A 48,038-nucleotide genomic window follows, 5' to 3' on the forward strand; every position below is an offset into this window, starting at 1 on the left:
GACTGCGCCGGAAGTGGGGCGAATTATAGACAGATAAAATTCGACGTCAACACCTTTCTTCACATTTCTGTCATATCGGTCAAAAACACGCCAGAAACGCAAAGGCCGACCCCAAGGGCCGGCCTTTTCTCATCCCACCTTAAAGGCTAGGAAACGCAAACTGCGACGCCTCATGACTCGCTCGCTGCGGCCAGCGCTGAGTAATAGCCTTGCGACGGGTATAGAAACGCACCCCATCCGGCCCATAAGCATGCAGATCACCAAACAGCGAACGCTTCCAACCACCAAAGCTGTGATAGGCCACAGGCACTGGCAGCGGCACGTTCACCCCAACCATGCCCACTTCGATCTCATCACAGAACAGCCGCGCCGCTTCACCGTCACGGGTGAAGATACACGTACCGTTCCCGTACTCATGATCGTTGATCAGTTGCATCGCCGCTTCCAGGCTATTCACCCGGACCACGCACAATACCGGCCCGAAGATTTCTTCTTTATAGATGCGCATCTCAGGCGTCACGCGATCAAACAAGCTGCCGCCCAGGAAGAAGCCGTCTTCATTCCCAGCGATGCTCAAGCCACGGCCATCAACCACCAACTGCGCACCGGATGCCACACCGTCTTCGATATAGCCACTGACCTTGTCACGCGCCTGCCCCGTAACCAACGGCCCCATGTCCAGCCCGCAGGAAGTACCCGCGCCAATCTTCAGCGCCTTGATCTGGGGCACCAGCTTGGCGATCAGTGCATCCGCCACCTGATCTCCCACGCACACGGCCACCGAAATCGCCATGCAGCGCTCGCCACAGGAGCCGTACGCCGCGCCCATCAGCGCGCTCACCGCGTTATCCAGGTCCGCATCCGGCATCAGCACCGCGTGGTTCTTCGCCCCGCCCAACGCCTGCACACGTTTGCCACGCTTGGTCGCTTCCGCATAAATGTACTCGGCAATCGGCGTCGACCCCACGAAACTCAACGCCTTTACTTCCGGCGCCTCGATCAGTGCATCCACCGCGCCTTTGTCGCCGTGGACCACGCTCAACACGCCTTTAGGCAAACCGGCTTCCTGCAACAATTGCGCAATCAGCAGCGTCGAACTTGGGTCACGCTCCGACGGTTTCAGGATGAAACAGTTACCGCAGACGATCGCCAGCGGGTACATCCACAACGGCACCATCGCCGGGAAGTTGAACGGGGTAATGCCGGCCACCACGCCCAGCGGCTGGAAGTCCGACCAGGCATCGATGTTCGGTCCTACGTTACGGCTGTACTCGCCCTTCAGAATCTCCGGCGCCGAGCACGCGTACTCCACGTTCTCGATCCCACGCTTCAGTTCACCAGCCGCGTCCTCAAGGGTCTTGCCGTGCTCCTCGCTGATCAGTTGCGAGATGCGCGCCTCATTCTGCTCCAGCAATTGCTTGAAACGAAACATCACTTGGGCACGCTTCGCCGCCGGGGTGTTGCGCCATGCCGGGAAGGCCGCCTTGGCGGCGTCGATCGCGCCTTGAATGGTTTCACGGCTGGCCAAAGGCACCTGGTGAATCACCTGACCGGTCGACGGGTTGTACACGTCGGCAGTCCGACCGGAATCACTGACCAACTCACCATTGATCAAATGCTGGATAAGGCTCATGCAGGGCTCCTGAAAAGTTGTTCTATATAGAAGGAGAAATCAGTCGATCTTGTTCAGTACTTCGCCGACCGCATCGAACAAGCGATCCAGGTCCTGCGCCTTACTGTTGAAGGTTGGTCCGAACTGCAGGGTGTCGCCACCAAAACGCACATAGAAACCGGCTTTCCACAACGCCATGCCGGCCTCGAACGGGCGCACGATGGCATCACCGTCACGCGGGGCAATCTGGATCGCACCAGCCAGGCCATAGTTGCGAATGTCGATCACATTCTTGCTGCCCTTCAACCCATGCAGCGCATTCTCGAAATGCGGTGCGATTTCGGCCACGCTCTGCACCAGGTTTTCCTTCTGCAACAGATCCAGCGCCGCCAGGCCAGCTGCGCACGCAACCGGGTGCGCCGAGTAGGTGTAGCCGTGGGGGAACTCCACCGCGTACTCCGGCGTCGCCTGATTCATGAAGGTCTGATAGATCTCGCTGCTCGCAATCACCGCGCCCATCGGGATCGCACCGTTGGTGACTTGCTTGGCGATGCACATCAAGTCCGGGGTCACACCGAAGCTGTCGGCACCGAACATCGAACCGGTGCGACCGAAACCGGTGATCACTTCGTCGAACACCAGCAGGATGTTGTGCTGGTCACAGATCTCGCGCAGGCGCTTGAGGTAGCCCTGAGGCGGCACCAGTACTCCCGCGGAGCCCGCCATCGGCTCGACAAAGACAGCGGCGATGTTCGACGCATCATGCAGCTCGATCAGCTTGAGCAGCTCATCGGCCAGCGCGATACCGCCCTGCTCCGGCATGCCTCGGGAAAACGCATTGCTCGCGAGCAAGGTGTGGGGCAGATGGTCCACATCCATCAGCGCCTGACCAAAAATCTTGCGGTTGCCATTGACGCCGCCCAGGCTGGTACCCGCGATGTTCACACCGTGATAACCACGGGCACGGCCAATCATCTTGGTCTTGGTGGCCTGGCCTTTCAGGCGCCAGTAGGCACGCACCATCTTCACCGCGGTATCGGCACATTCGGAGCCGGAATCGGTGAAGAACACGTGGTTCAAATTGCCCGGGGTCAGATCAGTGATCTTTTCCGCCAGTTGGAAGGACAATGGATGGCCATATTGGAAGCCTGGCGAGTAATCCAGAGTGCCCAATTGCTTGGCGACCGCTTCCTGGATCTCCTTGCGCGTATGCCCGGCGCCGCACGTCCACAAGCCCGACAACGAGTCGTACACCTTGCGCCCCTTGTCGTCCGTCAGCCAGCTGCCTTCGGCGGCCACGATCAAACGCGGGTCACGCTGGAAGTTGCGGTTGGCGGTGTAGGGCATCCAGTGCGCGTCCAGCTTCAGTTGGCTGGCCAGGGACGATGGGGCGTTTTCGGGCATGTTCATCAGCAAAACCTCGCAGGGCAAAAGGCAGCGTCGGGATTGAAAAGCGTTGTTGCAGCTAAGTTGCCACGACGATAAAGTCGGTGAAATTCAACTCTTCTAACCTTCAGTCAGACCGCCACTAAACTATGAGCAGCCGTCGACACGATCCCCTCGCCCAAGTCAGCGACTTCGATATCCGCCTGCTGCGCATCTTTCGCAGCGTGGTGGAGTGCGGCGGCTTTTCAGCCGCCGAAACCGTGCTCGGCATTGGCCGCTCCGCCATCAGCCAGCAGATGAGCGATCTCGAACAGCGCCTCGGGCTCAGGCTTTGCCAACGCGGGCGCGCCGGTTTCTCCCTCACTGAGGAAGGTCGCGAGGTCTACCAGTCAGCCCTGCAACTGCTCAGCGCGCTGGAAAGTTTTCGCACCGAGGTCAACGGCCTCCATCAACACTTGCGCGGTGAACTGATCATTGGCCTCACCGACAACCTCGTCACCTTGCCCCACATGCGCATCACCCATGCCCTGGCGCAACTCAAGGAACGTGGCCCGGACGTGCGGATACAGATCCGCATGATCTCGCCCAACGAGGTGGAGCAAGGCGTACTCGATGGTCGCCTGCATGTCGGCGTCGTGCCCCAGGCCAGTGCCCTCTCCGGCCTTGAGTACCAACCGCTGTACAGCGAACGCTCGCTGCTCTACTGCGCAGTCGGCCACCCGCTGTTCTACGCCGACGACAAGCAATTGGATGACGCCCGCATCGACCGTCAGGATGCCATTGCTCCCACATTCCGCCTGCCCGCCGAGATCCAGGCGCATTATCAGCCACTCAACTGCACCGCCAGCGCCTCGGACCGCGAAGGCATGGCCTTCCTGATCCTCACCGGTCGCTACATTGGCTACCTTCCCGACCACTACGCCAGCCTTTGGGTACAACAAGGACGACTGCGCGCGCTGAAACCGACTACACGCTTTTACGATTTGAGCCTCGCATCGGTCACGCGCAAGGGCCGTCGCCCCCATTTGGTGCTGGAAAGCTTTCTGGACAGCCTGGCGGCGACGCGCTAATTCGGGCCTCATACAAAAAGCTGAGCACCTGGACAGCTTTTTGCAGAAACACAAGGACACAGACCTTGAGCTAACCCACCATGCCTCCAGAATCCTCCAGCCCCAACGACCTCATCTACGGCCTCAACGACCGCCCGAAGCCCACCGCCGCCATCCTTGCAGCACTGCAACATGTGCTGGCCGCCTTCGTCGGCATTATCACGCCACCCCTGATCATCGGCTCGACCCTGGGCCTCACCGCACACTTGCCCTACTTGATCAGCATGGCGCTGATGGTCTCCGGCGTCGGCACCTTCATCCAGGCACGCAGGCCATTCGGTATCGGTGCCGGAATGATCTGCCTGCAAGGCACCAGCTTTGCGTTCCTGGGCGCCGTATTATCGGCAGGCTTTTTGGTGAAACAACGGGGCGGCAGCCCGGAGGACATCATGGCGATGATCTTCGGTGTGTGCTTTTTCGGCGCCGTCGTACAAATAGTCTTGAGTCGTTTCATCGGGCAACTGCGCCGGGTTATCACGCCGCTGGTCACCGGAATTGTGATCACCCTGATCGGTATCAGTTTGATCAAGGTCGGCATTACCGACCTGGGCGGCGGTTTCAACGCGCCGGACTTCGGAGCCCCCGCCAACCTGGCGCTGGGCCTGTTTGTGGTGTTGACGATCATCCTGCTCAACCGTTCGAACACACCGTGGGTGCGTCTCTCGGCCATCATCATTGGCCTCGCATTCGGCAGCCTGGCCGCCTGGTTCAGCGGCAAACTCGTCCCCCAGGCGTTGCCCGGATTGCCTCTGGTCAGCCTGCCGATCCCGTTTCGCTTTGGCTTCAATTTCGACTGGAGTGCTTTCCTGCCGATCGCGCTGATTTATCTGATCAGCAGCATCGAAACCGTCGGCGACCTCACCGCCAATTGCATGATCGCCCGGCAGCCCATCAGCGGCCCCGCTTATATAGGCAGGCTCAAAGGCGGCGTATTGGGTGACGGTGTCAGTTGCATGATCGCCGCCACCTTCAGCGCCTTCCCCAATACCACCTTTGCTCAGAACAACGGCGTCATCCAACTGACCGGCGTGGCCAGCCGATACGTCGGCTTATATATCGGCTTACTGCTGTTTTTCCTCGGCCTGTTTCCGTTGATTGGCGCCGTGCTGCAGCAAATCCCCAAACCGGTATTGGGCGGCGCCACCCTGGTGATGTTCGGCAGCGTCGCCGCCGCGGGTGTGCGCATCCTCGCCCAGGCGCCGCTGGACCGGCGCAGCATGCTGATCATCGCCACCTCATTGGGCGTCGGCCTGGGGATTGCCGCCCAACCGAACCTGCTGCACCTGATGCCGACGCTGGTGCAGAACCTGTTTGACTCGGCCATCACCAGCGGAGGGCTGACGGCCATCGTGTTGTGCCTGTTGCTGCCGGAGAGCAAGGCTCCTTCAGAGGCCGCAAAGCACGCGCCGGAAAGCGACACCCTGGAACCGCTTTGACGGTTTTATTGCATCAGGACTTGTCTGAGGCTTGAGGGTGGGTTATCAGTGCACACGTCGTCTCCATCGATCAGCACGGAAACCTCCATGAGCCTCGAAGTTCCTGCCCACAGCAACCACGCCGGTAAGCCCGCCAGCCGCATTCGGCAAAAGAACGAACAAGCGATTCTCCAGGCGGCCGAAGACGAGTTCGCACGCCATGGCTACAAAGGCACGAGCATGAACACCATCGCGGCCAGTGCCGGGCTGCCCAAAGCCAACCTGCACTACTACTTCACCAACAAGCTGGGCCTGTATATCGCGGTGCTCAGCAATATCCTCGAACTGTGGGACAGCACCTTCAACGCACTGACCGCCGAGGATGACCCCGCCACCGCCCTCACCCGCTACATCCGCACCAAGATGGAATTCTCGCGACGCCAACCGCAAGCCTCGCGGATCTTCGCCATGGAGATCATCAGCGGCGGCGAGTGCCTCACCGAATATTTCAGCCAAGACTACCGCGCCTGGTTCAGCGGCCGGGCCGCGGTGTTCCAGGCCTGGATCAACGCGGGCAAGATGGACCCCGTCGACCCCGTGCACCTGATCTTCCTGCTGTGGGGCAGCACCCAACACTACGCCGACTTCGCCACCCAAATCTGTCGCGTCACCGGGCGCACCAAGTTGACCAAGCAAGATATGGAAGACGCCGGCACCAACCTGATCCACATCATTCTCAAGGGCTGCGGCATCAAGCCAGCCCTGTAAACGAAGCGACTTATGCCTTTCACACTGACCGGCCTTTGCGAGTTTCGCGAAGAAATACGCAAAAGCCGCTTCATCACCTTCGCCGCGCCGATCAGCAGCCCGCAGGACGCACAAGCGTTCATCGAGCAACACAGCGACCTGAACGCCACCCATAACTGCTGGGCCTGGAAGCTCGCGGATCAATACCGCAGCAACGACGACGGCGAACCCGGCGGTACCGCTGGCCGGCCAATCCTGGCAGCCATCGAAGCGCAGGGGTTCGATCAGGTCGCGGTGCTGGTGATCCGCTGGTACGGCGGCATCCAGTTGGGCACCGGCGGCCTGGCCCGTGCGTACGGCGGCGGCGCCAATAAATGCCTGCAAGCGGCCGAGCGCATCGAATTGATCAGCCGTGTCCCCCTGAGTTGCGCCTGCGGTTTTGCCGAACTGAACCTGGTGAAACTGCGTGTTGCCGAATTGGGCGGGCTGGTGGTCGAAGAAACCTTTACCGCCAACGGTGTCGAATTGCAGCTCGCGGTGGGCGAAGCGCAGATCGACACCCTGCAACTTCAACTCGCCGACCTCAGCCGTGGGCGTATCCTGCTACAACGCTGAACTCCCTGAACCGTGATGCTTAAAGGAAGCCTTTCATGCCTACGCCAAAAACTGCATTGATCATCGGCGCCTCTCGTGGGCTGGGCCTTGGCCTGGTCAAGCAACTGCTCCAGGACGGCTGGAACGTGACCGCGACCGTGCGCGACCCGAACAACGCCGATGCCCTCAAAGCCCTCGGCCCGGTACAGATCGAGAAACTCGACATGGACGATCAGCAAGCCGTGATCGCCCTGAACCAGCGCCTCAAGGACCGCACCTTTGACCTGCTGTTCGTCAACGCCGGCGTCAAGGGCCCGGCCAATCAGGAGCCGGGCCACGCCACCCTGGCGGAAGTCGGCCAATTGTTCTTCACCAACGCTGTGGCGCCGATCAACCTGGCCCAGCGCTTTGTCGGGCAGATCCGCAAAGACAGCGGCGTGCTCGCCTTCATGAGCTCGGTGCTGGGCAGCGTGGCACTTCCCGACGGCTCGGAGTTGGCGCTTTACAAGGCCAGCAAGGCCGCGCTCAACTCCATGACCAACAGCTTCATCACCCAACTGGGCGACCACAAACTCACCGTACTGTCGATGCACCCGGGCTGGGTCAAGACCGACATGGGCGGTGAAAACGCACAGATCGATGTCGACACCAGCGTGCGCGGCCTGGTGGACCAGGTAAATGCCTACACCGGCAAAGGCGGCCATCACTTTATCGACTACAAGGGCGACACCATCGCCTGGTAAGCCGTCGGGGACCGTTATCGAGCGATTGCCGGCGATAACGGTCCACGCGTAGACTGCCCCCTCGCCCTCCCCGGCGACCCTGGATCAGCAGACAGGGCAACACTGAGCTGGCAAACCTGAACCCATCATTCAGAGGAGCCGGCCCATGCCTGCGACCCGTATCTGGTTAAAAAACCCCCTCGCGATTTTCACTGCCAATGGCCTCGATGCCCGGGGCGGCCTGGTGCTGCAAGACGGTGTGATCAGCGAAGTGCTGGCCCAAGGCCAAGCACCTGCGCAGCCTTGCAGCCAAGTGTTCGACGCGCGCGAGCATGTCGTCCTGCCCGGGCTGATCAACACCCACCACCACTTCTATCAAACCCTGACCCGCGCCTGGGCGCCGGTGGTCAATCAGCCGCTGTTCCCGTGGCTGAAAACCCTGTATCCGGTGTGGGCTCGCCTGACCCCGGAAAAACTCGCGCTGGCCTCCAAAGTCGCCCTGGCCGAACTGCTGCTCTCGGGCTGCACCACGGCAGCCGATCACCACTACCTGTTCCCCGACGGGCTGGAAAACGCCATCGACGTACAAGTGCAAAGCGTGCGTGAACTGGGCATGCGCGCCATGCTCACCCGGGGTTCCATGAGCCTGGGCGAAGCCGATGGCGGGCTACCACCGCAGCAAACCGTGCAGGAGGGACAGGTGATCCTGGAAGACAGCCAACGCCTGATCCGCGAATACCACCAGCGTGGTGACGGTGCACAAGTCCAGATTGCCCTGGCGCCCTGCTCACCGTTTTCCGTCACCCCGGAAATCATGGAAGCCAGCGCCGAGCTGGCCAACAGCCTCGACGTGCGCCTGCACACCCACCTGGCGGAAACCCTCGACGAAGAAGACTTCTGCCTGCAACGCTTCGGCCTGCGCACCGTGGATTACCTCGACAGCGTCGGCTGGCTCGGCCCACGCACCTGGCTGGCCCACGGCATTCACTTCAACCCCGATGAAATTGCACGCCTCGGCGCGGCCGGCACGGGTATTTGCCATTGCCCAAGCTCGAACATGCGCCTGGCCTCCGGCATCTGCCCGACCCTGGACCTGCTCGCCGCCGGCGCGCCCATCGGCCTGGGCGTGGATGGCTCGGCATCCAACGACGCGTCGAACATGATCCTCGAAGCTCGCCAAGCGCTGTATATCCAACGCTTGCGCTACGGCGCCGAAAAAATCACCCCCGAAGGCGTGCTCGGTTGGGCAACCAAAGGTTCGGCGCAATTGTTGGGCCGTACGGACATCGGTGAGCTGGCCGTTGGCAAGCAGGCTGATCTGGCGCTGTTCAAACTGGATGAGCTGCGTTTCTCCGGCAGCCACGACCCGATCTCGGCACTGCTGCTCTGCGGCGCCGACCGTGCGGACCGGGTGATGGTGGCCGGTAAATGGCGCGTGATCGACGGCCAGGTCGAAGGCCTGGACCTCAAAGGCTTGATCGCCGATCACAGCCAGGCCGCCCGCCAACTGATCGCCGGAACCTAAGCCCTACACACATCCAAATGTGGGAGCTGGCTTGCCTGCGATGCAGGCACCTCGGTCCACCAGCCAAACCGCAATGATGCTATCGCAGGCAAGCCAGCTCCCACACAAACCCGATCTCCATACCAGGGTCTGCGGTGCTCACAACCCCAACAGCGACAGCATGATAAAGGTCGCAAACAACACAAAATGGGTCATCCCTTCGATGGCGTTGGTTTCGCCATCGTTGAGGTTGATCGCGCTGACGATCAGCGTGATAAACACCATCACGGTTTGCACCGGCGTCATCGCCATCTGAAACGGCTGGCCAGTGTAGAGCGCCATGGCCTCCATCACCGGCACGGTCAGGATCACCGTCGACAGCGAAGCCCCCAGCGCAATGTTCACCACCGACTGCATGCGGTTGGCCAATGCAGCGCGCAGCGCCGTCAGAATCTCCGGCGCCGCCGAAATTGCCGCGACCACAATCGCCGTGATCACCGGCGGAGCGCCTGTACCTTCCAGGCCCAGGTCCAACGTCTTGGACATCACCTCGGCCAGCGCGCCGATCACAATCACGCCAAACACCAGTGTGCCGATGGAAAACGCCAGGTTGATCGGCGGTGCCTCTGCTTCCGGTTGTTGCTTGCGACGCTTTTCCGGGTAGCTGTAGCTGAAGAAATAACTGTGCGGGCCCACCTGCATGCGCAGGAACAGGGTGTACAACACCACCATCGCGCCAATGGTGAAGGCCGAGTAAATTTTCCAGTCGGCCTCGGGGATAAATTCCGGCACCACCATCGACACGCCCATGGCCGTGAGAATCATCACGCTGTAGCTGCGTGCCGAGTCATCGTTGTAGGACTGTTCGCCATGCTTGATACCACCCATCAGGGCGGCAAGACCGAGGATGCCGTTGATATCGAGCATCACCGCCGAATAGATGGTGTCGCGCACCAGGGTCGGCGAGGGTTCGTTGCTCATCATGATCGCCAGGATCACCACTTCCACCAGCACGGCGGCCAGGGTCAGAATCATCGTGCCGTACGGGTCGCCGACCTTTTCCGCCAGTTGCTCGGCGTGGTGCGCAACCCGCATCGAGGCCACGACGATGAAACCGATCAGCACCATGCCCGCGAGCAAGGCGATCATCTGCCCGCTGTGCAACATCCAGTGCTCCAGCGGGTACGCCGCGACGGCGGCGAGCAGCGCCAGCAGCAGGTATTTTTCTTGCTTGAGGGATGTGAGCATTCCGGGTCTTCCCAAACGGCAGATCAGTCATTGATGGGGTACAGACTGCGTCACGCCGCTAACGTTTCGTTACACCTTAGTTCACGCCGCCCTTGCGCGAATGCAACGAAAACAATCCTGCTGGTCAGGTTTTGCCGAATATTTCAGCCATGGCCTGTAGAATGCCGCCATTGCACCTGATGAGAATTTAGAAAATGTACGATTGGCTCAACGCCCTGCCCAAGGCAGAACTGCACCTGCACCTGGAAGGCTCGCTGGAGCCGGAGTTGCTGTTCGCCCTGGCCGAGCGCAACAAAATTGCGCTGCCTTGGAATGACGTCGAAACCCTGCGCAAGGCCTACGCCTTCAATAACCTGCAAGAGTTCCTCGACCTGTACTACCAGGGCGCCGATGTGTTGCGTACCTCCCAGGATTTCTACGACCTGACCTGGGCCTACCTGCTGCGCTGCAAGGCGCAGAACGTGATCCACACCGAACCCTTCTTCGACCCACAGACCCACACCGACCGGGGCATCCCTTTCGAAGTGGTGCTCAACGGCATCGCGGCAGCCCTCAAAGATGGCGAGCAGCAACTGGGCATCACCAGCGGCCTGATCCTCAGCTTCCTGCGCCACCTGAGCGAAGCCGAAGCCGAAAAAACCCTGGACCAGGCGCTGCCGTTCCGCGATGCCTTCGTGGCCGTGGGCCTGGACAGTTCGGAGATGGGTCACCCGCCGAGCAAGTTCCAGCGCGTGTTCGACCGTGCACGCCACGAAGGCTTCCTCACCGTGGCCCATGCCGGTGAAGAAGGCCCGCCCGAGTACATCTGGGAAGCCATCGACCTGCTGAAGATCCAGCGTATCGACCACGGCGTGCGCGCCATCGAGGACGAGCGCTTGATGCAACGCATCATCGACGAGCAGATCCCGCTGACCGTATGCCCACTGTCCAACACCAAACTTTGCGTATTCGACGACATGGCTCAGCACAACATCCTCGACATGCTCGAACGGGGTGTGAAAGTCACGGTGAACTCGGATGACCCGGCGTACTTCGGCGGTTACGTCACCGAGAACTTCCACGCGCTGCACACCGCCCTGGGCATGACCCAGGACCAGGCCAGACGCCTGGCGCAAAACAGCCTGGATGCGCGCCTCGTGAAGCCATAACGGGAAAAACACGAGCAAAAAATGTGGGAGCTGGCTTGCCTGGGATAACGGAGTGTCAGCCAAAGATATTTCGACTGACTCACCGCTTTCGCGAGCAAGCCCGCTCCCACACTGATGCCATTGCCTTCAAGCCTGGGTCAATTCTTCCAGGGTCTTGCCCTTCGTCTCCATCCCGAACACCCACACCACCAGCGCCGCTACTGCGAAACACAGCGCGCCCAGCGCAAACACGCCGCCCTGCCCGGTCACCGGAAACACCAACCCGGTCACCAGCGGACCCAGCAACGAACCGACCCGGCCAATTGCCGAGGCAAATCCGGAGCCCGTGGCCCGGGCCGAGGTGGGGTACAACTCCGGCGTATAGGTGTAAAGCACCGCCCACATGCCAAACAGAAAAAACTGCATCAACAGGCCCGAGGTGATCAGCAGGCCCACGTTGCCGCCAAACACCGCGCTCTGCCCGTAAAGAAACGCCATCACCCCGCCGCCGAGCAATGTCACCACGCACACCGGCTTGCGCCCCCAGCGCTCAACCAACCAGGCCGCCATCAGAAAACCGGGAATGCCGCCCAGGGAAATGATCACCGTGTAATACACCGACTGGGTCACGGCAAACCCCGATTGCTGCAACAGTGCGCTCAACCAGGACGTCAGCCCGTAGAAACCCAGCAGGGCGAAGAACCACACACTCCAGATCATCAACGTGCGCTGGCGGTACTGCGCCGACCACAACTGCTGGAATGCCGAGAAAAACGTGCCCGGAACACTGTCGATTCGTGGCAGGCGAATCGGCGTCGGCAAGTCGGTCTGCCCTAGCGAGTCGCGCACTTTCTGTTCGATGCCGCGCAACACCTTGTCCGCCGCGTCATGCCGCCCGGCCTGTTCGAGCCAGCGCGGCGACTCCGGAATGAAAAAGCGGATCGCCAACACAAACACTGCCGGTATCGCCAGCACCAGGAAGATGTCCCGCCAACCAATCACCGGCAGCAGGAAATACGACAACACGCCCGCCGCTACAAACCCCAGCGGCCAGAAGCCATCCATCAATGCGATATAGCGCCCGCGCCGTTGTGCGGGAATCAGCTCCGACAACATCGACTGCGCGATGGGAAACTCCATGCCCATGCCGATGCCCAGCAAAATGCGGAACAGCGTCAGCGTCTCCACCGTCTGCGCCGTGGAGCACAGGTAACTGGCGAGCCCCCACAGCACAATGCTCCACTGGAACACCGGCTTGCGGCCAAAGCGGTCGGCCAGCATCCCGGACAGCGACGCCCCGACCACCATGCCGAAAAAGCTCGAACTGGCCAGTAACCCGGCCTGGGCCGTGCTCAGGCCGAATTCGGTTTTGATCGAGCCCAGCAGGAACGTCATCATCGCCAGGTCCATGGAGTCGAAGAAAAACGCCAGGGCAATGATGATGAAAATGACGCGGTGATAACCGCTGATGGGCAACCGTTCCAATCGTTCCGCTGCACTATAGCTATGACTACCCATGCCGCACCCCCTGTGTGGAAATCCCCTCGGCGAGTGTGCGGCATCATTGGGCCGAGCTATTGCTGGATGCGACCTGACTGCAACTCTGAACGACGCCCCGGGAGACTGGGCGGCTCAGGCGCCGCCAGACGGGCAATTTCCGCCAGCCCGGTGTCATTGACCCGCAATGCCCGGGAATCGTTGACCCCGCTGATCCAGTTCGACTGCATGAACAATTGCAGCAAGCCGGCGCCCAGTGCACCGCCCAGATGCGGTTGCTGCTGGCTCCAGTCGAAACACTCACACACCTGCGGCGAAGCCAGCGCGTGGATAAACAGGCCAAGCTCCGCCAGGGAGTGCGCCCCCTTGGCGGTGATACCGAGGCGCTGCTCGGAGCGCTCGATCCAGCCCGCTGCCATCATGCGTTGATACAGGCCGGCCGCCAGTTCGCCCCCCAGGTGCCCGTTGCACAACCGCGCCTGTCGCAACGACAGGGGGGCGACCAACGCCTGCGGAGCAGCATGGGGTGAACATCGCCGAGCACTGGCCATGGTGGTACAGGCCAAGGCATCGACGGCGGCACTGACATCCTCCGCTGCCACCCGGAACAAACGCTGGCCCCGCCGGGCTTCGACCTTCAGCAGGCCGCTGCCGGTCAGGCGCGCCAGGTGGGCATTGGCGCTCGTCGGTGACAACCCGGCGAGCTTCGCCAGCTCGTGTGAGGATTTGATCGAGCCGTCCATCAAGGCCCAGAGCATGGCGGTGCGCTTGGGTTCGGCGAGCAAGCTGGCGATCTGGCTGATGCAAGGTGCTTCTTCCATGTATTCACTCCCTGTTGAATCGTTTGTCTGCTGCGGTTGGCGCCAAAGTATAGGGGCGCACGCCGCCAGTTCCGCGGCGTCTGACAGCGTAAACAGGGACGGGATCTGAGTGAAATTTCTGGATGTAGCGGAGGTTATTGCGCAGTACTCAATCGTTCCGGCCACTGCGCCGTTAATGTCGCACAACGGGACACGAGCATTTCCCGCAGCAGGTTGATCGGTTTACTCAACTGCGCACGGTGGGCACACAGCAGGTTCAGCGGCGTTCGCTCGCCGCGTAGCTCCGGCAGGATCAAGCGCAAGCGCCCGGCCAGCACGTCGGTACTTACATCCAGCCAGGACTTGTAGGCAATGCCCACACCCGCTACCGCCCAGCGACGCACCACATCGGCATCGTCGCTGAAACGATCGCCGGAGACGGTCAGGCTCACTTCGCGCTTGCCATCGTGAAAGGTCCAATGGTCGTGCACTCGACTGCCGAGCATATAAAGCAGGCAATTGTGCTGGGCCAGTTGCTCCAGGTGCCGGGGTTCGCCATGCCGCGCGAGATAGCTGGGCGCCGCGCACAACACACGCACATTGTCCGGGGCGATGGGCAGTGCGATCAGGCTGGAGTCCTCGGGCTCGCCGTAACGCAGCGCAATGTCCACCGGCTGACGAAACAGATCGGCAATGCGGTCGCCCAGCAACAGGCGCACAGTGAGTTGCGGGTATTCCTGCTGAAACTCGTCCAGCCACGGCAATAATTGATTGCGGCCGAAATCCGACGGCGCCGACAGTTGCAACACGCCGCTGACATGGTCCTGCCCACTAGCCAGCAACCGCCGTCCCTCTTCCAGCGAACCCAGCGCGGCACGGGCATATTCCAGGAAGCCCTCGCCTTCGGCGGTCAGGCGCAGGCTGCGGGTGGAGCGCGCCAGCAAACGCGTACCCAGCTGTTGCTCGATGCGCTTGAGGGCTGCGCTGGCCACCGCCGGCGACAGGTCCATCACCCGCGCCGCTGCCGAAAGACTGCCCAGGTCGGCTGCGCGCACAAACAACTGCAAATCATCAAAACGCAGCATGCATACCGTCCAATTATCAAAATTTTATTGAAACAGACTGCTGTTTTAGCCGCTTTTATCTTCACGGGAAATAGCCAATCATCTGTCCATCCCGTTCATCACGTGTCTGGAGTTGAATATGTCCACTGCCTTTAACGTCATCGCCACGCTGATCGCCAAACCTGGCCAACAGGCCACCCTGGAAACCTTGCTGCGCGGCCTGCTGGAACCCACCCGCCTGGAAGCCGGTTGCGAGCAATACGACCTGCACCAGGACCTGCAACACCCCGAGACCTTCTACATGCTCGAACGCTGGAGCGATGACGCAGCGCTGGCCGACCACGACCAGAGCGCCCACATCCAGAGCTTCCGCGCCAAGGCCGCCGACGTGATCGAACACTTCGACCTCAAGCGCCTGAAATTTCTTGCCTGATCATCCCCCCTTTTCCGGAGCCATCATGAAAGCCATTGCCTACTACGCATCCTTGCCGATCAACGATCCAAAGGCCCTGCAAGACATCGAATTGCCTGAACCCGTCGCCGGTCCGCGCGACCTGCTGGTGGAAGTCAAAGCCATCTCGGTCAACCCGGTCGACACCAAAGTCCGCCAGAACGTCGCCCCGGAAAACGGCGCCGCCAAGGTGCTGGGCTGGGACGTGGCGGGAGTGGTCAAGGCGGTCGGCAGCGAAGTGACGCTGTTCAAGGCCGGCGACAAGGTGTTCTACGCCGGTTCCCTGGTCCGCCCGGGCGGCAACAGCGAACTGCACACCGTGGACGAACGCATCGTCGGCCATATGCCCAAGAGCCTGGGCTTTGCCGAAGCCGCCGCGCTGCCGTTGACCGCCATCACCGCCTGGGAGCTGCTGTTCGAGCGCCTGCAAGTGCGTGAGGGCAAAAAGGATGAAGGCCAGAGCCTGCTGATCGTCGGTGCCGCCGGTGGCGTGGGTTCGATCCTGACCCAACTGGCGCGCCAACTCACTGCCTTGAAAGTCATCGGCACCGCCTCGCGCCCTGAAACACAGGAGTGGGCGAAAGCACTGGGCGCCGACCTGGTGATCGATCACAGCCAACCGTTGAGCGAGGCCCTGAAAGCTGCGGGCCAGGCCCAAGTGACCCACGTCGCCAGCCTGACCCAGACCGATCATCACCTGGACCAGTTGGTCGAGGCCCTGCAACCACAGGGCAAGCTGGCGCTGATCGATGACCCCAAGGCATTGGACGTCGGCAAGCTCAAGCGCAAGAGCCTGTCGCTGCACTGGGAGTTCATGTACACCCGTTCGATGTTCGAAACCCCGGACATGATCGAGCAGCACAACCTGCTCAACCGCGTGGCGCAACTGATCGACGCCGGCACCCTGAAAACCACGGTGGGCGAGCACTTCGGCGTGATCAACGCGGCCAACCTGCGCCGAGCCCACGCGCTGCTGGAAAGCGGCAAGGCCAAGGGCAAGATCGTGCTCGAAGGATTCTGAAAACCTGGTCTGGGTGTCGTCCGTTATTCATCGCAGTGATGGACGGCACCGCTAGTCCGAGAGTTGATCTTTGTCATATTTGTGAGCGTATTCGGGTTTATATTGGCGGCCTTTGCCACGATTCTTTTACGTGAGGAAGTCAGCAATGAAAATCCTGATAAAAGCGTTAGCAAAAACCCCCGGCAACAAATGGCAGGTCCGTCTCGACCAGAATGCCTTCACCTTCCGCAGTGAGGCCGAGGCCCGCGCCTTCGCCGACACCCTGCAAGCCCGCATCCAGGCCCCCCACCACTTTCCCCTTGGCCAGCAGCGCGCCGCCGCTGGCTGATACGCTTCAGACCTGCGCCTGCGCGGCCCTCGCCCGTTGCAGGCGCTGGGTCGACACCGCAATCGTCACCGCCAACACCCCGCACAAACTGATGACCATGGCCATCGGCATCGCGGTGCCATCGTGCAGCACCCCGACCAATGACGCAGCCCCCGCCGCCACGCCGAACTGAATACAGCCCAGCAGCGCCGAGGCACTGCCGGCCCGCGCGCCCTGCCCGCTCATGGCGCAGGCCGAGGTATTGGGCAGGATGCACCCCAGGCTGGCGATGCAGATAAACAGCGGCACCAGCAACGGCCACAACGCAGCGGGACGCAACGCCGTGATCCCCAGCAACGTCAGCGCCGCCAGCACATAGACCCACACCGTGCGCGACAACAGAAACGCCGGGCCACGCCTGGACAACAACCGCGCATTGAGCTGGGCCACCAGAATGAAGCCGGCGGCATTCGAGCCGAACAGCCAGCCGTAGTGCTCGGGGGCTACTCCGTACAGCTTGATGAAGACGAACGGCGAACCGGCGATGTAGGCGAACATCCCGGCAATCGAAATGCCACCGGTGAGGGCATAGCCGAGGTAGACCCGGTCCGACAGCAGCCCGATGTAGCGGCGCAACGACCCGGACAACGGCTGACGTGGCTGGTTGGCCGGCAAGGTTTCCGGCAACCCCAGTGCCACGGCAATGGCCGCCATGACGCTGAACACCGACAACGCCAGGAAAATCGACTGCCAGCCCCACACCCCGACCATCACGCCACCCGCCAGGGGGGCGAGGATCGGCGCCAGGCCCGTCACCAGCATCAGTTGCGAGTACACCTTGGCGGAACCCACGGCATCGCATTTGTCACTGACCACCGCGCGGGAAATCACCATGCCCGCGCAACCGCCCAGGGCCTGCACGAAACGTGCGCCCACCAACCATTCCAATGACGGAGCGTAAGCGCAGGCAAACGATGCCAGGGTAAACAGCGTGACACCGCTGAGCAGGGGCACGCGGCGACCGAAGCGGTCGGCCAGCGGACCATAGACCAGTTGGCCGATGGCCAGCCCGGCGAAATACACCGCCAGGGTCAGTTGGATATGTTTTTCGTCAGTGGCGAACGCCGTGGCCATCGCCGGAAAGCCCGGCAGGTAAAAGTCGATCGCCAGCGGCGCGAAGGCGCTCAAGGCGCCCAGGATCAGGATTATGCGCAGGTTCATCAGGCACCCAAGAAAGTCGGCAGCCCGACAGTCTAGCCGGGCTTGGGTGCCTTGAACATTAAGATAGCTGGCTAACTATCAAAAATCAGACGACCTCGTAGCCTTCTTCACGGATCAAACCGGCAATCACCTCCCGGCTCAGCTGGCTTTGCACACTGACCTGTTTCGCGGCGAGGTCCACTTTCACCTCCGCTGCCTGGTCCGCGCCCTGTACCGCCTGGGTCACCGCCCGAACACAATGGCCGCAGGTCATTCCTTCCACGTTGAACACTTGCATGACATGACTCCTTTGATGAAGGTTGAGCGCAGTGTCGACCTTGTCACCATGGCAAGGTCAAGTTCTGAAAACATCTGCCGGGCTGGTATTCGGGCGCGACGTCGGCCAAGCTTCAATCCTCTTAGCTATCCACCACGGAGCGTTCGCCATGCGCGGGTCGTTTTTTACCCTTGTCGGCCTGATGGGCTTGTTTGCCGCCGTGCCACCGGCCAGCGCGGCCGAAGACTATGCGGTGCTGATCATTTCCCGGGAACGTCTGGAGGTGCCGACCAATTGCGAGATCGGCCTGTACCTCAATGATCAACTGGCGGGCCGTCTGTTCCAGGAACAGGCCACCTCGTTCAACCTGCCGGCGGGCAACCTGTCCCTGCGCCTGAAGCTGCTGCCGGGCCAGACCCCGGGCTGCCAGCCGGGCATGCTCGCGCCACCGGCGCAGACCATCACCCTCAAGGCCGGTGACGTGCGCAAGCTGCGCATCGCCCAGGGGCCGGATGGCATGTACCTGAAAGCTGCCGCCCTCGAATACTGATCCCCTCTGAAGATGAAGATCGTTCCCACGCCCTGCGTGGGAATGCCGCGTGGAAGACTGAGGGCTTGACCTTCCCCACAGGTCAAGGTTGATCCTAGGCGCAACTTCTCCTGGAGGACTGCCCCAATGAACGGATCCACCACCTTTGACCTGCCCATCAGCGGCATGACCTGCGCCAGCTGTGCCGGCCGCGTCGAGCGCGCGCTGGGCAAGGTGCCGGGGGTACAGAGCGTCAGCGTCAACCTGGCCAACGAACGTGCCCACGTCGAAGTGCAGGGCCCGATGGACCCCGGCATCCTGATCGCCGCCGTGGACAAGGCCGGCTACACCGCCACCCTGCCCCAGCCCGAAACCACGACCCTGGCCGATCAGGCGCAACGCCTTCACCGTGAACGTTGGGCACTGCTGCTGGCTATCCTGCTGGCCCTGCCGCTGGTGCTGCCGATGCTGGTGGAACCCTTCGGCCTGCACTGGATGTTGCCCGCGTGGCTGCAATTCGCCTTGGCCACCCCCGTGCAATTCATCCTTGGCGCGCGTTTCTATATCGCCGCGTGGAAAGCCGTGCGGGCCGGTGCCGGCAATATGGACCTGCTGGTAGCCATCGGCACCAGTGCCGGCTATGGCCTGAGCCTGTACGAATGGCTCACAGCCTCCGCCGGCAGCATGCCGCACCTGTATTTCGAAGCCTCGGCGGTGGTGATCACCCTGGTCATGCTCGGCAAGTACCTCGAAAGCCGAGCCAAACGCCAGACCGCCAGCGCCATCCGGGCCCTCGAAGCCCTGCGTCCGGAGCGCGCGATACGCGTGGTGGAAGGGCGCGAGGAAGACGTCGCCATCAACGCATTGCGGCTGGGTGATCAGGTGCTGGTCAAACCCGGTGAACGCTTCCCAGTGGACGGTGAAGTGATCGACGGCCAGAGCCACGCCGACGAAGCCTTGATCAGCGGCGAAAGCCTGCCGGTACCCAAGCAACCCGGCGACACCGTGACCGGCGGCGCCATCAACGGTGAGGGCCGTTTGCTGGTGCGCACCCAGGCGCTCGGCGCCGAAAGCGTACTGGCGCGCATCATTCGCCTGGTGGAAGACGCCCAGGCGGCCAAGGCCCCCATCCAGAAACTGGTGGACCAAGTCAGCCAGGTCTTCGTGCCGGCCGTGCTGGTGCTGGCCTTGATGACGCTGGTGGGCTGGTGGCTGTACGGCGCACCGCTCGAGACGGCGATCATCAATGCGGTCGCGGTGCTGGTGATCGCCTGTCCCTGCGCCCTGGGCCTGGCCACGCCGACCGCGATCATGGCTGGCACAGGCGTTGCCGCGCGCTATGGCATTTTGATTAAAGACGCCGAAGCCCTGGAACGAGCCCATGCCGTGAGCACCGTGGTGTTCGACAAGACCGGCACCCTCACCTCCGGCGCGCCAAAGATCGCACATCTCGCTGCTGTGGACGGCAACAAGGCGCTGCTGCTGCAACAGGCCGGCGCCCTGCAACGCGGCAGCGAACACCCGCTGGCCAAGGCGGTGCTGGAGGCCTGCCAAGAGCGAGGGCTGAACGTGGGTGATGTCAGCGCCAGCCAGTCCCTGACCGGGCGCGGCATCGCCGGCACCCTCGAGGGCCGCGCACTGGCCCTGGGCAACCGTCGTCTGCTGGAGGAAAGCGGCTTGAACGCGGGCGAGCTGGCCGCTGACGCCCACGCCTGGGAGGCCGAAGGCCGCACCTTGTCCTGGCTGATCGAACAAGGCGCCCAACCGCGTGTGCTGGGGTTGTTCGCCTTTGGCGACACCCTCAAGCCCGGCGCCTTGCAGGCGGTGCAGCAACTCAAGGCCCGGCACATCGACAGTCACCTGCTGACCGGTGACAACCGCGGCAGCGCCCGCGTGGTGGCGCACGCCCTGGGCATCGACAGTGTGCACGCCGAAGTGCTGCCTGCCGACAAGGCCGCCACGGTTGCCGAGCTGAAAAAGACCGGCGTGGTGGCCATGGTCGGCGATGGCATCAACGACGCCCCGGCACTCGCCGCCGCCGATATCGGCATCGCCATGGGCGGTGGCACCGACGTGGCCATGCACGCGGCGGGCATTACCTTGATGCGCGGCGATCCGCGCCTGGTACCCGCCGCCCTGGAGATCAGCCGCAAGACCTACGCAAAAATTCGCCAGAACCTGTTCTGGGCCTTTGTGTATAACCTGATCGGTATTCCCCTGGCCGCGTTCGGCCTGCTCAACCCTGTACTGGCGGGCGCGGCCATGGCCTTGTCCAGCGTCAGCGTGGTGAGCAATGCGTTACTGCTCAAAACCTGGAAACCCGAGAACCCGGAGGATCAACGCCCATGAACATCGGCCAAGCCGCCCGCCAGAGTGGGCTGAGCGCAAAGATGATCCGTTACTACGAGTCCATCGGCCTGCTCAAGGCCGCCCACCGTACCGACAGCGGCTACCGCGTGTACGGCAGTGACGACCTGCACACCCTGGCGTTCATCAAACGCTCGCGGGACCTGGGGTTTTCATTGGAGGAAGTCGGCAAACTGCTGACCCTGTGGCAAGACCGCCAGCGTGCCAGCGCCGATGTGAAAGCCCTGGCACGCCAGCACATCGAAGCACTGAACCAGAAGATCCTGGAGCTTGGGCAACTGCGCGATACGTTGCAGGACCTGGCAGAGCATTGCCACGGCGATCATCGACCGGATTGCCCGATTCTCAAGGAGTTGGCTTCAGGTAACTGTTGCGCCTGAAGATACCTTGATCGTTCCCACGCTCGCGTGGGAACGCCTCTTGTGACGCTCCGCGTCACGCTTGGAGCGCGGAGCGCCCTTGACTGCATTCCCACGCGGAGCGTGGGAACGATCACCATGAGATCACTGCATCCACGGCGGTGGCGGTGGCTCGTCGGAGCCTTTGCCCGGAGGCGCCTCGTCAGCAGCCCGAATCGCCTGGCGGCGGGCTTCATCCAGCCGTGCCGCTTCGATCTCACGCATCACGCCGTGAACATCCGCCAGTTCTTCAGGCTCGTCGAACTCGCCGGTCAACACGCTGCCCGGGTGCAAGGTGCCAGCTTCGTACAGGGCCCACATTTCCTTGGCGTAGCGGGTCCTCTTCAATTCCGGGGCAAAGCGCCCGAAATAGGCCGCCATGTTGCCCACGTCCCGCTCCAGCATGGTGAACGCATGGTTGTTACCCGCCGCGTCCACGGCCTGGGGCAGGTCGATGATCACCGGGCCCGTCGGTGCGAGCAGCACGTTGAACTCCGACAGGTCACCATGCACCAGGCCGGTACACAGCATCAGCACGATCTGGGAAATCAGAAAGGCGTGGTACTCACGCGCCTGCTCCGGCTCCAGCACCACGTCATTCAGGCGTGGCGCGGCGTCGCCGTACTCATCGGCCACCAGTTCCATCAACAGCACGCCTTCGAGGAAGTCGAACGGCTGAGGCACGCGAACGCCTGCACCGGCCAGACGGAACAACGCCGCCACTTCGGCGTTCTGCCAGGCATCTTCGGCTTCTTTCTTGCCGTACTTGGAGCCCTTGGCCATGGCCCGGGCCTGACGACTGTTGCGGACCTTGCGGCCCTCCTGGTATTCGGACGCCTGACGAAAACTTCGTTTGTTCGCCTCCTTGTAAACCTTGGCGCAACGTAATTCGTTGCCGCAGCGCACCACATAAACAGCTGCTTCTTTACCACTCATGAGTGGGCGCAGCACTTCGTCGACCAGACCGTCCTCGATCAGGGGTTCAATGCGTTTAGGAGTCTTCATCAGCTTTTATTGTGGGTCCTTTATTACCAAATACGCGTCTGGCATTCCTTATACGGCAATCCACTCGCCGGTGGGAGAGGCTACCGACCTTTGACGTCTCAAGAATGCATCCACTGTGCCAGTTTGCGCGGCAATCAGCGCTCGATGATGGCGGTGACACCCTGCCCGCCCGCCGCACAGATGGAAATCAGCCCACGGCCCTTGCCGGCCGCATCCAGCAACTTCGCCAGGTTGGCGACGATACGCCCACCGGTGGCCGCAAAAGGATGCCCGGCCGCCAGGGAGCTGCCTTTGACGTTCAGCCGGCTGCGGTCGATGGCGCCCAACGGTGCGTCAAGCCCCAGGCGCGTCTTGCAGTAATCCGCATCCTCCCAGGCCTTGAGTGTGCACAACACTTGGGCAGCGAACGCTTCGTGGATTTCGTAGTAATCGAAATCCTGCAGCGTCAGGCCATTGCGCGCCAGCAAGCGCGGCACCGCATACACCGGCGCCATCAGCAGGCCTTCGGCGCCGTTGACGAAATCCACCGCCGCCGCCTCGCCGTCACGCAGGTAGGCCAGGATCGGCAAGCCGCGCTCTTTTGCCCATGCTTCACTGCCCAGCAACACCAGGGAGGCGCCATCGGTGAGCGGCGTCGAGTTGCCGGCGGTGAGCGTGCCCTTTTCGCTGCGCTCGAACACCGGCTTGAGGCTCGCGAGTTTTTCCAGGGTCAGGTCGGCGCGCAGGTTGTTGTCGCGGGTCAGGCCCAGGAACGGCGTGAGCAAATCGTTGTGCCAGCCCTCCGCGTAGGCAGCGGCCAGGTTCCGATGACTCTCCAGGGCCAACTGGTCCTGCTCCGCGCGGGGAATCTGCCAGGTCTGCGCCATCAACTCGCAATGCTCGCCCATGGACAATCCGGTACGCGGCTCACCGTTGCGCGGCAGTTCGGGTTTGAGATGACGGGGGCGAAGTTGTAACAAGACTTTTAGTTTATCCGCCATGGACTTGCTGCGATTGGCCTGCAACAGCAGCTTGCGCAACCCCTCATTGACGCCGATGGGCGCGTCGGACGTCGTGTCCACCCCGCCGGCAATCCCGCATTCGATCTGGCCCAGCGCGATCTTGTTGGCCACCAGCAACGCAGCCTCAAGGCCCGTGCCGCAGGCTTGTTGAATATCGTACGCCGGGGTTTGCGGCGACAGACGCGAGCCCAGCACGCATTCACGGGTGAGGTTGAAGTCGCGCGAATGCTTGAGCACCGCGCCGGCGGCCACCTCGCCCAGGCGCAGGCCATGCAGGTCATAGCGCTCGATCAGGCCCTCCAGCGCCGCGGTGAGCATCGCCTGGTTACTCGCCGTGGCATACGGGCCATTGGAGCGCGCGAAGGGGATGCGATTGCCGCCAATGATCGCGACACGGCGTAATTGAGTCATGGAAAGCTCCCTGATGGTTGTGGGTGGAATCATCCAGCCTAGACTGATCGAACGACTGCCGCCCCGGGGTGGTCAACCCTTTTGAACCCCAGCTTTCGGAGAGCGTTCCATGTCTGACCGTTATATCGACTTCGCCAACTCAAGCCTCGGCCATCGCCTGGTCGCCGCCCTTGGCCTGCCGTCGCCGGTACGCCTGGAACGCTGGCAAGCCGGTCGCCTGCGCCCGGTGGAAGGCGCGCTGCTGCTCGGCGGCGGCGGGCTGATATCCCACGTGCAGGCATTTGCCCACAAACTCACCGATGCCACCTACACCTACGGCACCGAGACCTCGACCTGGATCCCCGGCCACGGCCCCAAACTCAAGGCGGTGGTGTTCGACGCCAGCGGGTTGCAGCACACCGATCAGCTCAAGCAACTGCGCGAGTTCTTCCAGCCCCTGCTGAAAAACCTCGCCAACAGCGCGCACCTGGTGATCCTTGGCCGCGCGCCGGAAAGCCTCGACGATCCCTTCGCCGCCAGCGCCCAGCGAGCCCTGGAAGGCTTCAGCCGCTCGCTGGCCAAAGAACTGCGCAACGGCGGCGTGCTGCAACTGCTGTATGTCGGCGAAGGCGCCGAAGACCAGTTGGAAGGGGCGCTGCGGTTTTTCCTGTCGCCCAAAAGCGCCTATATCTCTGGCCAAGTGCTTCGCCTCGAAGCCTGCGCCACACCCGTCGAGGATTGGACCCGCCCGCTGGCCGGGCGCAAGGCGCTGGTCACCGGCGCCGCCCGAGGCATTGGTGCCGCCATCGCCGAAACCCTGGCCCGTGACGGCGCCGAGGTAATTTTGCTCGACGTGCCCCAGGCCAAGACTGACCTCGACGCCCTCGCCGCGCGCCTGGGCGCCCGCACCATCGCCCTGGATATCTGTGCTGAAGACGCCGCCGGCCAGTTGATCGAACACCTGCCCGACGGGCTCGACATGCTGGTGCACAACGCCGGGATTACCCGCGACAAGACCCTGGCCAACATGACCCCCGAATACTGGGACGCCGTGCTGGCGGTCAACCTCAACGCCCCTCAGGTGCTGACCCGGGCGCTGCTCGACAGCGGAACCCTGCACGACCACGCGCGCGTGGTGCTGCTGGCCTCAATCAGCGGCATCGCTGGCAATCGCGGGCAGACCAACTACGCCGCGAGCAAGGCCGGGTTGATCGGCCTCGCCCAGGCCTGGGCGCCGCAGTTGAAAGAACGCGGTATCAGCATCAACGCGGTGGCGCCCGGTTTTATCGAAACCCAGATGACCGCGCACATTCCGTTCGCCTTGCGTGAAGCCGGGCGACGCATGAGTTCGCTGGGCCAGGGCGGCGTACCGCAAGATGTGGCCGAGGCGGTGGCCTGGCTCGGCCAGCCGGGCAGTGGCGCGGTCAGCGGCCAGGCGCTGCGCGTGTGCGGCCAAAGTCTGTTGGGGGCCTGACGATGCAATGGCAAACATTGGATACGACGCCATCGCTGCTGCCGCTGTACATGCGCGCGGCGCTCAAGCGCAAGATCACCGGCGACACCCTGCCTGACCTGGGCTTGCGTTGCCGGGCAAACATCGACCCCAAGGCCGTGGCGGCCTATCGCAAGGTGTGCGGTTTTGCCGACAGCCCGATCCTGCCGGCGACTTATCCCCATATCCTCGCGTTCGGCCTGCAACTGCGGTTGCTCACCGACAAACGTTTTCCCTTCCCATTGCTGGGGTTGGTGCACCTGAGCAATCGCATCCGCATTCATCGCCCGCTGGGCGGTGTCAGCGAGCTGTCCCTCAGCGTGCATACGCAGCACCTCAAACCACATCCCAAGGGCGCCACCTTCGAGTTGGTGACCACGGCGCAGGATGCACTCGGTGTTTTATGGGAAGCCGAAAGCCGCATGCTGTGCCGGGGCGTGAAACTGCCCGGCGAAGCCGCCGACGATGCGCAGCCGGCCCCCGCCCCGCTCGGCGAACTGGCGCGCTGGAAAGCCCCTGCCGATATCGGCCGGCGTTATGCCCGGGTCTCCGGCGACTACAACCCGATCCACCTGAGCGCCCTCACCGCCAGGCTGTTCGGTTTCCCCCAAGCCATCGCCCATGGCCTGTGGAACAAGGCACACACCCTCGCCGCCCTGGGCGAACACCTGCCCGCCGCCAATATTGAAATAACGGTCGAGTTCAAGAAGCCCGTGCGCCTGCCGGGTGAAGTTGTGTTATTCACCAGTGCCGCCGGTTCCAGCGGCGAATTACGCTTGAGCGGCACCGGCGACATTGACCATATGCTAGGCAAGTGGCAGCCAATCGCCTGAAAAACCAAGATTAATTGTATATATACACCCTAAGTTATAGCGGACTTCCAGAAGTCCGCTTTTTATTCAAGCTACTGATTTTCATAAACTATATATCTTGATACATCCTCTCCTTATATCTTTGGCATTAGCCACTAAGTCCATGTCGGGCGTCCGTATATAAATCGTTAATACCAAGTTGAGCATTGTGAGAACGCGCACCCGGGTCTGTGATGAATACACGGACAAACGTATCGCTATCCAAGAAATAACGAACGTTTGAAAACAACCCAAGGTTGTACAGGTGCAAGGAACTCAATCATGAAAACTCAAGTCGTGTTTTGGAAAGCAAGTACCGCGCTGGCCCTGGCAATAGCAATGACGCTGGGCGGTTGCAGCAGCGGTGGTGGCGGGCATCACAGCGGTGGTTCGGCTTCTTCTTCGGGCACAGGCGGTGGCGGCACTGATCCAGGCACCGACCCCGGCGGCAGTACTACGCCTCTGGTGACCGCACAAGTGGTCGACACTGCAGGCGGCATCGTCAGCAATCTCGGCGGCACAGTGAAAAGCCTGGGCACCACCCTCGGCAGCCTGCCGATTGCCGGCCCCACTGTGGGCGGCCTAGTGGACGCGGCCGGCAACGCAGTCGGCAGCATCGGCAATGGCCTGTCGGACGGCCTGGGCTCCCTGGGCACCGACAGCAATGCCTTGGGCAAAACCGTGGCGGGCGTAGGCAACGGCGTCGCGGACCTGGGCGATGGCGTCAGCGTCACAGGCGGCAATGTGGCGACGCTGCTGGGCAAAGTCCCTGTAGTCGCCGGCACTGCACCGGTGGTGGGCGGAGTGGTCGACAAAGTCGGCAACGCCGTGACCATGCTCGGAGATACCTTGAGCACCGCCAGCACCACCGGCCCGCTGGGTTCGGTAACCAACACCGTCGGTTCCAAAGTCCTGGTGCCTGTGGTGTCGCTGGTGGAAAACACCACCGGTAAAGTCGGCACCGCCACCGGCCTCGATACACCTGTGGGCGGCCTGCTGAAAAAAGTCGGTGATACCGTCGACGGCTTGGGCGACAAAGTCGCGGATGCGGGCGGCAACGGCAACCCGGTGACCGGTGCCGTGGGTGACGTGCTCAATGGCGTGGGCACTGCAGTCGGCAAAGCCAGCGGTTATGTCGACCCGAACGCAGACAACAACGGCGGCAATGGCAACGGCAACGGCAACGGCAATGGCAATGGTGGTAACGGCGGCAACGGCGGCACCCCTAACCTGGGCCTGCCGGAGCTTATCGGAGGCGTGATTGCCGGGGCCAGCAACGGCCTGGATGCCGGCAGCACCAACGGCGTCGTCAGCGCCACTGGCGTCGCCGGTGGCAAGGTCGGCGGCACCGTGGCGTCGCTGGGCACCCTGCTCGGCGGCAGCGGCACCCCGAACACCGCCGCCGGCGCACCGGTGGGCGCAATCACCAGCACCCTGGGCAACGCGCTGAATCCTGTGACCAGCGGCGTCACCAGCCTGACCCAAAACGTCGGCAACGCCACAGGCCTCGGCGCACCGGTCAATGGCCTGGTGACTAACGTAGGCGGCGCCGTGAGCAACCTGGGTGGCGCCATCAGCGGTGCCAACGCCAACCCGGTCACCAATGCCCTGGGCGGCACCGTCAGCGCAGTCGGTGGCACCGTGGCGTCCATCGGCGGGCTGGTCACCGGCGGTACCGGCAGCACTGGCGGCCTGCTCGGTGGCGGTTTGAGCCTGGGCGCCAATGGTTCGGCCGGTGCCGGAGCGGGCGCCAATGCAAGTGGTGGACTGGGCGGGCTGCTCAACGGCCTGACCGGCAAAAAATAGAATTGCACCTGGCCGATTAGACGGCCTCACCTACAGCGCCTACGCTTGGTTGAGACGAGAGACCCCAATAAGTCTCTCGTCTTTTTTATGGGCCACCGAGTGCCCCAGCGAGTCTCCGAACCGCGCCGCGAGAGCCGGGCGGAATCTGCAAAATGCTGCTGCGAATTTGACCATGGAGTGTCCTATGCGCGCTTTGACGCCGTTGTTGTTGCTTACCCTCAGTACTTACGCCCACGCCGATACCCTGCCCAGCTTTCTCAACAGCAACGACACCATCCGCAACCTGCCCGTGCCCAACTTGCCCGCCGACGCCTACCGTCCCGTCACCCCGCAAACCCAGGTACCCACACCCGCGCCTACCGCCGGGGAGCCCTTGCTGATGGACACCAAGGTGACCATCCGCAAGCTGCAGATCGATGGCGGCACGGTCTACCCGCTTGAGGACGTGGCCCAGGTGTTCGAACCACTGATTGGCCATGAGACCAACCTGGCGCAGTTGATCGAAGCCACGCGCAGCATCACCCGCCGCTATCAGCAAGACGGTTATCTGCTGTCCTACGCCTTTCTGCCGCAACAGAGTTTTGAAAACGGGCTGGTGCAGGTGGTGCTGGTGGAGGGCTATATCCGCGACTACCAATTGCAGGGCGATATCGGCCCGGTCTCGGCCTACGTCGACAAGCTCGCCGAAAAGCTCAAGGCCGAACGCCCGCTCACGCGCAAGACTTTCGAACGCTACACCACCCTGATGGGTGGGATTCCTGGCGTAACCCTGCAGGCTCAGGTGCCTCCGCCGAGCACCACCGACGGCGGCACTCGCATGCAGATCACCGCCAGCCGCAAGCCCTTCACCACCAGCATGAGCCTGAACCAGGCCAGTCGTAACGGGCTGCAAGCCCTGCTCACCGGCACCAGCAACTCACAGACCGCCATGGGGGAATTGCTGAGTTTCACCGGGCTGGTTCCACCGGGCCACGACAAGGAACACTACTACCGCGCGGCCTACAGCCAGTTCGTCAATGCCGAAGGCACCCAGTTGGTGCTGTCAGGCGAACGCTACCGCGCCGACCCGCGTACCAACGTGCAACTGGGCAGCGGCTTCGAACTCAAGCCACACCAGAAAATCGACCGCTACTCGATTGGCGTGAGCCATCCGGTGATCGCCTCGCCCACCGAGTCCCTGACCCTGGGCACCCGCTTCTATGCGGTCGACCAGACCACAGCCTATAAACTGGTGGGTTTCCCCCAGCGCCTGGAACTGGAAACCAACCTGCGTGCCCTGGCCTTCGAGGCTGACTGGCGCAAGGCCGACACCGACCAGCTGCGCATCCTCAGCGCCGGGCTGTACCAAGGCATCAACGGCCTGGGCGCCAAGGCGCGCACTGACTTCGAAGGGCTCAAGCCCGACCTCGACTTCTTCCGCCTGCGCCTGTCCGGCGTGCAGAGCAACAAACTTTTCGGTAATTTCCAGGGCGTGCTGTCCGGCGCGTTCTACTGGAGCGACGCGACCCTGCCCGACAGCGAGCGCGCCACCTTCGGCGGGCAGAATTTCGGGCGCGGCTACCCCGACGATCAGGGTTCCGGCGACAAGGGCTGGGGCGCGGCCTACGAGATCAACTACAGCTACAACCGTGACGGCGAATGGGTGCGCATCCTGCAACCCTACATCGTGTTCGACCGCTCCAGGACTTGGTTCAACGACTTGCCGATCAAGAGCAGTGACCTGTCCTCGGCGGCGGTGGGCCTGCGGTTTGGCGACGCCAAGTACTACAACATCGCGCTGGAAGCGGCCAAACCGATGTCGGACGTCGCCCTCGACAGCTACGATCGGCGGCCTCGGTATACGTTGAGCTTCAGTTACCAGCTGTGATTGTGCCGGGCACTTTCTTGCCAACCAAAGAGATCCCCTGCGAAGACGGCGGCACAGCCAACAGAGAGGCCGCCTGACCGACCGCCTTCGTAGCCTCGCCGGGGCTCGACAACTCCCACAGGGGATTGTCGGTGGCTAGGAAATCCTCTGTCAGCAGGGTCATCGCGCCGGGCACTTTCTCCTCAGCAACAGAGATACCCTGTGGGAGCTGGCTTGTCGGGTCGCCGCATCGCTGCGAAAACTGCGGTACTGCCTACACAGATGCCACCTGCCCCACCGCTTTCGCAGCCCCGCCAACCCTCGGCAGTCAAGAACGGGATTTGGGGAGAGGAAACAGGTTGTTCAACGTGTCGATCAATCGCGCCAGGTAGATGGGTTTGCGAAACAGGTCGAGCACCTGCAAGCGCAGCATGTCGCTCACGTCGTCCATCTCGGCATGGCCCGACATGACGATCACCGGCAGGTGATGGCGCGAAGTGTGTTCGCGCAGGCGCTTGATCAGGGAGATGCCACTTTCCTCGGGCATGCGCAGGTCGGTGATGACCAGGGCAATGTCCGGGTGCAGGGTCAGCTCCTGCAGGGCGAAGGTGACGGAGGTAGCGGTAAAGCACACGAACCCCTCGTTTTCGAGGGATTCGGCGAGCTCGATCAGCGCGTCCTCTTCATCATCCACTAACAGGATTTGTTGCCGAGTGGACAAAGAGGCGCTCATGGAAAAGATCCCGACACTAAGAATGTATTCAGGTTAGTCGTGTCGCGGCATTGATCAAGTGGAGCTGATGCTCGCCTGGATCACGTCGAACAGTGCCTTGACGCGCTGGCTGATCGGCGACATGAAGATCCCGATCACCGCCGCACACATCGCCGCCACGATGGCGTACTCGATCCCTGAAGCGCCTTCCCTGGCGCTGATTGCAATCTGCACTTTTACCCACACTTTGCGAATGCGTTCTGTGGCGAACATAGCGGGCTCCAATAAAGTTAGAAAGCGCCTTGCAACTTCCTTACGTACCGATGCCCGTTTGAATGGATTGGAAGATCGCTTTTACCTTGGTACTGATCGGTGTCATGAACAACCCGATAACCGCCGCGCACATTGCCGCGACAATTGCATATTCGATACCGGACGCGCCCTCTCTTCCGTAAGACAGAATCTGGATTTTGATAAATACCCTGCGAATGGCATCAAGGAACATTTGACTTCTCCTTTGCGCTGAGAGCGCCGATGTAGCGGTGTTGCAGCATGATTTCGCTTTGCCATTAGAGCATTGTCGGCAAATGCACTCCCAACAACTGTAATAAGCGACTAATCACAAAGTAGTAGCCAAATTCATGGCGTCAAAAGACCTGTGTTTTAAACTCGATACAGAATTTTTCTCCGCAGTAATGGCATTTTGTCCTAGCTGAACTACCTTCAAATAGCGAAATAGTTAGATCTTTAGCATGAACGGTTTGCGAAGTGACTGGATGGACCAGCCGGCAGGTTCAGCGGTAGGAAAGGGAGAGCCTTTATGAGCAGTCGCATCAGCATGATTCTCGCCGGGTTGCTATTGGTGGGTGCGTTGATTGCCGGGTATTGGGGCATTGTATTGAGCCGTCCGGAACCGGTCGCTCCCACCGTCGCCGCACCTGTGGTCACGGCCCCCGTGGCTCCCGCTGAAGACCCAACCCGCAAATCCGTGGTGGTACTGGCCCACGACGTGCCGCCCTTCGTTGCGCTTACCGCCGCCGACCTGACCCTGGAAAAGCTGCGCACCGCTCCCGCCGGCAGCCTCACCACTCTGGAGCAAGCGATTGGCCGCACGCCTTGGCGTGCCCTTGAAGCGGGCACCTGGCTGACCGAAGAAAGCTTCTCGGCCGGCGGCAATGTCTCCCGGATGATCCGCCCCGACGAGCGCGCGCTGGCCGTCGCCGTCGATGAAGTCACCGGCGCCGGCGGGCAGTTGAACCCGGGCGACTATGTGGATGTGCTGCTTTACCTGCGCCAGGAAAACGGCAACCCGCAGCCCTCGGCGCAAACCGTGATCCCTGCGCTGCGCCTGCTCGGTGTCGGCGACCAGTTGGGGCTGACCAACGACGGCAAGCCCGGCTCCCCGGTCGCGACCACCCCGGAAGAAAAGGCCCGGCAACAACAGAGCCGCGCCAGTGCGCGCACCGTGTTGCTCGCGGTTCCCGAACAATTGATGAGCCGGCTGATGCTCGCTGCTCAATCCGGCGCGTTGCGCCTGGCCGTGCGCAGTGCCGACGAACAACGGCTGAGCCAGTACTGGGCGGGCGGCAGCGACGCACCGGCCAATCTGGAGACCGCCAAGCGCGACCTCTACCAGTTCAACCAGCTGGCCCTCACGGCCCCTCCCATCAGCAATTTCAGCCCGGCAGCCCACGGCGGCGGTGCGCCTCGTCGTTCGGGTGTCGAGGTGATACGCGGCAACCAGGTTACTCAACAAACGCCCTGATAGCGCTAAGGATGCCTTGAATGAGCAGTCGTTCCACGCGGTTTTCTTCACGAGTGTTCTGGGCCCTCGTTACCCTGACCCTGCCCGCCGGCGTCGTGCACGCCGCGTCCGGCAACTGTGCCAGCCTGGGTCAATTGCCCGCCGCGCTCGAAGTGGGCGAAGGGCTGCAACACGCCATGCAATCGCCGGTGGCCATTACCCGGCTGGCGGTGGGCGACCCGAAAATCGCCGACGTCCAGGTCAACAGCAACCAGTCCTTCCTGCTGACCGGTATTGCGCCCGGCGCCACCAGCCTGATGATCTGGACCGCCTGCTCCAGCACACCGCGCCAGAGCATGGTGTTCGTCAAGGGCAAGGCCACGTCGGCGTTGACCAACCTGTCACAGCCCCCATCGGACGACCCGTTGCTGCCCAGCCAGGTGCAGACGGATATCCGCTTTGTGGAAGTCAGCCGCACCAAACTCAAGGAGGCGAGCACGTCGATTCTGGGGATCGGCAAGAATTTCCTGATCGGCAGCCCCAATCTTTCGGTGCCCAGCCCCAATACCCTGGCACTGCCGGTCAGCCAGTCCAATTTCAATATCGGCTTTGGCGGTGGTCGGGTATCGGCCATGATCAACGCCCTGGAAAGCAGCGGCTTCGCCTACACCCTCGCACGCCCCAGCCTGGTGGCACTTAGCGGCCAGAGCGCGACCTTCCTGGCCGGCGGCGAAGTGCCGATCCCCGTGCCCAGCGCCGGCAGCGACACCATCTCCATCGAATACAAGGAGTTCGGCATTCGCCTGACCCTGACCCCGACCGTGGTCGATCGCAACCGCATCACCCTCAAGGTCGCACCGGAAGTCAGCGAGCTGGATTACAGCAACGGTGTGCAGATCCAGGGCATCCAGGTGCCGGCCCTCACCGTGCGCCGCACCGACACCAGCGTGTCCCTGGCCGATGGCGAAAGCTTCGTGGTCAGCGGCCTGATCAGCAGCAACAACCGCTCCACCATCAACAAGTTTCCCGGCCTGGGTGACATTCCGGTGCTGGGCGCGTTTTTCCGGGACTCCAATATCAGCCGCGAGGAAAAAGAGCTGCTGATGATCGTCACCCCGCACCTGGTCCAGCCGCTGGCTGCCGATGCGCAGTTGCCGTCCTTGCCCGGCGAAAAACTGCGCAGCTACGACCCGAACTGGTACCGCCTGTTCTTCCTGGAGAACGGCAATTTCGACCGCCGCACGGGGTTGTCCCAATGAGCGAGAGCCTGAGCCAGACCTTCCTGGCAATTACCCGCAACAGCACGGACCTGGAATGGCTCCAGGGTGCCCTGGCGCCCCTGGGCCAGGTGGTCAGCGCCGGCGGTGGCAGCCTTGACGAGCTGCTGGCGCTGGTCGATGTGACCTTCGCCAACCTGGTGTTCATCGGCCTGGACCGTGAAAACGTCACCAACCAGTGCGCCTTGATCGAAGGCGCCCTGGAAGCCAAACCCATGCTCGCCATCGTTGCCCTGGGCGATGGCATGGACAACCAACTGGTACTCAACGCCATGCGCGCCGGAGCCAGGGATTTCGTCGCCTACGGCTCGCGCTCCAGCGAAGTGGCCGGCCTGGTGCGCCGCCTGAGCAAGCGCCTGCCGGCGATGCCCCATCAGACGACGCACCTGGGCGGCCTCACCGTGTTGTACGGCACCCAGTGCGGCACCGACGGCGCCCTGCTGGCCAGCCATATGGCCCATGTGGTGCAGAAGAGCGGGCAACAGACCCTGGTACTCGACCTGGGCCTGCCCCGGGGTGACAGCCTGGCGCTGCTGGGCCTGGAAAGCTCGTTTCACTTCGGTGACGCCTTGCGTCATTTGCGCCGCCTCGACGCCACGCTGATCAACAGCGCATTCACTTCGGCCGAAGACGGCCTGCGCATCCTCGCCTACACCGACAGCGACGAGCCCCTGGAACAGACCAGCGCCGCCGAGCTGTACATGCTCCTCAGTGCGCTGCGCCAACACTTCCAGCACATCGTCGTCAACCTCACCGGCCAACCGGACAGTGAAGCGCTGCGCACCTTCGTCAGCCATTGCGACAAGCTGTTGTGGTGCACCGACCAAAGCGTGCTGGACTGCCGACGCAACCTCGCGGTGCTCAACCGCTGGCGCGAAAAAGGCATGAAACTGGAGCACGGGCGGCTGCTGGTCGACCGCTACATCAAAGGTGCCGCACCCGAGGCCGAGGCCCTGGGCAGAACCTTTGGCCTGGAAGTGATTGCGGTGCTGCCCCTGAGCGCGGAGATCCGCCTGAACGCCAAGAACCAGGGCCAGTCCCTGTTCACCCTGGCACCCCGCGAGCCACTGACTCAAGGTTTGCGCACCCTCGGCGAGCGCCTGGCAAAACGCTCCGAAGGCCTTGAAGCGCCGCCGGCCAACTGGCTCACCCGCCTCTGGGGCACCAAATGAGCACCGAAAAACTCTTCGGCGTGCCCAGTCGCGGCGCGGCTGGCAATACCGACCATGACGGCCTGAAACTGGTGCTGCACCGCTACATCATCGACGCCATCGAAGAGTCCGGGAAAAACCTGCTGGAGGGCACGCGCCAATCCCTCGCGCAATTTGTGATCGATAAGGTCGCCGAATACATCACGCGCATGCACCTGGCGATCTCCCGCTACGAGATGGAGCGCCTGGCCGAAGAGATCGTCGACGAACTGACCGGTTTCGGCCCGCTCGAAGTCCTGCTGCGTGATACCTCGGTCACCGAGATCCTGGTCAACGGCCCGCACCGGGTGTTCATCGAGCGCGACGGCTTGCTGCACCAGAGCGACCTGCGGTTCATCGACGATCACCATGTGGAGCGCGTGATGCAACGCATCCTCGCGCCCCTGGGGCGGCGCCTCGACGAATCGTCACCGATGGTCGATGCGCGCTTGCCCGACGGCAGCCGGGTCAACGCAATCATCCCGCCGATTGCCCTGGATGGTCCGTGCCTGTCGATTCGGAAGTTTCGCAAGGACATGCTCAAAAGCAGCGACCTGGTGGCCATGCAGACCATCGACCAGGCGATTTTCGAGTTCTTCCAGGAGGCCGTCGGCAAGCGCTGCAACGTGCTGATCAGCGGCGGTACCGGCACCGGTAAAACCACGCTGCTGAACATTCTCAGCCAGTTGATCAACCCCCATGAGCGGTTGGTGACCATCGAGGACGTGGCCGAACTGCAACTCGGCCACCCGCACGTGGTACGCCTGGAAACCCGTCCGCCCAATGCCGAAGGCCATGGCGAGGTCAAGGCCAGCGACCTGATCCGCAACGCCCTGCGGATGCGCCCGGACCGCATCATCCTCGGCGAGATCCGTGGCGTGGAAGTGCTGGATGTGCTCACCGCCATGAACACCGGTCACGACGGTTCAATGAGTACCGTGCACGCCAACAACGCCCAGGACGCGTTGTTGCGCCTGGAGACACTGGTGGGGCTGACTGGCCGCGTGGTCGCGGAAAAAACCCTGCGCCAGATGATCTGCGCGGCGCTGGACGTGGTGATTCAACTCACGCGCCTGCCCGATGGTCGTCGCTGTGTGAGTGAAGTGGTGGAGGTGGTGGGCGTGCGCGATGACGTGTATGTCACCAACACCCTGTTCCGCCACGACAAGCGCACCGGTTTCGGTTTCCTGCGCGAAGCCATCAACCCCGCCGGCGAAAAACTGCGCCGCGAAAGCCACCTGCCGCTGTAGGAGGTCGTGATGATCGCTCCGATCCTGCTCGCGCTGATCGCCTTGATCCTGCTGGTACTGGCCGTGCGCCTGATGCGCAACGGCTTGCGCCAGGTGCAGACCGACCGTGTGATGGAGCGTCTGGGCCAGGGTCAACCCCAGGCCATGAACGACAAGGCCGTGGTGAGCAAGCTCGAGCGCATGTTTATCCGTGCCGGCCTGGGCCGGCCCACGGAGCGCCTGGGGCTGTGGCTGGCGTTCTGGAGCCTGGGCGCGCTGCTGGGCTTTCTGGCGGGCGACTGGCTGGGCCTGCTGGTGATGGTCGTGACCCCGCCGCTGGTGCTGCGCGGCTACATCGCCTGGCGCTACCAACGCCGCCTGCACCGCATGATCGAACAACTGCCGCAGTTGCTCGACCACGCGGTACGCAGCCTGAAGTCCGGGCGCACGCTGGCCGATGCAGTCCTCGGCGGCATCGAGGCCAGCGACGATCCGCTGAAAAAATCCATGGGGCGTATCAAGCGCAATGTGTTGCTGGGGGTCAGCCTGCCGGAAGCCGCCCATGACTACGCCGAGTTTTATGAGCAGGATGAGCTGCGCCTGTTTGCCCTGGGACTGAAGGTCAACCACCGCTACGGCGGCAATGCCAGCGAACTGCTGGAGAACCTGATCAAAATGATCCGCGAGCGTGACCAGGGCGCGCGCCAATTACGCGCCATGACCGGCGAGACCCGGGTGACGGCGGTGGTCCTGGCGCTGTTGCCGGTCAGTGTGGCCGGCTATTTTCTACTGACCAACCCCACTTACCTGGTGGGCATGTGGGCCGACAGCGGCGGCCAATTGATGTTGATCGGCGCGTTCGCCATGCAGGTCTTCGGCTGCCTGGCGCTGTGGCGCATGCTGAGGAGCGTCTGACATGGCCTTGCTGATCAGCGCCGTGCTGTTCCTCGCCGCCTTGGCGCTGCTGTTGAGCAACGTTCTGGCCCAGCGGCGCCAGCAGCGCCTGGTCACTTCGCGGCTCCAGGGCGAAACTTCGCGTGAAGACAGGATCGGCCATTGGCTGCGCCAGCTGGGCAATACCCGGATCAGCCAACGCACCATCAGCCTCGACAACGAAACCCAAACCCTACTCAACCGCATCGGCTGGAGAAAAGCCAGCCAGCGCTCGCTGTTCGCGGCTTGCCAGGTCGGTGCGCCGCTGCTGTCGCTGGCCCTGACGCTGCTGGCACAAAGCATGTTTTTCGCCGGAACCGACTCGGCCTGGTTCGCGCCTCTCCTCGGCCTGGCCGTCGGCTACCTGTTGCCCAAGCGGGTGCTGGCGTCCCTCGCCAAGCGGCGCCAGGAACAGATCGCCGTGGAGGTCTCGACCTTCATTCCGCTGCTGCGCATCCTCTTCGAGTCGGGCATGGCCGTTGAACAGACCCTGCGGGTCATGGCTCAGGAAGCGCAGAAACTGCTGCCGGTGCTGACCTCGGAGCTGCAGATCGTGCTCGCACGTGTCGACTCCGGCCTGGAGCTGGGAGAGGAACTGAGCAAGGCCAGCCAGATGCTCAGTGTCGACGAGTTCAGCGACACCTGTTCGATCCTGCAACAACTGCTGCATCAGGGCGGCGGCGCGATGAAGTCATTGCAGGCGCTCAAGCAACTGCTGGACGATCGGCGCCTGACCCGCATGCAGGAATACATTTCCAAGATGTCGGCCAAAATGTCCGTGGTGATGATGGTTTTTCTGTTCCCGGCATTACTGATCGTATTGGCCGGCCCTGGCTTTATCGCCATCTCGAAGGCCATGGGGCCTTGAAAGGAGCAACGATGAAAGGACTGATCGCCGCCTGCGGCCTGTTGCTACTCAGTGGCTGCACAAACATGGGCCAGACGCCCTGGGCCGGGCTCACCGCCCCCGGCAGTTGCTCCAAGCCCGCGTCCGACCAGGAACTGTCGCTGAACCTGGCGGACGACATGGCCAATGACGGCAAGCTGCACGCCAGCCTGGCCAACCTGCAGAGCCTGTCGGACAACCTGCCCCAGGTACGTCTGCGCAAGGCCAAGGTCTACCGCCTGCTCGGGCGCAGTGAGGCCGAGCCGTTGTATCGCTCGTTGCTGGGAACCTGCCTGTCGGCGGAAGGCGAACATGGCCTGGGGCAACTGGCCGTCGCCAAGGGCAACAACAGCCAGGCCGTGGAGCACTTGCAGCGGGCAGCCAGGCTGGCACCCACCGACGAAAAAATCCGCAACGACCTGGGCGTGGTCTACCTCAATCAATTGCGTCTCGAAGAGGCACGTTTCGAGTTCCTCACCGCCATGGAGCTCAATCAGAGCAACACGCTGGCGGCGCTCAACCTGGTGACCCTGCTGATCTATCAGGGCAACTGGGGGCAGGCCGCGCAGGTGGTCAGTACCGTGGGCTTGAAACCAGAGCAGGTCACCCAGGCCCAGGCCCGGGCGCAGCAACTCAAGACCACCACTCCCGCGAAACGCCAGGTGGCCGCCGTGGGCGAGACCGTTCAGGCGCCCGTTCAGTAAGTCTTTAGAGAGCATTCAGATGAAACTCAAACCGCTCGTTCATCTGCTGTTGGCAACGCTGCCACTGACCGCCACGGCCATCGAACCGGGGCCCTCTTCACCGCAACAAAAACACACCGAGGACTGGTTGCAACTACAGGTCAGCGGGCAAATGGCGTCCTCCAAACCGCAAAAGGCCACCCCCGCTGAACGCGAGGGGGCCCTGCAACGCTTGATCGAGAGCTACAAATACCCGATCCCTGAATACTACGATCAGAAACAGGGCGGCAATTCGACAGGCGGCGGCAGCAATTAGTCAGTGGGCCGTCACCCGCTGGCGTATCGCGGCATTGCTCGGCGACAGCGCCAGCGCCAACTGTGTGCGGTTGTGCATATGGGTCAGGCGCAGCACCTGGGACACGTACAGCTTCACGGTGTTTTCGGTGATGCCCAGTTCGCAGGCAATCTGATAGTTGGTCTGGCCCTTGCCCACCAGCCTGGCCACGTCCAATTGGCGCGGTGACAGCTGCTTGAAGATCACCGGCATCTCGATGTCGGCAGCGTCGCCCTCCGCATCGCCGGACGCTTCAGGCGCTTGAGGGCTGCTGCGTACTTTGTCGAGGTCGTGGTAAAGATCGTCAATCGACGCCGAGAGATATTGCAGCTTCTGGTTCAGGTGCCCCAGTTCAAGGTCTTTGCGGCGCTCGCGCAATGCCGCTTCCTGGCGCTTCAGGCCTTCGAGCAGTTCATCGAGATTGATCGGTTTCTGGTAGTAGTCCGCGATACCCGCGCGCAGCGCCTTGATCACGTCCTGCTTGTCCGCGCGGCCCGTCAGCATGATCGCCTCGAACGCGCGTTGCTTGCCGGCCAGGCGCTGGAGTGTCTGGACCAGTTCGATGCCGTCCATTTCCGGCATGTGTAGATCGCACAGCACCAGGCCAATATCGGCGTCTTCGCGAAAACGCTCGACCGCCTTCACGCTGGAGTGGCAAGGGATGCAGCGATACCCGCTGCTTTCGAGAAATTCACACAGCTCTTCGACGATCAGGGGCTGATCGTCGACGACGAGCACTTTCACTTCAGAGGTAAGCTTGTTCACGCGCGACTCCATGCCTGGGCAAGCCAAAGACCGACCGATCCATTCCAACCGCTCATTTTCCCTACAACCGCTCTATAAACGTAGACGCACTTTCCTACTATGTACATAGCATTAGGCTAGCTGATGACAAATGGGATCCAACACCAGGACAGGCCGAAACCGACCAGCAGGAAGGGGGCAAAAGGCTGCTTCTTTGACGCTACGGGCTCGAAATGCTGCAACACCTCTTTAACCCCTTGATTCATCAGGGGCCACACCCTGGGAGCCAGCAACAGCCAGCCCACACTGGCCAGCCCTGCCCCGACAAAGGTGCCCAATAAATAATGGCTGTCGGTGGCCAGCGCCAGCGCCGCCAACAATTTCACATCCCCCGCTCCCAAACGGCCCAGGGCATAACCGGGCAAGGTGAACAGCAGCGACAGCACAAACGCCCATCCGCCCTCGGCGGCTGTCGCCCCCAGCCAGGTGGTACCGCTCCAGCACAGGTAAACCAAGGCCAGCAGCAAACCACCCAGGGTCAAACGGTTGGCGATCTGGCGCTGGCGCACATCCTGTACGGCGCACAGCGCCAACCACACAAACAGCACAAGGCTATGAATCACGTAAAAAACATCCCTTTTCGCCGAATGATTCTATGCTGATATCAAGTAGTGGTTGTCAGGGTAGACGCAGTCATGAAAAAGGGCCTCCCCGGAAAGCAGAAAGGTGCCGCCGCGCTGGAATTCGCGATGGTCTTCATGATCTTTTTTGCGGTTTTTTATGGGTTGGTCAGCTACAGCCTGCCGTTGCTGCTGTTGCAATCGTTCAACCAGGCCACCGCCGAAGGCGTCAGGCGCGGTGTGGCGCTGGACCCTGCGACACCCGGCTACGCCGACGCCCTCAAGGCTCGCGCCGTTGCGGCAGCCCAGGCCCAGTTGCAGTGGCTGCCGCCCGGGTTCAAATTCGTGCCCGCCTATGTCACCGCGACCTACTCCGGCACCGGCATGCTGACCGTGCAAATCAACTATCCCTCCGACAACCTCAAGAACGTGCTGCCGTTTCTCGTCCTGCCCGGCTTCGGCACCGTGCCCAACCTGCCCACCACACTCACCGCCCAAGCGAGCCTGCAATTTTGACTTCGGGGGAAAAATTCTTCGACCGCCTGCTCGGCCGACCGGCTGGCCCCCATGCATCCACGCTTATGCCCATGCATCCAGGTCTATGCGTCGAACTGGATAACCTCGGCCGGGTGCTGCAAATCCACGGAGCGCTGCGTCATCGCCTGGCAAAGACCCAGCCCTCGCAGCAGCCGGTGCCGCTGCTCGAGTACGTGTGCGCCCACAGTGCCGTCGTGATCGAAGGCACACCCAGCGACTGGCAGGGCCAAATCCTGGACCTGGACTTCACCGGGTTTGCCGGGCGCCTCCTGCAAACCCGCGGCTGGGTCCAGCCCCAGGGCGATGGCTGGTTGCTGCAACTGCTGGATATCGGCGACCTGGTCGCCCACCGACAACACGCCGAGAGCCGTGAACACAACCAACTGCTCAGCGCCCGCATCAGCGAACACCTGAGGGTGTGCAGCCTGGCGCGCCTGCCCGAGGTCTTGCACGACAACCTGCACAGCATCGCGCAGCGCTGGCGGATACCCTGCGTCGCCATCGCCGTACTCGACGATCAGGACCAGGGCTGGGTGATCCAGGGCCAGTACCGCGCCCACGATGCGCCCCGGTTATGGCATGACGGGCAATCCCTGGGCACCGCACTGGACAGCCTGGGCGGCACGACGGTGCTGAAACTGACGCAAGGCCAAGGCCACAGCGAGCATCCACGCCTGCTGGGCATTTTCGGCAATGCCGAAGGTTTGCTCGTGCCCTACCGCGACGGTCATGGCGTCGCCGCCTGGCTGCTGTGCGGTTTCTATCGTGATGACGAGCCGTCCAGCGAACGGGACTGGCTGCACCTGGCCGCCGCCCTCGCCGCGCCGCTGCTCAGCCGCCTGCGCGAACAACGCCATCAACAACAGCTCGATCGCCTCGAAGCGCTGCAAGAGCTGCTGGGCACCGGTTGGTGGGAATTGCCTGTCAACAGCGAAGACATCCAATTGGCCCCGCAGTTGCTGCATCACCTGACGCCCGAGGACAGCACCCCGCGCATGCCCCTCACGGAGTGGCTGACACTATTCCATCCGGCCGATCGCGAGGAGCTCGCCAGCCGCCTGCAAGACTTGCAGACCTTGAGCAAACCCCTGTCGACCAGCGTGCGCCTGCACCGCATGGACGCGGCGCAGAACCCGATCTGGTACCGCATTCAAGGCCAGGCGCTGGGCGCTGGGAGCAGTCGACGCCTGATCGGCTTCATGCTCGACATCAGTGACATCAAGAACCAGCAGCAACAGGCCGCCGCTGCCCATGCCCGGCTGGACAACCTGATCGCCAGCTCGCCGGCGATTATCTATGTGCAACGCTATGTGGAAGGCACGCTGCAACCGCTGTTTTTCAGCGACAGCCTCACGCCGTTGCTGGGTCGTACGCTGGCCGAATGCACCCCGGCCTCGCTCATCGACTGGATCCACCCCGACGACCGCGACCTCTACTTCGAGCGCACCCGCCAATTGCTGCGCGAAGGCAGCGTGCGCAGCCGCTACCGCGTGCGCGACAAACAGGGCCGCGACCACTGGCTGCTCGACGAAGCCAAGCTACTGCGCGACGACCTCGGCCTGCCGGTGGAGGCGGTCGGTCTGTGGCTGGATGTCACCGAAGCGACCCTGGCCGCCGAGCAGATCAAGCGCAGCGAAGAACGCTACCGCATCCTGGTGGAAGATTCGCCGGCCATGATCTGCCGTTATCGCCCCGACCTCACACTGACATTCGGCAACACGCCGCTGGCCAATTACCTGGAGTGCTCGCCCGAACAACTGCCGGGTCTGAATTTGGCGGAGTGGCTGTCGACCGAACAGCACCAGGCGTTCGTGCAGCGTATCCACCAGCTGACTCCGGAATTCCCGGTCAGCACCGCCGAAATCAGCCTGCAACTGCCCGGTCGCGAGCACGCCTGGTGGGTGTGGTCGGACCGTGGCGTATTCGACGAACACGGCACCCTGCTGGAAGTGCAAGCGGTGGGGCGTGATAACACCGAAGTGCGCCGTTCCCAGCAGCAACTGACCCAGAGCGCCAAGATGGCCACCCTCGGCGAAATGGCCACGGGCCTGGCCCATGAGATCAACCAGCCGCTGAACGTGATGCGCATGGCCATCGTCAATGTGCTCAAGCGCCTGAGCAACGGCGATGCGCAGGTCGACTACCTCACCGAAAAACTCCAGCGCATTGACGCCCAGGTGCAACGCGCGGCGAAAGTGATCGACCACATGCGCGTGTTTGGCCGCCGCTCGGAGATCGAACAACAACCCTTCGATCCGGCCCAGGCCGTAGAGGGCACCCTGTCGTTGCTCAGTGAAGGTCTGCGCGGCAAGGGCGTGGAGGTGCGTCTCACGCCGGCGGACTTTTCGGTGCAGGTCAAAGGCTATGTCGACCAGCTCGAACAAGTGCTGATCAACCTGATGGTCAATGCCCGCGATGCGTTGCTGAGCAAACGTGAAAAGGAACCCGGGTTCCGCCCGTGGATCGCGGTGTCCACCGAGCATGACAGCCGATACGTACGCATCTGGGTCGAAGACAACGGCGGCGGCATCGATCCGCGTCTGCTGGAGCGGATCTTCGAGCCGTTCTTCACCACCAAGCCCATCGGCGTGGGCACCGGCCTGGGCTTGTCGGTGAGCTACGGAATCGTGGAAAACATGGGCGGACGCCTGAGCGTGGCCAACAGCGAACAAGGGGCAAAATTCTGCGTGGAATTGCCGGTGGTGGACGCTTAAAGCGCCAACGCCGCCTGCCCGTGGGGCCTGCAACTGAGGTTGGCGCCGACCTCGAACTGATTCAGGTTGATGCCCAGGGTCGACAGCAATCCGTTCACCAGGGGATCGACCACAGGGCTCAATACATCGCCGATGATTTTGCCCAGCGAGGCATTCAGGTCGTTCAACAGCGTACCGCTGGTTTGCAGCAACGCGCCCAGCAAATTGAAACCTGTGGGCTTGTAGACCTGGAACTGAATCCCCTGCAACGTCGACTTCAGCGAGCCCACCAGGTTGGTGGTGGACGCCGAATAGTAAAGCGGCGGCTCTTTGATTTCCGGCGGCTGATTGTAGGTATGCGCGCCCAGGGCCGTGGTGGTCGAACCCACACTGCTCTTGACGCTCAGGCCGATGCCGCCGCCGTAGAATGGCTTGCGGGTACTGGGGTCGCAGGTGGTCGGGCCCAGGCCCAGCAATGGCCGGAAGCAGGTGATGGCGCCAATGTCGACCACCGGCAGCGGCGGGATCGGATCCAGCGGTGGGCTGGACGCCAATGAGTCGATCAGGGTGGGGCTCTGGCCAATCTTGATAGTCACCACCGAGGCGTTGGATTGGGTGGTGAGGGTTTTGGTCGCATCGCTGGCGCAGGTGAAACCGGTCACATAGCTCTCGGCGGTGCCCAGCTCCACGATCAGGTCCAGGCGGGCTGCGGGCGGGTTGGACGTCGAGGACAGAAGCCGCAGGTCCGTGCGCTCGCAATAGCCGCCCAGCACACACAACAACGAGGTGATCGTGCCACCCAGGTTCAGACTCAGCAGGTTATTCAGCACGTCTGAAAGCGGGCCGAGCAAACCATTCAGCGCCACGTCCACCAGCGGCGAATCCAGGATCGGCAGCCCCACCGTCAAACCCAGCCGCACTTGCGCGGTGCGCACGTAAATGCGCGTGGCCGGATCGGTTTTGTTCTTGGCGTAGGTCGGGTCGCCGATGGCCGACAACTGCGGCGGCTCGATCACCTTGAGCTTGAGGCTCGCGTTGATCAAACCCGGGATATTCACCGGCACTTCAGCGACCACACCGTTCTGCTTGTTGGCCAATTGCACAAAAGCTTCGGCCAGCTGGAACACATTCAACGTGGTGTTGAGCCCGGCGGACACCGCCCCGGTCTGCAATTGCAGCAGGCTGCCCAGGGTCACATCGAGGTTATTCACCAACACTTTAATGTCTGCCAGCCCCGACGCGGCCACGGTAGCGGTTCCCGAGCCACGTTGCAGCACTGTGATCGCGGCATCGAGCAGTTGGCCCAACTTGAGGTTCTTGGCCAGCAACTCGTTGTAGTTACCGGCCTGCACGCCCACGTTCAGCGCCAGTTGATTCAGGTAACTCAACAGGTTGATATTGGTGTCGACCAGGCCTTGCCAGCCAGCCACGTCGAGGGTCAGCTTACCGCCCAACAGCTTGCCGAACAGCAGATTCAACGCGTCCGACTTGCTCGAATCGACCACCAACACCGTGGACTTGATCGTCAATTGCGCCTGGGGCGGCAGGATCTTCGGCGCGGCCACGGCCTTGGCGGTCAACAGCGTGGTCAGGCTGAACCCACCGCCACTGATCAGCGACCACACGCCGCCGGCGGCGCTGGTCAACACCGGGCGCGAGGCGATCACCTGAATGGCGTCGGTCTTGGTGGAGTCGGCAGAAAACACCCGCAGATTGGAAGCGGCGGTGGTCAGCACGCCGCAACGCACATCCAGCGCATTGCCCGGAGGGATGGTGAAACCGTTGCGCAGCGCGCTGGCCCCGGCATAGGCCGTCGCCGTGTTGTTGTTCGCCGCCAGGCAGTCACCATTGCGCTGCACCGCTTCCAGCGCGGCCATGTCGGCAATGCCCTGTAATTTGCGTTTTTCCAGGTAGAGCCGGCCACTGTCGATTACCAGCAACAGGAAAACCAGCGCCAGCCCCAGCGTCAACGCCGCCATCAGGCCGATCGCGCCACGCTGCCGGGAACGAAGTGGGGGAGACATCGAGCACTCCTTAGCGCTAACTCTCCGTAGTTAGCTTGGAGTGTAGTCAAGCCTTGAGAAATGCGCTGGCCAGTCGCCACAAATCCATGTAAGGGCTCTGACCGATCGTTCCCACCCTCTGCGTGGAAACGCATCCTGTGACGCTCCGCGTCACGACTTCAAGAGCGGACGCGGAGCGTCCAAGTAGGTATTCCCACGCGGAGCGTGGGAACAATCAAACAAGACAGTTGCTCCCACAGAAAGCCGGGATCGCCTTAATGCGGCGGGTAGCTGGAAAGAATGCGGTTGACCGTGGTGCGGATGGCTTTGTCACGGTCCTGCGGGTTCGGCGAGCTGGCCATCATCTGCTCATCGCTGCCGCGCCAGACGAGTTTGCCGTCCTTGCCGTCCAGCAGGTCGATCTGGATGGTGGCTACCTTATAGGTGATGTTGCGCGTCTCGTTGTACACCGGCGCGCCCCAGTAACCGTTCCACGGACCGCCCCAGGCGCCGCCGTAGTTGGTGGTGACTTGTTGCTGGCGGTCTTCGACGATCAGGTAGGCCTGCACGTTCAGGTCCGCTCTGCTACCGCCCGGTGCAGGGCGCAGGCCGCGTTGGTCGAGTTGCTCACCCACGGCCTGGCGGATGCGTTGTTCGGTGAGGTCACTCTTGATGCGCGGGTCATCGGGGCGGTATTGCAGGGCCGGGTCTTTCCAGGCCCAGTTGCGGTAGGCGCCAAAGTCCCGGCTGGCATCGAAATCATGGTTGACCTGGCTGGTCTGGCAACCGCCCAGCAGCAAGACAAAAGCGAGCGTAGCGATACGACGAAACATGGTTGATCTCCAAAGAGCGACCTGCGCTTTAAATGAGCATAGCGACTAGCTGGGAGGGTACGCCGTCATTGCCTTTTGCACCGCCTGGCGCAAAGCGTCTCCCCGTTCACTGAGGCTTCCCTGGCTGCCAGTTTCCGCGCTGGCACTCCACACCGGCTGCCCGGTGCGGGCATCGAACAGATTGACCCGGACCACCACCACCTGCACCTCATAGGTGCGCACGATCGGTACCGAGTTGTACATGCCGTAACCGTTGCCATAGCGGTTGTAGCCGCCGTAGCCATAGCCGTAATCGTCCTGGACCTGCTTGAGGCGTTTTTCCAGATGCACGTCGGCGCTGACGAACAGGTCGGGCGCACGGTTGTCATGCAGGGGGCGCAGGCCGCGCTGGTCCAGCGCGCCACTGACCGCCTCGGCGATCTGCGCCGAATCGGCCCAGGCCGTGCCCGCCGGGAGCTGGCCGTTGCGCCAGGCCCAATTGCGATAGGCACCGTAGTCACGTACCGGCGCCGGGTAGGCGCTGGCATCGAAGGTCTTCGCCGCCTGCGCAGGCGCCGGCGGCATGGGGGCCGAGGCCGCCACGTAAGGGTTGGGGCTGGAACAGGCGCCCAGGCCCAGGCACAACAGGATCAAACCGAGACGACGCATTTCGACCTCCGCAAGATTCGCCGCTTAAACCGGACGGCAAATCCAGTGCAAATAACGCCCAAGTCCGGCAAAGCTTGGGTGACGACGGTGAGCGAGCTCCATCTCCAACAGATCCTGCAAATCGGCGCGGGCCTGGAACTCCACCGGCATGTAGTCGTGGAACACCCGCACGCCACTTTGGCGTTCAACCTGCCAAAGCCCCTCTAGTTGCGCCGCCAGCTCACGCGGGTCCAGAGGTTGTTGCGGTGTGAGGCTTTGTTTCTCGCCGGCCATGTCATTCTTGCGCATCTTGCGGAAATGGCCCTTGAGCAGGTTGCGGTAGATCAGCGCATCGCGGTTGTAGAACGCCAGCGACAGCCAGCCCCCCGGCGCCGTCAATTGGTGCAACACCGGCAGGATGGCATGGGGTTCGGCCAGCCACTCCAATACGGCATGGCACAGCACCAGATCGTAAGGTTCGGTGAGCTGGCCCAGCAGGTCCTGCCAGGGCGCATGGATAAACGTGGCGGTCTGCCCGGCCTCGGCGAAACGCTGGCGCGCGCCCTCGAGCATCGGCTCGGCAGGCTCGGCCAGGGTCACCTGATGACCTTGCTCGGCCAGCCACAGCGACATGTGGCCCAGCCCCGCGCCGATATCCAGCACACGCAACGGACGTTGCGGCAACGCTTCGGTCAGGTCGGCCTGGAGCACGGCCAGGCGAATCGCGCCCTTGGCGCCGCCGTAGATCTTTTCGGCGAAACGCGTGGCCAGTTGGTCGAAGTGGCGGTCACTCATGGATGAACCGCCGCTCGCTGTCGGCCAGTTTGGCGCGCACCACTTCATTCATGTCCAGGCCCAGCTCACTGCAGAGCAACAGCAGGTACAGCACGATATCGCCGACTTCCTGGCCGGCATGGGCCAGCTTATCGGCGGGCAACTGGCGGGACTGGTCTTCGGTCAGCCACTGGAAGATTTCCACCAGCTCGGCCATTTCCACACTGGCGGCCATGGCCAGGTTTTTCGGGCTGTGGAACTGCTTCCAGTCGTTGGTATCACGGATGCGGTGCAGCCGTTCGGTGAGGTGTTCGAGGTTCATGCGGGACTCCTGAAGATGAGTAGCTTCGGGGGGATTGGGCTTGAAGGCAAGTGAATCTCCGGGTGTTCTTGAGGACGCTTTCGCGGGCAAGCCCGCTCCCACACTTGAAGGTATTCACAAATCCAAATGTG

The 48,038-nt window shown here is 62.4% G+C and carries 47 protein-coding genes; 27 read left to right on the plus strand and 20 right to left on the minus strand.

What is annotated here, in order from left to right:
- Positions 1 to 139: 139 nt before the first annotated feature.
- A complete protein-coding gene (locus tag ACW9IN_RS25025; protein ID WP_457368348.1) occupies positions 140 to 1,633 on the minus strand; it encodes a CoA-acylating methylmalonate-semialdehyde dehydrogenase in 1,494 nt (497 codons plus the stop codon).
- Between the two features lie 39 nt (positions 1,634 to 1,672).
- Positions 1,673 to 3,022: an aminotransferase class III-fold pyridoxal phosphate-dependent enzyme gene (locus tag ACW9IN_RS25030; protein WP_457368349.1), complete on the minus strand. Its 1,350-nt coding sequence runs from the start codon at positions 3,020 to 3,022 to the stop codon at positions 1,673 to 1,675.
- Positions 3,023 to 3,147: 125 nt separating this feature from the next.
- On the opposite strand from ACW9IN_RS25030, the gene ACW9IN_RS25035 reads away from it, so the two are divergent.
- From ACW9IN_RS25035 to ACW9IN_RS25060, 6 genes are all read left to right on the plus strand, one after another.
- Positions 3,148 to 4,068, plus strand: a complete 921-nt coding sequence (locus ACW9IN_RS25035) for a LysR family transcriptional regulator (protein ID WP_457368350.1) — start codon at positions 3,148 to 3,150, stop codon at positions 4,066 to 4,068.
- Positions 4,069 to 4,148: 80 nt separating this feature from the next.
- The gene (locus ACW9IN_RS25040; RefSeq protein WP_457368351.1) at positions 4,149 to 5,543 is read left to right on the plus strand and encodes a uracil-xanthine permease family protein; all 1,395 of its coding nucleotides are present in this window, start codon (positions 4,149 to 4,151) and stop codon (positions 5,541 to 5,543) included.
- 87 nt (positions 5,544 to 5,630) lie between these two features.
- A complete protein-coding gene (locus tag ACW9IN_RS25045) occupies positions 5,631 to 6,290 on the plus strand; it encodes a TetR family transcriptional regulator C-terminal domain-containing protein (RefSeq protein WP_457368352.1) in 660 nt (219 codons plus the stop codon).
- Between the two features lie 12 nt (positions 6,291 to 6,302).
- Positions 6,303 to 6,884, plus strand: a complete 582-nt coding sequence (locus ACW9IN_RS25050) for an IMPACT family protein (protein ID WP_457368353.1) — start codon at positions 6,303 to 6,305, stop codon at positions 6,882 to 6,884.
- A 35-nt stretch (positions 6,885 to 6,919) separates the two neighbouring features.
- Positions 6,920 to 7,606, plus strand: coding sequence for an SDR family oxidoreductase (locus ACW9IN_RS25055; protein ID WP_457368354.1), 687 nt, complete (start codon positions 6,920 to 6,922; stop codon positions 7,604 to 7,606).
- Positions 7,607 to 7,751: 145 nt separating this feature from the next.
- The gene (locus tag ACW9IN_RS25060; RefSeq protein WP_457368355.1) at positions 7,752 to 9,110 is read left to right on the plus strand and encodes an 8-oxoguanine deaminase; all 1,359 of its coding nucleotides are present in this window, start codon (positions 7,752 to 7,754) and stop codon (positions 9,108 to 9,110) included.
- Between the two features lie 138 nt (positions 9,111 to 9,248).
- Here ACW9IN_RS25060 and ACW9IN_RS25065 read toward each other — a convergent pair whose 3' ends face one another.
- Positions 9,249 to 10,337: a calcium:proton antiporter gene (locus tag ACW9IN_RS25065; protein WP_457368356.1), complete on the minus strand. Its 1,089-nt coding sequence runs from the start codon at positions 10,335 to 10,337 to the stop codon at positions 9,249 to 9,251.
- A gap of 194 nt (positions 10,338 to 10,531) precedes the next feature.
- On the opposite strand from ACW9IN_RS25065, the gene ACW9IN_RS25070 reads away from it, so the two are divergent.
- Entirely contained in the window at positions 10,532 to 11,485 is a 954-nt protein-coding gene (locus ACW9IN_RS25070) for an adenosine deaminase (RefSeq protein WP_457368357.1), read from the plus strand.
- Positions 11,486 to 11,611: 126 nt separating this feature from the next.
- On the opposite strand, the gene ACW9IN_RS25075 is transcribed toward ACW9IN_RS25070, so the two are convergent.
- The 3 genes from ACW9IN_RS25075 to ACW9IN_RS25085 form a co-directional block, all read right to left on the minus strand.
- Positions 11,612 to 12,982: an MFS transporter gene (locus ACW9IN_RS25075; RefSeq protein WP_457368358.1), complete on the minus strand. Its 1,371-nt coding sequence runs from the start codon at positions 12,980 to 12,982 to the stop codon at positions 11,612 to 11,614.
- A gap of 56 nt (positions 12,983 to 13,038) precedes the next feature.
- Complete coding sequence (locus ACW9IN_RS25080) at positions 13,039 to 13,782, minus strand: ArsR/SmtB family transcription factor (RefSeq protein ID WP_457368359.1); 744 nt, start codon at positions 13,780 to 13,782, stop codon at positions 13,039 to 13,041.
- A 134-nt stretch (positions 13,783 to 13,916) separates the two neighbouring features.
- Entirely contained in the window at positions 13,917 to 14,846 is a 930-nt protein-coding gene (locus tag ACW9IN_RS25085) for a LysR family transcriptional regulator (RefSeq protein ID WP_457368360.1), read from the minus strand.
- 118 nt (positions 14,847 to 14,964) lie between these two features.
- Between ACW9IN_RS25085 and ACW9IN_RS25090 the strand changes: the two genes are divergently transcribed.
- The 3 genes from ACW9IN_RS25090 (at position 14,965) to ACW9IN_RS25100 (ending at position 16,625) form a co-directional block, all read left to right on the plus strand.
- Positions 14,965 to 15,258: a putative quinol monooxygenase gene (locus ACW9IN_RS25090; protein WP_065874251.1), complete on the plus strand. Its 294-nt coding sequence runs from the start codon at positions 14,965 to 14,967 to the stop codon at positions 15,256 to 15,258.
- Positions 15,259 to 15,283: 25 nt separating this feature from the next.
- Positions 15,284 to 16,297 carry a zinc-binding alcohol dehydrogenase family protein gene (locus ACW9IN_RS25095; protein WP_457368361.1) on the plus strand — a complete coding sequence of 338 codons (1,014 nt, stop codon included), beginning with the start codon at positions 15,284 to 15,286 and terminating at the stop codon, positions 16,295 to 16,297.
- Positions 16,298 to 16,442: 145 nt separating this feature from the next.
- Positions 16,443 to 16,625, plus strand: coding sequence for a hypothetical protein (locus tag ACW9IN_RS25100; protein WP_457368362.1), 183 nt, complete (start codon positions 16,443 to 16,445; stop codon positions 16,623 to 16,625).
- A 6-nt stretch (positions 16,626 to 16,631) separates the two neighbouring features.
- Here ACW9IN_RS25100 and ACW9IN_RS25105 read toward each other — a convergent pair whose 3' ends face one another.
- Positions 16,632 to 17,825 (minus strand): multidrug effflux MFS transporter, encoded by a 1,194-nt coding sequence (locus ACW9IN_RS25105; protein WP_457368363.1) that lies wholly within the window; start codon positions 17,823 to 17,825, stop codon positions 16,632 to 16,634.
- 85 nt (positions 17,826 to 17,910) lie between these two features.
- The gene (locus tag ACW9IN_RS25110; protein WP_457368364.1) at positions 17,911 to 18,102 is read right to left on the minus strand and encodes a heavy-metal-associated domain-containing protein; all 192 of its coding nucleotides are present in this window, start codon (positions 18,100 to 18,102) and stop codon (positions 17,911 to 17,913) included.
- A gap of 148 nt (positions 18,103 to 18,250) precedes the next feature.
- On the opposite strand from ACW9IN_RS25110, the gene ACW9IN_RS25115 reads away from it, so the two are divergent.
- The 3 genes from ACW9IN_RS25115 (at position 18,251) to cueR (ending at position 21,357) form a co-directional block, all read left to right on the plus strand.
- Positions 18,251 to 18,631: a hypothetical protein gene (locus ACW9IN_RS25115; RefSeq protein ID WP_457368365.1), complete on the plus strand. Its 381-nt coding sequence runs from the start codon at positions 18,251 to 18,253 to the stop codon at positions 18,629 to 18,631.
- Between the two features lie 126 nt (positions 18,632 to 18,757).
- On the plus strand, positions 18,758 to 20,959 hold the full coding sequence (locus ACW9IN_RS25120) for a heavy metal translocating P-type ATPase (protein ID WP_457368366.1): 2,202 nt from the start codon (positions 18,758 to 18,760) through the stop codon (positions 20,957 to 20,959).
- Positions 20,956 to 21,357, plus strand: a complete 402-nt coding sequence (gene cueR, locus ACW9IN_RS25125; protein WP_457368367.1) for a Cu(I)-responsive transcriptional regulator — start codon at positions 20,956 to 20,958, stop codon at positions 21,355 to 21,357. Before ACW9IN_RS25120 ends, cueR begins: the two co-directional genes overlap by 4 nt.
- A gap of 123 nt (positions 21,358 to 21,480) precedes the next feature.
- Here cueR and ACW9IN_RS25130 read toward each other — a convergent pair whose 3' ends face one another.
- Together ACW9IN_RS25130 and ACW9IN_RS25135 are read right to left on the minus strand one after the other, a co-directional pair.
- Positions 21,481 to 22,380, minus strand: a complete 900-nt coding sequence (locus ACW9IN_RS25130; RefSeq protein WP_457368368.1) for a PA4780 family RIO1-like protein kinase — start codon at positions 22,378 to 22,380, stop codon at positions 21,481 to 21,483.
- 134 nt (positions 22,381 to 22,514) lie between these two features.
- Positions 22,515 to 23,792, minus strand: coding sequence for an acetyl-CoA C-acetyltransferase (locus tag ACW9IN_RS25135; protein ID WP_457368369.1), 1,278 nt, complete (start codon positions 23,790 to 23,792; stop codon positions 22,515 to 22,517).
- 109 nt (positions 23,793 to 23,901) lie between these two features.
- On the opposite strand from ACW9IN_RS25135, the gene ACW9IN_RS25140 reads away from it, so the two are divergent.
- The 4 genes from ACW9IN_RS25140 (at position 23,902) to ACW9IN_RS25155 (ending at position 29,787) form a co-directional block, all read left to right on the plus strand.
- A complete protein-coding gene (locus ACW9IN_RS25140) occupies positions 23,902 to 25,245 on the plus strand; it encodes a 3-oxoacyl-ACP reductase (protein ID WP_457368370.1) in 1,344 nt (447 codons plus the stop codon).
- 2 nt (positions 25,246 to 25,247) lie between these two features.
- Positions 25,248 to 26,096, plus strand: a complete 849-nt coding sequence (locus ACW9IN_RS25145) for a MaoC family dehydratase (RefSeq protein ID WP_457368371.1) — start codon at positions 25,248 to 25,250, stop codon at positions 26,094 to 26,096.
- A 300-nt stretch (positions 26,097 to 26,396) separates the two neighbouring features.
- Positions 26,397 to 27,920, plus strand: coding sequence for a collagen-like triple helix repeat-containing protein (locus ACW9IN_RS25150; RefSeq protein WP_457368372.1), 1,524 nt, complete (start codon positions 26,397 to 26,399; stop codon positions 27,918 to 27,920).
- A gap of 184 nt (positions 27,921 to 28,104) precedes the next feature.
- Positions 28,105 to 29,787, plus strand: a complete 1,683-nt coding sequence (locus ACW9IN_RS25155) for a ShlB/FhaC/HecB family hemolysin secretion/activation protein (protein ID WP_457368373.1) — start codon at positions 28,105 to 28,107, stop codon at positions 29,785 to 29,787.
- 307 nt (positions 29,788 to 30,094) lie between these two features.
- Here the strand turns inward: ACW9IN_RS25155 and ACW9IN_RS25160 are convergent, their stop codons facing one another.
- Genes ACW9IN_RS25160 through ACW9IN_RS25170 form a run of 3 tightly spaced genes read right to left on the minus strand, consistent with a single transcriptional unit; the run spans position 30,095 to position 30,983 of the window.
- Positions 30,095 to 30,499, minus strand: a complete 405-nt coding sequence (locus ACW9IN_RS25160; protein ID WP_457368374.1) for a response regulator — start codon at positions 30,497 to 30,499, stop codon at positions 30,095 to 30,097.
- A 54-nt stretch (positions 30,500 to 30,553) separates the two neighbouring features.
- Positions 30,554 to 30,751, minus strand: coding sequence for a Flp family type IVb pilin (locus ACW9IN_RS25165; protein ID WP_457368375.1), 198 nt, complete (start codon positions 30,749 to 30,751; stop codon positions 30,554 to 30,556).
- A 40-nt stretch (positions 30,752 to 30,791) separates the two neighbouring features.
- A complete protein-coding gene (locus ACW9IN_RS25170) occupies positions 30,792 to 30,983 on the minus strand; it encodes a Flp family type IVb pilin (RefSeq protein WP_457368376.1) in 192 nt (63 codons plus the stop codon).
- A gap of 315 nt (positions 30,984 to 31,298) precedes the next feature.
- Here ACW9IN_RS25170 and cpaB point away from each other — a divergent pair, with 315 nt between their 5' ends.
- Genes cpaB through ACW9IN_RS25210 form a run of 8 tightly spaced genes read left to right on the plus strand, consistent with a single transcriptional unit; the run spans position 31,299 to position 38,736 of the window.
- Positions 31,299 to 32,243, plus strand: coding sequence for a Flp pilus assembly protein CpaB (gene cpaB / locus ACW9IN_RS25175; protein ID WP_457368377.1), 945 nt, complete (start codon positions 31,299 to 31,301; stop codon positions 32,241 to 32,243).
- 20 nt (positions 32,244 to 32,263) lie between these two features.
- Positions 32,264 to 33,481, plus strand: coding sequence for a type II and III secretion system protein family protein (locus tag ACW9IN_RS25180; RefSeq protein ID WP_457368378.1), 1,218 nt, complete (start codon positions 32,264 to 32,266; stop codon positions 33,479 to 33,481).
- The gene (locus ACW9IN_RS25185; protein ID WP_457368379.1) at positions 33,478 to 34,671 is read left to right on the plus strand and encodes a pilus assembly protein; all 1,194 of its coding nucleotides are present in this window, start codon (positions 33,478 to 33,480) and stop codon (positions 34,669 to 34,671) included. Before ACW9IN_RS25180 ends, ACW9IN_RS25185 begins: the two co-directional genes overlap by 4 nt.
- Complete coding sequence (locus ACW9IN_RS25190) at positions 34,668 to 35,939, plus strand: CpaF family protein (protein ID WP_457368380.1); 1,272 nt, start codon at positions 34,668 to 34,670, stop codon at positions 35,937 to 35,939. The genes ACW9IN_RS25185 and ACW9IN_RS25190 overlap by 4 nt, the downstream gene beginning before the upstream one ends.
- 9 nt (positions 35,940 to 35,948) lie before the next feature.
- The gene (locus ACW9IN_RS25195; RefSeq protein ID WP_457368381.1) at positions 35,949 to 36,833 is read left to right on the plus strand and encodes a type II secretion system F family protein; all 885 of its coding nucleotides are present in this window, start codon (positions 35,949 to 35,951) and stop codon (positions 36,831 to 36,833) included.
- A 1-nt stretch (position 36,834) separates the two neighbouring features.
- A complete protein-coding gene (locus ACW9IN_RS25200) occupies positions 36,835 to 37,719 on the plus strand; it encodes a type II secretion system F family protein (RefSeq protein ID WP_457368382.1) in 885 nt (294 codons plus the stop codon).
- An 11-nt stretch (positions 37,720 to 37,730) separates the two neighbouring features.
- On the plus strand, positions 37,731 to 38,441 hold the full coding sequence (locus tag ACW9IN_RS25205; protein ID WP_457368383.1) for a tetratricopeptide repeat protein: 711 nt from the start codon (positions 37,731 to 37,733) through the stop codon (positions 38,439 to 38,441).
- A gap of 19 nt (positions 38,442 to 38,460) precedes the next feature.
- Positions 38,461 to 38,736, plus strand: coding sequence for a DUF3613 domain-containing protein (locus ACW9IN_RS25210; RefSeq protein WP_457368384.1), 276 nt, complete (start codon positions 38,461 to 38,463; stop codon positions 38,734 to 38,736).
- Here ACW9IN_RS25210 and ACW9IN_RS25215 read toward each other — a convergent pair whose 3' ends face one another.
- Both ACW9IN_RS25215 and ACW9IN_RS25220 read right to left on the minus strand, forming a co-directional pair.
- A complete protein-coding gene (locus tag ACW9IN_RS25215; RefSeq protein ID WP_457368385.1) occupies positions 38,737 to 39,519 on the minus strand; it encodes a response regulator in 783 nt (260 codons plus the stop codon). It abuts the gene before it with no gap.
- 116 nt (positions 39,520 to 39,635) lie between these two features.
- The gene (locus ACW9IN_RS25220) at positions 39,636 to 40,121 is read right to left on the minus strand and encodes a prepilin peptidase (RefSeq protein ID WP_457368386.1); all 486 of its coding nucleotides are present in this window, start codon (positions 40,119 to 40,121) and stop codon (positions 39,636 to 39,638) included.
- 72 nt (positions 40,122 to 40,193) lie between these two features.
- On the opposite strand from ACW9IN_RS25220, the gene ACW9IN_RS25225 reads away from it, so the two are divergent.
- The gene (locus ACW9IN_RS25225; protein WP_457368387.1) at positions 40,194 to 40,634 is read left to right on the plus strand and encodes a TadE family protein; all 441 of its coding nucleotides are present in this window, start codon (positions 40,194 to 40,196) and stop codon (positions 40,632 to 40,634) included.
- Positions 40,631 to 43,369 (plus strand): PAS domain-containing sensor histidine kinase, encoded by a 2,739-nt coding sequence (locus tag ACW9IN_RS25230; protein WP_457368388.1) that lies wholly within the window; start codon positions 40,631 to 40,633, stop codon positions 43,367 to 43,369. Before ACW9IN_RS25225 ends, ACW9IN_RS25230 begins: the two co-directional genes overlap by 4 nt.
- Here the strand turns inward: ACW9IN_RS25230 and ACW9IN_RS25235 are convergent.
- From ACW9IN_RS25235 to ACW9IN_RS25255, 5 genes are all read right to left on the minus strand, one after another.
- A complete protein-coding gene (locus ACW9IN_RS25235) occupies positions 43,366 to 45,372 on the minus strand; it encodes a pilus assembly protein TadG-related protein (RefSeq protein ID WP_457368389.1) in 2,007 nt (668 codons plus the stop codon). The genes ACW9IN_RS25230 and ACW9IN_RS25235 overlap by 4 nt on opposite strands.
- 254 nt (positions 45,373 to 45,626) lie before the next feature.
- The gene (locus ACW9IN_RS25240; RefSeq protein ID WP_457368390.1) at positions 45,627 to 46,184 is read right to left on the minus strand and encodes a DUF4136 domain-containing protein; all 558 of its coding nucleotides are present in this window, start codon (positions 46,182 to 46,184) and stop codon (positions 45,627 to 45,629) included.
- Between the two features lie 45 nt (positions 46,185 to 46,229).
- Positions 46,230 to 46,832 carry a DUF4136 domain-containing protein gene (locus ACW9IN_RS25245; protein ID WP_457368391.1) on the minus strand — a complete coding sequence of 201 codons (603 nt, stop codon included), beginning with the start codon at positions 46,830 to 46,832 and terminating at the stop codon, positions 46,230 to 46,232.
- Positions 46,833 to 46,856: 24 nt separating this feature from the next.
- Complete coding sequence (locus tag ACW9IN_RS25250) at positions 46,857 to 47,606, minus strand: methyltransferase (protein WP_457368392.1); 750 nt, start codon at positions 47,604 to 47,606, stop codon at positions 46,857 to 46,859.
- Positions 47,599 to 47,907, minus strand: a complete 309-nt coding sequence (locus tag ACW9IN_RS25255) for a MazG-like family protein (RefSeq protein ID WP_034095697.1) — start codon at positions 47,905 to 47,907, stop codon at positions 47,599 to 47,601. The genes ACW9IN_RS25250 and ACW9IN_RS25255 overlap by 8 nt, the downstream gene beginning before the upstream one ends.
- Positions 47,908 to 48,038 lie beyond the last annotated feature (131 nt).

This window comes from Pseudomonas sp. SDO5271_S396 (assembly GCF_054071795.1).

What these genes read in the sequence shown, in the direction of transcription:
- ACW9IN_RS25025 (WP_457368348.1), bottom strand. Translation starts at nt 1,633, where the DNA reads ATGAGCCTTATCCAGCATTTGATCAATGGTGAGTTGGTCAGTGATTCC.
- ACW9IN_RS25030 (WP_457368349.1), bottom strand. Translation starts at nt 3,022, where the DNA reads ATGAACATGCCCGAAAACGCCCCATCGTCCCTGGCCAGCCAACTGAAG.
- ACW9IN_RS25035 (WP_457368350.1), top strand. Translation starts at nt 3,148, where the DNA reads ATGAGCAGCCGTCGACACGATCCCCTCGCCCAAGTCAGCGACTTCGAT.
- ACW9IN_RS25040 (WP_457368351.1), top strand. Translation starts at nt 4,149, where the DNA reads ATGCCTCCAGAATCCTCCAGCCCCAACGACCTCATCTACGGCCTCAAC.
- ACW9IN_RS25045 (WP_457368352.1), top strand. Translation starts at nt 5,631, where the DNA reads ATGAGCCTCGAAGTTCCTGCCCACAGCAACCACGCCGGTAAGCCCGCC.
- ACW9IN_RS25050 (WP_457368353.1), top strand. Translation starts at nt 6,303, where the DNA reads ATGCCTTTCACACTGACCGGCCTTTGCGAGTTTCGCGAAGAAATACGC.
- ACW9IN_RS25055 (WP_457368354.1), top strand. Translation starts at nt 6,920, where the DNA reads ATGCCTACGCCAAAAACTGCATTGATCATCGGCGCCTCTCGTGGGCTG.
- ACW9IN_RS25060 (WP_457368355.1), top strand. Translation starts at nt 7,752, where the DNA reads ATGCCTGCGACCCGTATCTGGTTAAAAAACCCCCTCGCGATTTTCACT.
- ACW9IN_RS25065 (WP_457368356.1), bottom strand. Translation starts at nt 10,337, where the DNA reads ATGCTCACATCCCTCAAGCAAGAAAAATACCTGCTGCTGGCGCTGCTC.
- ACW9IN_RS25070 (WP_457368357.1), top strand. Translation starts at nt 10,532, where the DNA reads ATGTACGATTGGCTCAACGCCCTGCCCAAGGCAGAACTGCACCTGCAC.
- ACW9IN_RS25075 (WP_457368358.1), bottom strand. Translation starts at nt 12,982, where the DNA reads ATGGGTAGTCATAGCTATAGTGCAGCGGAACGATTGGAACGGTTGCCC.
- ACW9IN_RS25080 (WP_457368359.1), bottom strand. Translation starts at nt 13,782, where the DNA reads ATGGAAGAAGCACCTTGCATCAGCCAGATCGCCAGCTTGCTCGCCGAA.
- ACW9IN_RS25085 (WP_457368360.1), bottom strand. Translation starts at nt 14,846, where the DNA reads ATGCTGCGTTTTGATGATTTGCAGTTGTTTGTGCGCGCAGCCGACCTG.
- ACW9IN_RS25090 (WP_065874251.1), top strand. Translation starts at nt 14,965, where the DNA reads ATGTCCACTGCCTTTAACGTCATCGCCACGCTGATCGCCAAACCTGGC.
- ACW9IN_RS25095 (WP_457368361.1), top strand. Translation starts at nt 15,284, where the DNA reads ATGAAAGCCATTGCCTACTACGCATCCTTGCCGATCAACGATCCAAAG.
- ACW9IN_RS25100 (WP_457368362.1), top strand. Translation starts at nt 16,443, where the DNA reads ATGAAAATCCTGATAAAAGCGTTAGCAAAAACCCCCGGCAACAAATGG.
- ACW9IN_RS25105 (WP_457368363.1), bottom strand. Translation starts at nt 17,825, where the DNA reads ATGAACCTGCGCATAATCCTGATCCTGGGCGCCTTGAGCGCCTTCGCG.
- ACW9IN_RS25110 (WP_457368364.1), bottom strand. Translation starts at nt 18,102, where the DNA reads ATGCAAGTGTTCAACGTGGAAGGAATGACCTGCGGCCATTGTGTTCGG.
- ACW9IN_RS25115 (WP_457368365.1), top strand. Translation starts at nt 18,251, where the DNA reads ATGCGCGGGTCGTTTTTTACCCTTGTCGGCCTGATGGGCTTGTTTGCC.
- ACW9IN_RS25120 (WP_457368366.1), top strand. Translation starts at nt 18,758, where the DNA reads ATGAACGGATCCACCACCTTTGACCTGCCCATCAGCGGCATGACCTGC.
- cueR (WP_457368367.1), top strand. Translation starts at nt 20,956, where the DNA reads ATGAACATCGGCCAAGCCGCCCGCCAGAGTGGGCTGAGCGCAAAGATG.
- ACW9IN_RS25130 (WP_457368368.1), bottom strand. Translation starts at nt 22,380, where the DNA reads ATGAAGACTCCTAAACGCATTGAACCCCTGATCGAGGACGGTCTGGTC.
- ACW9IN_RS25135 (WP_457368369.1), bottom strand. Translation starts at nt 23,792, where the DNA reads ATGACTCAATTACGCCGTGTCGCGATCATTGGCGGCAATCGCATCCCC.
- ACW9IN_RS25140 (WP_457368370.1), top strand. Translation starts at nt 23,902, where the DNA reads ATGTCTGACCGTTATATCGACTTCGCCAACTCAAGCCTCGGCCATCGC.
- ACW9IN_RS25145 (WP_457368371.1), top strand. Translation starts at nt 25,248, where the DNA reads ATGCAATGGCAAACATTGGATACGACGCCATCGCTGCTGCCGCTGTAC.
- ACW9IN_RS25150 (WP_457368372.1), top strand. Translation starts at nt 26,397, where the DNA reads ATGAAAACTCAAGTCGTGTTTTGGAAAGCAAGTACCGCGCTGGCCCTG.
- ACW9IN_RS25155 (WP_457368373.1), top strand. Translation starts at nt 28,105, where the DNA reads ATGCGCGCTTTGACGCCGTTGTTGTTGCTTACCCTCAGTACTTACGCC.
- ACW9IN_RS25160 (WP_457368374.1), bottom strand. Translation starts at nt 30,499, where the DNA reads ATGAGCGCCTCTTTGTCCACTCGGCAACAAATCCTGTTAGTGGATGAT.
- ACW9IN_RS25165 (WP_457368375.1), bottom strand. Translation starts at nt 30,751, where the DNA reads ATGTTCGCCACAGAACGCATTCGCAAAGTGTGGGTAAAAGTGCAGATT.
- ACW9IN_RS25170 (WP_457368376.1), bottom strand. Translation starts at nt 30,983, where the DNA reads ATGTTCCTTGATGCCATTCGCAGGGTATTTATCAAAATCCAGATTCTG.
- cpaB (WP_457368377.1), top strand. Translation starts at nt 31,299, where the DNA reads ATGAGCAGTCGCATCAGCATGATTCTCGCCGGGTTGCTATTGGTGGGT.
- ACW9IN_RS25180 (WP_457368378.1), top strand. Translation starts at nt 32,264, where the DNA reads ATGAGCAGTCGTTCCACGCGGTTTTCTTCACGAGTGTTCTGGGCCCTC.
- ACW9IN_RS25185 (WP_457368379.1), top strand. Translation starts at nt 33,478, where the DNA reads ATGAGCGAGAGCCTGAGCCAGACCTTCCTGGCAATTACCCGCAACAGC.
- ACW9IN_RS25190 (WP_457368380.1), top strand. Translation starts at nt 34,668, where the DNA reads ATGAGCACCGAAAAACTCTTCGGCGTGCCCAGTCGCGGCGCGGCTGGC.
- ACW9IN_RS25195 (WP_457368381.1), top strand. Translation starts at nt 35,949, where the DNA reads ATGATCGCTCCGATCCTGCTCGCGCTGATCGCCTTGATCCTGCTGGTA.
- ACW9IN_RS25200 (WP_457368382.1), top strand. Translation starts at nt 36,835, where the DNA reads ATGGCCTTGCTGATCAGCGCCGTGCTGTTCCTCGCCGCCTTGGCGCTG.
- ACW9IN_RS25205 (WP_457368383.1), top strand. Translation starts at nt 37,731, where the DNA reads ATGAAAGGACTGATCGCCGCCTGCGGCCTGTTGCTACTCAGTGGCTGC.
- ACW9IN_RS25210 (WP_457368384.1), top strand. Translation starts at nt 38,461, where the DNA reads ATGAAACTCAAACCGCTCGTTCATCTGCTGTTGGCAACGCTGCCACTG.
- ACW9IN_RS25225 (WP_457368387.1), top strand. Translation starts at nt 40,194, where the DNA reads ATGAAAAAGGGCCTCCCCGGAAAGCAGAAAGGTGCCGCCGCGCTGGAA.
- ACW9IN_RS25235 (WP_457368389.1), bottom strand. Translation starts at nt 45,372, where the DNA reads ATGTCTCCCCCACTTCGTTCCCGGCAGCGTGGCGCGATCGGCCTGATG.
- ACW9IN_RS25240 (WP_457368390.1), bottom strand. Translation starts at nt 46,184, where the DNA reads ATGTTTCGTCGTATCGCTACGCTCGCTTTTGTCTTGCTGCTGGGCGGT.
- ACW9IN_RS25245 (WP_457368391.1), bottom strand. Translation starts at nt 46,832, where the DNA reads ATGCGTCGTCTCGGTTTGATCCTGTTGTGCCTGGGCCTGGGCGCCTGT.
- ACW9IN_RS25250 (WP_457368392.1), bottom strand. Translation starts at nt 47,606, where the DNA reads ATGAGTGACCGCCACTTCGACCAACTGGCCACGCGTTTCGCCGAAAAG.
- ACW9IN_RS25255 (WP_034095697.1), bottom strand. Translation starts at nt 47,907, where the DNA reads ATGAACCTCGAACACCTCACCGAACGGCTGCACCGCATCCGTGATACC.